The organism is Streptomyces sp. NPDC015220, from assembly GCF_043079345.1.
Lineage (GTDB): Bacteria > Actinomycetota > Actinomycetes > Streptomycetales > Streptomycetaceae > Streptomyces.
Genome location: NZ_JBIBUK010000001.1, coordinates 968,621 through 1,025,445 on the forward strand (window position 1 = coordinate 968,621; position 56,825 = coordinate 1,025,445).

At 73.6% G+C, this 56,825-nt stretch carries 49 protein-coding genes and 3 tRNA genes (2 of these 52 running past the window's edge); 22 read left to right on the forward strand and 30 right to left on the reverse strand.

Going from position 1 to position 56,825, the window contains the following annotated elements:
* The 5 genes from ACF061_RS04470 to ACF061_RS04490 form a co-directional block, all read right to left on the reverse strand.
* Positions 1-920 carry the 5' portion of a LacI family DNA-binding transcriptional regulator gene (locus ACF061_RS04470; RefSeq protein WP_392265278.1) on the reverse strand. 133 nt of this gene lie to the left of the window's left edge, so only the first 920 of its 1,053 coding nucleotides appear in the window; its start codon is at positions 918-920; its stop codon lies off the left edge, out of view.
* A gap of 231 nt (positions 921-1,151) precedes the next feature.
* Positions 1,152-2,606 carry a GH1 family beta-glucosidase gene (locus tag ACF061_RS04475; RefSeq protein ID WP_392265279.1) on the reverse strand — a complete coding sequence of 485 codons (1,455 nt, stop codon included), beginning with the start codon at positions 2,604-2,606 and terminating at the stop codon, positions 1,152-1,154.
* Between the two features lie 355 nt (positions 2,607-2,961).
* On the reverse strand, positions 2,962-3,882 hold the full coding sequence (locus tag ACF061_RS04480; RefSeq protein WP_392265280.1) for a carbohydrate ABC transporter permease: 921 nt from the start codon (positions 3,880-3,882) through the stop codon (positions 2,962-2,964).
* Positions 3,883-3,896: 14 nt separating this feature from the next.
* Positions 3,897-4,889, reverse strand: coding sequence for a carbohydrate ABC transporter permease (locus tag ACF061_RS04485; RefSeq protein ID WP_392265281.1), 993 nt, complete (start codon positions 4,887-4,889; stop codon positions 3,897-3,899).
* A gap of 426 nt (positions 4,890-5,315) precedes the next feature.
* Positions 5,316-6,641: an ABC transporter substrate-binding protein gene (locus ACF061_RS04490; protein WP_392265282.1), complete on the reverse strand. Its 1,326-nt coding sequence runs from the start codon at positions 6,639-6,641 to the stop codon at positions 5,316-5,318.
* A gap of 494 nt (positions 6,642-7,135) precedes the next feature.
* Between ACF061_RS04490 and ACF061_RS04495 the strand changes: the two genes are divergently transcribed.
* Complete coding sequence (locus ACF061_RS04495) at positions 7,136-8,206, forward strand: LacI family DNA-binding transcriptional regulator (protein WP_392265283.1); 1,071 nt, start codon at positions 7,136-7,138, stop codon at positions 8,204-8,206.
* A 266-nt stretch (positions 8,207-8,472) separates the two neighbouring features.
* Complete coding sequence (locus ACF061_RS04500; protein ID WP_392265284.1) at positions 8,473-9,897, forward strand: GH1 family beta-glucosidase; 1,425 nt, start codon at positions 8,473-8,475, stop codon at positions 9,895-9,897.
* 193 nt (positions 9,898-10,090) lie between these two features.
* On the opposite strand, the gene ACF061_RS04505 is transcribed toward ACF061_RS04500, so the two are convergent.
* The 3 genes from ACF061_RS04505 to ACF061_RS04515 form a co-directional block, all read right to left on the reverse strand.
* A complete protein-coding gene (locus ACF061_RS04505) occupies positions 10,091-11,545 on the reverse strand; it encodes a cellulose binding domain-containing protein (RefSeq protein WP_392265285.1) in 1,455 nt (484 codons plus the stop codon).
* A gap of 183 nt (positions 11,546-11,728) precedes the next feature.
* Positions 11,729-13,102 (reverse strand): sensor histidine kinase, encoded by a 1,374-nt coding sequence (locus tag ACF061_RS04510; protein ID WP_392265286.1) that lies wholly within the window; start codon positions 13,100-13,102, stop codon positions 11,729-11,731.
* Complete coding sequence (locus tag ACF061_RS04515; RefSeq protein WP_392265287.1) at positions 13,099-13,803, reverse strand: response regulator transcription factor; 705 nt, start codon at positions 13,801-13,803, stop codon at positions 13,099-13,101. Before ACF061_RS04515 ends, ACF061_RS04510 begins: the two co-directional genes overlap by 4 nt.
* A gap of 193 nt (positions 13,804-13,996) precedes the next feature.
* Between ACF061_RS04515 and ACF061_RS04520 the strand changes: the two genes are divergently transcribed.
* Positions 13,997-14,557, forward strand: a complete 561-nt coding sequence (locus ACF061_RS04520) for a hypothetical protein (RefSeq protein WP_392265288.1) — start codon at positions 13,997-13,999, stop codon at positions 14,555-14,557.
* Positions 14,558-14,732: 175 nt separating this feature from the next.
* On the opposite strand, the gene ACF061_RS04525 is transcribed toward ACF061_RS04520, so the two are convergent.
* Both ACF061_RS04525 and ACF061_RS04530 read right to left on the reverse strand, forming a co-directional pair.
* A complete protein-coding gene (locus ACF061_RS04525; RefSeq protein WP_392265289.1) occupies positions 14,733-15,602 on the reverse strand; it encodes a spermidine synthase in 870 nt (289 codons plus the stop codon).
* A gap of 179 nt (positions 15,603-15,781) precedes the next feature.
* Positions 15,782-16,186: a hypothetical protein gene (locus ACF061_RS04530; RefSeq protein WP_392265290.1), complete on the reverse strand. Its 405-nt coding sequence runs from the start codon at positions 16,184-16,186 to the stop codon at positions 15,782-15,784.
* Positions 16,187-16,467: 281 nt separating this feature from the next.
* Here ACF061_RS04530 and ACF061_RS04535 point away from each other — a divergent pair, with 281 nt between their 5' ends.
* Positions 16,468-17,967 (forward strand): hypothetical protein, encoded by a 1,500-nt coding sequence (locus ACF061_RS04535; RefSeq protein ID WP_392265291.1) that lies wholly within the window; start codon positions 16,468-16,470, stop codon positions 17,965-17,967.
* Between the two features lie 198 nt (positions 17,968-18,165).
* On the opposite strand, the gene ACF061_RS04540 is transcribed toward ACF061_RS04535, so the two are convergent.
* Entirely contained in the window at positions 18,166-18,762 is a 597-nt protein-coding gene (locus tag ACF061_RS04540; RefSeq protein ID WP_392265292.1) for a histidine phosphatase family protein, read from the reverse strand.
* 204 nt (positions 18,763-18,966) lie between these two features.
* Between ACF061_RS04540 and ACF061_RS04545 the strand changes: the two genes are divergently transcribed.
* The 7 genes from ACF061_RS04545 to ACF061_RS04575 all read left to right on the forward strand — a co-directional run bounded on the left by ACF061_RS04545 (position 18,967) and on the right by ACF061_RS04575 (position 25,785).
* Complete coding sequence (locus ACF061_RS04545) at positions 18,967-19,932, forward strand: phosphatase PAP2 family protein (RefSeq protein WP_392265293.1); 966 nt, start codon at positions 18,967-18,969, stop codon at positions 19,930-19,932.
* The gene (locus ACF061_RS04550; RefSeq protein ID WP_392265294.1) at positions 19,883-21,109 is read left to right on the forward strand and encodes a hypothetical protein; all 1,227 of its coding nucleotides are present in this window, start codon (positions 19,883-19,885) and stop codon (positions 21,107-21,109) included. Before ACF061_RS04545 ends, ACF061_RS04550 begins: the two co-directional genes overlap by 50 nt.
* Positions 21,100-22,719, forward strand: a complete 1,620-nt coding sequence (locus tag ACF061_RS04555) for a hypothetical protein (RefSeq protein ID WP_392265295.1) — start codon at positions 21,100-21,102, stop codon at positions 22,717-22,719. The genes ACF061_RS04550 and ACF061_RS04555 overlap by 10 nt, the downstream gene beginning before the upstream one ends.
* Positions 22,716-24,092, forward strand: coding sequence for an AAA domain-containing protein (locus ACF061_RS04560; protein ID WP_392265296.1), 1,377 nt, complete (start codon positions 22,716-22,718; stop codon positions 24,090-24,092). The genes ACF061_RS04555 and ACF061_RS04560 overlap by 4 nt, the downstream gene beginning before the upstream one ends.
* A gap of 425 nt (positions 24,093-24,517) precedes the next feature.
* Positions 24,518-24,892 (forward strand): hypothetical protein, encoded by a 375-nt coding sequence (locus ACF061_RS04565; protein ID WP_392265297.1) that lies wholly within the window; start codon positions 24,518-24,520, stop codon positions 24,890-24,892.
* A 184-nt stretch (positions 24,893-25,076) separates the two neighbouring features.
* Positions 25,077-25,721, forward strand: coding sequence for a bifunctional DNA primase/polymerase (locus tag ACF061_RS04570; protein WP_392265298.1), 645 nt, complete (start codon positions 25,077-25,079; stop codon positions 25,719-25,721).
* Positions 25,712-25,785 (forward strand) — tRNA-Lys (locus ACF061_RS04575). Before ACF061_RS04570 ends, ACF061_RS04575 begins: the two co-directional genes overlap by 10 nt.
* A gap of 125 nt (positions 25,786-25,910) precedes the next feature.
* Here ACF061_RS04575 and ACF061_RS04580 read toward each other — a convergent pair.
* Positions 25,911-27,275, reverse strand: a complete 1,365-nt coding sequence (locus tag ACF061_RS04580; protein WP_392265299.1) for a M6 family metalloprotease domain-containing protein — start codon at positions 27,273-27,275, stop codon at positions 25,911-25,913.
* A 403-nt stretch (positions 27,276-27,678) separates the two neighbouring features.
* On the opposite strand from ACF061_RS04580, the gene ACF061_RS04585 reads away from it, so the two are divergent.
* Positions 27,679-29,730 carry a putative bifunctional diguanylate cyclase/phosphodiesterase gene (locus tag ACF061_RS04585; RefSeq protein ID WP_392265300.1) on the forward strand — a complete coding sequence of 684 codons (2,052 nt, stop codon included), beginning with the start codon at positions 27,679-27,681 and terminating at the stop codon, positions 29,728-29,730.
* 17 nt (positions 29,731-29,747) lie between these two features.
* On the opposite strand, the gene ACF061_RS04590 is transcribed toward ACF061_RS04585, so the two are convergent.
* The 3 genes from ACF061_RS04590 to ACF061_RS04600 form a co-directional block, all read right to left on the reverse strand.
* Positions 29,748-30,833: an LLM class flavin-dependent oxidoreductase gene (locus tag ACF061_RS04590; protein WP_392265301.1), complete on the reverse strand. Its 1,086-nt coding sequence runs from the start codon at positions 30,831-30,833 to the stop codon at positions 29,748-29,750.
* Positions 30,834-31,131: 298 nt separating this feature from the next.
* Positions 31,132-32,286, reverse strand: a complete 1,155-nt coding sequence (locus ACF061_RS04595; protein WP_392265302.1) for a glutathione-independent formaldehyde dehydrogenase — start codon at positions 32,284-32,286, stop codon at positions 31,132-31,134.
* Positions 32,287-32,484: 198 nt separating this feature from the next.
* Positions 32,485-33,216, reverse strand: coding sequence for a decarboxylase (locus tag ACF061_RS04600; RefSeq protein ID WP_392265303.1), 732 nt, complete (start codon positions 33,214-33,216; stop codon positions 32,485-32,487).
* 129 nt (positions 33,217-33,345) lie between these two features.
* Between ACF061_RS04600 and ehuB the strand changes: the two genes are divergently transcribed.
* From ehuB to ACF061_RS04625, 5 genes are all read left to right on the forward strand, one after another.
* Entirely contained in the window at positions 33,346-34,257 is a 912-nt protein-coding gene (gene ehuB / locus ACF061_RS04605) for an ectoine/hydroxyectoine ABC transporter substrate-binding protein EhuB (protein WP_392265304.1), read from the forward strand.
* The gene (gene ehuC, locus ACF061_RS04610; RefSeq protein WP_392265305.1) at positions 34,254-34,985 is read left to right on the forward strand and encodes an ectoine/hydroxyectoine ABC transporter permease subunit EhuC; all 732 of its coding nucleotides are present in this window, start codon (positions 34,254-34,256) and stop codon (positions 34,983-34,985) included. Before ehuB ends, ehuC begins: the two co-directional genes overlap by 4 nt.
* Positions 34,982-35,632 carry an ectoine/hydroxyectoine ABC transporter permease subunit EhuD gene (gene ehuD / locus ACF061_RS04615; protein ID WP_392265306.1) on the forward strand — a complete coding sequence of 217 codons (651 nt, stop codon included), beginning with the start codon at positions 34,982-34,984 and terminating at the stop codon, positions 35,630-35,632. Before ehuC ends, ehuD begins: the two co-directional genes overlap by 4 nt.
* Positions 35,622-36,410 carry an ectoine/hydroxyectoine ABC transporter ATP-binding protein EhuA gene (gene ehuA / locus ACF061_RS04620; protein WP_392265307.1) on the forward strand — a complete coding sequence of 263 codons (789 nt, stop codon included), beginning with the start codon at positions 35,622-35,624 and terminating at the stop codon, positions 36,408-36,410. The genes ehuD and ehuA overlap by 11 nt, the downstream gene beginning before the upstream one ends.
* Before the next feature lie 338 nt (positions 36,411-36,748).
* Positions 36,749-36,822: transfer RNA gene (locus tag ACF061_RS04625), tRNA-Lys, on the forward strand.
* 52 nt (positions 36,823-36,874) lie between these two features.
* Here the strand turns inward: ACF061_RS04625 and ACF061_RS04630 are convergent.
* Both ACF061_RS04630 and ACF061_RS04635 read right to left on the reverse strand, forming a co-directional pair.
* The gene (locus ACF061_RS04630; RefSeq protein WP_392265308.1) at positions 36,875-37,480 is read right to left on the reverse strand and encodes a lytic polysaccharide monooxygenase; all 606 of its coding nucleotides are present in this window, start codon (positions 37,478-37,480) and stop codon (positions 36,875-36,877) included.
* Positions 37,481-37,592: 112 nt separating this feature from the next.
* On the reverse strand, positions 37,593-38,699 hold the full coding sequence (locus tag ACF061_RS04635) for an SPFH domain-containing protein (protein ID WP_392265396.1): 1,107 nt from the start codon (positions 38,697-38,699) through the stop codon (positions 37,593-37,595).
* Positions 38,700-38,896: 197 nt separating this feature from the next.
* On the opposite strand from ACF061_RS04635, the gene ACF061_RS04640 reads away from it, so the two are divergent.
* The 3 genes from ACF061_RS04640 to ACF061_RS04650 all read left to right on the forward strand — a co-directional run bounded on the left by ACF061_RS04640 (position 38,897) and on the right by ACF061_RS04650 (position 43,575).
* Positions 38,897-38,970: transfer RNA gene (locus tag ACF061_RS04640), tRNA-Lys, on the forward strand.
* A 502-nt stretch (positions 38,971-39,472) separates the two neighbouring features.
* A complete protein-coding gene (locus tag ACF061_RS04645; protein WP_392265309.1) occupies positions 39,473-41,638 on the forward strand; it encodes a glycosyltransferase in 2,166 nt (721 codons plus the stop codon).
* Positions 41,635-43,575, forward strand: a complete 1,941-nt coding sequence (locus ACF061_RS04650; protein ID WP_392265310.1) for a galactose oxidase-like domain-containing protein — start codon at positions 41,635-41,637, stop codon at positions 43,573-43,575. Before ACF061_RS04645 ends, ACF061_RS04650 begins: the two co-directional genes overlap by 4 nt.
* Here ACF061_RS04650 and ACF061_RS04655 read toward each other — a convergent pair.
* The 5 genes from ACF061_RS04655 to ACF061_RS04675 all read right to left on the reverse strand — a co-directional run bounded on the left by ACF061_RS04655 (position 43,572) and on the right by ACF061_RS04675 (position 48,084).
* The gene (locus ACF061_RS04655; RefSeq protein WP_392265311.1) at positions 43,572-44,684 is read right to left on the reverse strand and encodes a glycoside hydrolase family 6 protein; all 1,113 of its coding nucleotides are present in this window, start codon (positions 44,682-44,684) and stop codon (positions 43,572-43,574) included. The two genes, ACF061_RS04650 and ACF061_RS04655, sit on opposite strands and share 4 nt — an antisense overlap.
* Positions 44,685-44,745: 61 nt before the next feature.
* The gene (locus ACF061_RS04660; protein WP_392265312.1) at positions 44,746-45,018 is read right to left on the reverse strand and encodes a hypothetical protein; all 273 of its coding nucleotides are present in this window, start codon (positions 45,016-45,018) and stop codon (positions 44,746-44,748) included.
* 241 nt (positions 45,019-45,259) lie between these two features.
* A complete protein-coding gene (locus ACF061_RS04665; protein WP_392265313.1) occupies positions 45,260-45,601 on the reverse strand; it encodes a hypothetical protein in 342 nt (113 codons plus the stop codon).
* A gap of 114 nt (positions 45,602-45,715) precedes the next feature.
* Positions 45,716-46,495, reverse strand: coding sequence for an HAD-IIA family hydrolase (locus ACF061_RS04670; RefSeq protein ID WP_392265314.1), 780 nt, complete (start codon positions 46,493-46,495; stop codon positions 45,716-45,718).
* Positions 46,496-46,590: 95 nt separating this feature from the next.
* On the reverse strand, positions 46,591-48,084 hold the full coding sequence (locus ACF061_RS04675) for an alkaline phosphatase family protein (protein WP_392265315.1): 1,494 nt from the start codon (positions 48,082-48,084) through the stop codon (positions 46,591-46,593).
* Positions 48,085-48,189: 105 nt separating this feature from the next.
* On the opposite strand from ACF061_RS04675, the gene ACF061_RS04680 reads away from it, so the two are divergent.
* On the forward strand, positions 48,190-48,381 hold the full coding sequence (locus ACF061_RS04680) for a hypothetical protein (protein ID WP_392265316.1): 192 nt from the start codon (positions 48,190-48,192) through the stop codon (positions 48,379-48,381).
* Between the two features lie 57 nt (positions 48,382-48,438).
* Here the strand turns inward: ACF061_RS04680 and ACF061_RS04685 are convergent, their stop codons facing one another.
* The 8 genes from ACF061_RS04685 to ACF061_RS04720 form a co-directional block, all read right to left on the reverse strand.
* Complete coding sequence (locus ACF061_RS04685; protein WP_392265317.1) at positions 48,439-49,488, reverse strand: 2-aminoethylphosphonate ABC transporter substrate-binding protein; 1,050 nt, start codon at positions 49,486-49,488, stop codon at positions 48,439-48,441.
* 136 nt (positions 49,489-49,624) lie between these two features.
* Positions 49,625-50,422, reverse strand: a complete 798-nt coding sequence (locus ACF061_RS04690; protein ID WP_392265318.1) for an ABC transporter permease — start codon at positions 50,420-50,422, stop codon at positions 49,625-49,627.
* Positions 50,409-51,227 carry a 2-aminoethylphosphonate ABC transporter permease subunit gene (locus ACF061_RS04695; protein ID WP_392265319.1) on the reverse strand — a complete coding sequence of 273 codons (819 nt, stop codon included), beginning with the start codon at positions 51,225-51,227 and terminating at the stop codon, positions 50,409-50,411. The genes ACF061_RS04690 and ACF061_RS04695 overlap by 14 nt, the downstream gene beginning before the upstream one ends.
* Positions 51,220-52,266 (reverse strand): ABC transporter ATP-binding protein, encoded by a 1,047-nt coding sequence (locus ACF061_RS04700; RefSeq protein ID WP_392265320.1) that lies wholly within the window; start codon positions 52,264-52,266, stop codon positions 51,220-51,222. Before ACF061_RS04700 ends, ACF061_RS04695 begins: the two co-directional genes overlap by 8 nt.
* Positions 52,266-53,003 carry an HAD family hydrolase gene (locus tag ACF061_RS04705; RefSeq protein WP_392265397.1) on the reverse strand — a complete coding sequence of 246 codons (738 nt, stop codon included), beginning with the start codon at positions 53,001-53,003 and terminating at the stop codon, positions 52,266-52,268. Before ACF061_RS04705 ends, ACF061_RS04700 begins: the two co-directional genes overlap by 1 nt.
* Before the next feature lie 76 nt (positions 53,004-53,079).
* Positions 53,080-54,204 carry a TIGR03364 family FAD-dependent oxidoreductase gene (locus ACF061_RS04710; protein WP_392265321.1) on the reverse strand — a complete coding sequence of 375 codons (1,125 nt, stop codon included), beginning with the start codon at positions 54,202-54,204 and terminating at the stop codon, positions 53,080-53,082.
* 144 nt (positions 54,205-54,348) lie between these two features.
* A complete protein-coding gene (locus ACF061_RS04715; protein WP_392265322.1) occupies positions 54,349-55,104 on the reverse strand; it encodes a GntR family transcriptional regulator in 756 nt (251 codons plus the stop codon).
* 182 nt (positions 55,105-55,286) lie between these two features.
* A complete protein-coding gene (locus ACF061_RS04720) occupies positions 55,287-56,444 on the reverse strand; it encodes an ROK family protein (protein WP_392265398.1) in 1,158 nt (385 codons plus the stop codon).
* A 223-nt stretch (positions 56,445-56,667) separates the two neighbouring features.
* Here ACF061_RS04720 and ACF061_RS04725 point away from each other — a divergent pair, with 223 nt between their 5' ends.
* On the forward strand, positions 56,668-56,825 hold the start of the coding sequence (locus ACF061_RS04725) for a Gfo/Idh/MocA family oxidoreductase (RefSeq protein WP_392265323.1). The gene runs 931 nt beyond the window's last position; only the first 158 of its 1,089 coding nucleotides appear in the window; the start codon lies at positions 56,668-56,670; its stop codon lies off the right edge, out of view.

Sequence of the window (56,825 nt, forward strand, 5' to 3'; positions counted from 1 at the left end):
ATGGGCTGGCGGACACTGGTCAGCGGCGGGTCCATGTGGCGGGCGATGGCCGAGTCGTCGTAGCCGACCAGGGCCACGTCGTCGGGGGTGCGCCGGCCGCGCTCGCGCAGCACCTGGCGGGCGCCGGCCGCGGTGACGTCCGAACCGGCGAAGACCGCGTCCAGCCCGGGGTTGTTCTCCAGCAGCCGCGCCATCGCGCGACGGCCGCCCTCCTCGGTGAAGTCGCCCTGTTCGATAAGGAGTTCGTCCGCCGCCAGGCCCGCGTCGCGCAGCGCGTCGCGGTAGCCGGCGACGCGCCGCTGGGCGCCGTAGACGTCCATGTGGCCGGTGATGTGCGCGATGCGGCGCCGGCCGCCCGCCAGCAGGTGTTCCACCGCCGAGCGCGCGCCGCCGTAGTTGTCGGAGTCCACCGAGGTGAGCGTCTCCGCCGCCGAGCGCGGACCGCTGATCACCGCCGGGATCTCCAGCTGGGCCACCAGGTCGGGCAGCGGGTCGTCCGCGTGCACGGACACCAGCAGCACCCCGTCCACCCGGTGCGCGGCCAGGTACTGGGCGAGACGGCGCCGTTCGCGGTCGCCGCCCGCGAAGGTCAGCAGCAACTGCATCTCGGTGTCGGCCAGTTCGGCGCCGACGCCGCGCAGCATGTCGGAGAAGTACGGTTCCGCGAAGAACCGGGTCTCCGGTTCGGGGACGACCAGCGCGATCGCGTCCGTGCGGTTGGCGGCCAGGGCGCGCGCGGCGGTGTTGGGGACGTAGCCGAGTTCCGCGACCGCCGCCTGCACCGCGGCGCGGGTGGCGTCGCTGACCCGCGGCGAGCCGTTGATCACCCGGGAGACCGTGCCGCGGCCCACTCCGGCCCGGGCGGCGACCTCCTCCAGGGTCGGCCGTCTCCCGCCCCGGCTCCGCCCACCGTTGACCATAGTCGCCGCCTTCCGTTCGCAGCCCGTCAGGCCAGGAATGTAACAGCCTGCGCCCGGCCGCCCCCGCCCCCATCATCGCGCCCGTCCGGCCGGGAGGTTCCGCGCCGGGGGCGCGGCGGGCCGCGTGGGGCGCTGCCGGGGTCCCGGCCGCGCCCCCCGGATGTCCCGGCCGGGCGCGCCCGCCCCTCGGGCCGGACCTCGCCGCCCGCGCGGGTCAGGCGTCGTCCGCGCTCACCGGGTGGCCGGGAGGGCGTTGTTCCGGATCACCTCCGCGTACCAGTGGGCACTGTCCTTGGGGATGCGGCGCTGGGTGGAGTAGTCGACGTAGACGGCGCCGAAGCGCTTCGAGTAGCCGTAGGACCACTCGAAGTTGTCCAGCAGGGACCACAGGAAGTAACCGCGCACGTCCGCCCCGTCGGCGACGGCCCGCCGGACGGCGTCCAGGTGGGAGTGCAGGTAGGCGACGCGCTGCGGGTCGTTGACCCGGCCCTCGGGCGAGACGTAGTCGTCGAAGGCGGCGCCGTTCTCGGTGACCATCAGCGGCAGGCCGGGGTGCGACGCCGCCAGGCCGGTCAGCAGGGTGTGCAGGCCGGAGGCGTCGATCGCCCAGTTCATCGCCGTGAGATCGTCGTTGGCGAGGTGGAAGGCGATGTGGTCGGAGCCGGTCCACGGCGAGTGGTCGCTCGCGCCGTGGCCGTCGTTCTTGGTGGTGCCGGCGCCGTCGGCGGGCTGCGAGACCACGGTCGGCGAGTAGTAGTTGACGCCGAGCACGTCGATGGGACGGGAGATCTCGGCCAGGTCGCCGTCGTGCACCAGCCGGTCCCAGTCGACGAGGTGCGCGGTGTCGGCGCGCAGGTCCTCGGGGTAGGCGCCGTCCAGGATGGGGCCGGTGAAGATCCGGTTGCCGACCGCGTCGATGCGGCGGGCGGCCTCGGCGTCCTCGGGGCTGCCGGTGAGCGGGCGCACCTGGTGCAGGTTGAGGGTGATGGAGGTCTGCGCGGTGGCCGGCAGCACCGAACGCAGCACCCCGATCGCCTTGCCGTGGGCGAGGTTGAGGTGGTGCGCGGCCCGCAGGGTGGCGGCCGGGTCGGTGCGGCCCGGGGCGTGCACGCCGGAGCCGTAGCCGAGGAAGGCGCTGCACCAGGGCTCGTTGAGGGTGGTCCACACGCCGATCCGGTCGCCGAGGGCGCGGGCCATGATGTCGGCGTAGTCGGCGAAGCGCTCGGCGGTGTCGCGGTGCGGCCAGCCGCCCGCGTCCTCCAGTTCCTGGGGCAGGTCCCAGTGGTAGAGGGTGGCGACCGGGGTGATGCCCGCCTCCAGGAGCTCGTCGGTCAGCCGGCGGTAGAAGTCCAGGCCGCGCTCGACGGCGGGCCCGCGGCCGGTGGGCTGGACCCGGGACCAGGAGACGGAGAAGCGGTACGCCTTGAGGCCGAGGTGCTTCATCAGCGCCACGTCGTCGCGGTACCGGTGGTAGTGGTCGGCGGCGATGTCACCGGTGTCGCCGTTGCGGACCTTGCCGGGGGTGTGGCTGAAGGTGTCCCAGATGGAAGGGGTACGGCCGTCCTCGGCGGCGGCGCCCTCGACCTGGTAGGCGGCGGTGGCGGCGCCCCAGACGAAGTCCGTCGGGAAGGAGGAAGAGGTGTCCGAGGCCGACTGGGCAGTGGTCTCGGGTCGTACGGCGGTCATGGTGAGAACGCTCCCAAGGTGGCGTGAGGAAGGGTCGGACAGTGGTCCGGCGGGTGGGGGGAGGGCCGGGGCGCGGGGGTGGGCGCTCCGGCCCGCGGGGTGTCGCGCCCGGGACCCCACGGCGTGGGCGCCCGGGTCCGGTACGGCCCTCGTGCGGGCCGTACCGGACCGGATGGCCGGCCGGCGTGCGGGGCGGCATGGTGTTCGCCGGCCGGGTGTGCGGGGCGGGCGGGACGGGCCCGACGGCCGGTCCGCCCGCCGGACGGGACGGGCCCGACGGCGCGCCCTCGGAGGGCGGTCCGGCGCGAAGGGGGCCGTGCCGGTCGGCCGGCCCGCCCGCGTCGGCGGTTCGGCGTCAGCCCTTGACGGCGCCCGCCATGATGCCTCCGACGATCTGCTTGCCGAAGATCACGAAGACCAGCAGCAGCGGCAGCGTGCTGATCAGCGCTCCCGCCATGATGATGCTCTGGTCGGGGGTGTAGGAGGCGCTGAGCTGGCCGAGGGCGACCTGGAGGGTGGGGTTCTCCTGGTTCAGCGCGAGGAAGGGCCAGAAGAAGTCGTTCCACGCCTGCACGAAGGTGAGCATGCCGAGCACCATCATCGCGGGCCGGGCCGCGGGCAGGACCACGTTCCAGACGATGCGGATGTTGCTCGCCCCGTCCACCTTGGCCGCCTCGATGAGCTCGTAGGGCAGGGCCTCGATCAGGTACTGGCGCATGAAGAAGACGCCGAACGCGCCGACCAGGGTCGGGAAGATCACCGACTCCAGCTTCCCGCCCCATCCGATGTCGGACATCATCATGAACAGCGGGACGACGCTGAGCTGCGGCGGGATGGTCAGGGTGGCGATGACGGCGGTCATCAGCACGTTCCGGCCGCGGAAGCGCATCTTGGCGAAGGCGTAGCCGGCCAGGGTGCAGAAGAACAGCGTGGCGGCGGTGATGCAGCCCGCCACGATGACGCTGTTGACGATGGCCTTGCCCAGGTTGGCCTGGTCCCAGGCCGCCTGGAGGTTGCTCCACAGTCTGCCGCCCGGCAGCAGCGGAGGCGGGTCGTCCAGGACCCGCTGCTGGTCGTTGGAGGCGGCCACCAGCGTCCAGTACAGCGGGAAGACGGAGCCCAGGCCGACGACGATCAGGGCGATGTAGGTGAACGGGCCGCCCTTGAGCTGCTGGCCGGCGCCGATCTTGAAGCGGTTCCCGCCCTTGCCCGGGGTGGCGGGGAGCGGTGCCGGGGCGAGGCCCGGCGCGGTCTTGGCGGGACTTGTCGTGGTCATCGATATCGCTCCCGTCAGGCCGCGCTCTTGCGCATGAACCGGCCGACGATCCAGTTGATCAGGGCGATGAGCAGCAGCAGGACGAGCATCGCCCAGGCCACGGCCGCGGCCGGGCCGAGGTGCTGGAGCTTCCAGCCGTAGTTGTAGAGGTAGATGCTCAGCGTCTCGTACTGGTGCTCGCTGCCGCCGACGGAGCCGAGGGTGCCGCCCTGGAGCAGCAGCGGCTCACCGAACAGCTGCATAGAGCCGATCGTCGAGATGACGATGGTGAACAGGATGGTCGGCCGCAGCGAGGGGATGGTCACCTTGCGGAACTGCTGCCAGCGCGAGGCGCCGTCGATGGAGGCGGCCTCGTACAGGTCGCTCGGCACGGCCTGCATCGCGGCCAGGTAGATCAGCGCGTTGTAGCCGGTCCAGCGCCAGATCACGATGACCGAGATGGCGATCTTGGAGGTCCACTCCCCGTTGCCCCAGTCGATGTTGCCGGCGCCGAAGAAGTGCAGCACCCAGTTGAGGAAGCCGCCGTCGGCGCGGAAGACCAGGGCGAAGACCAGGGCCGCGGTGGCGACCGAGGTGGCGTAGGGGGTGAGGATCACGGTCCGCCAGAACGTGCTGGCGCGCAGTTTGTAGTTGAGCAGGTGGGCCAGGCCCAGGGCCACGAGCAGCTGCGGAACGGTGGAGATGACGCCGATGATGAAGGTGTTGGCGACGGCCGTCCAGAACTCCGAGTCCTGGAGGATCCTGGTGAAGTTGTCGAAGCCGACCCACTCGGACTGGTTCAGGCTCGTCATCTCCACCCGGTGCAGCGCGATCCAGCCGGTGTAGAGGAGGGGATAGAGCCCGAAGGCGCCGAAGACGAGGAAGAAGGGGGCGATGTAGGCGTACGGCGACGCCTTGTCGTCGAAGCGCCACAGCCGCGAGCGCCACTTGCCGGGTCCGTTCGACGCGGCGCCCGCGCCGCCGGGCGGCGGTGTGTAGGCGCCCCGTGTGGGGGTTGTCGTTGCCACGGAGGGAGTCCTTCCCTGGAGGTTTAGGCCGGGTACGGGGCGGGAGGCGAGTTCAGGGGCCGGGCGCCCGTCCCGCCGCTCCCTGCGCGGATCGACTTCGGTGTCGAGCGGCCCGTGCCACGGCCTGACGTGCGTGTGGGGCCGGGCCCGGCCGCCGGACACCGGGTCCGGCCGGCCGGGCGCCGGCCCGGGGCTCGGTGCCTGCCACGGCTGACTCCGCATAGCCCCGGCCGGCTCGGTGCCTGCCTGTCCGACGATTCCCGCCAGGCGCCACGGGCCTGGCGGAGATCGCCGGGCAGGGTGTGGCCCTGCCGCGTGCTTTCGTGCTGGTCAACGGCCCCGCGCCCGCGGCGGGAGCCATCGTGCGGCTCCGCGCGCGGGCGCGGTGCGGGCGGCCGGTGGAGCCGCCCGCACCCTGGGCGGTCGTCAGCCGATCGCCTTGTCGATCGTGTCGGTCGCGGCCTTCCACGCCTTGTCCTGGCTGGTGCCGCGCTGCTCCATGTTGTTGATCTGCGTGGAGATCGTGTCCTTGATCACGCCGTCCTTCGCGCCGAGCACGGCCTCGGGGATGGACTTGGCCTCGTCGGCGTAGATCTGGCCGATCGGGGCGTCGCTGAAGTACGGGAGCTTCGCCGTCTTCACGCTGGCGAGCTCGTAGGCGCCCTTGTTGGACGGGAAGACACCGACCGCCTTGAACACCGCGGCCTGCTGCTCGGGAGCCGTCAGCCACTTGACCAGCTCGGTGGCCTCCTTGACGTGCTTGCCGCTCTTGGGCACGGCCAGGAAGGAGCCGCCCCAGTTGGCGGCGGTGGTGCCGGGCGCACGGGAGATGTCCCACTTGCCCTTGTAGTCGTCACCGGAGTAGGTCGCGATCTGGGCGGCCATCCAGGCCGGACACACCATGGACGCGATCTTGCCCTTGCGCAGCGCGGCCTTCCACGGGTCCTGGAACTGGGCCAGGCCACCGCTCAGCTTCTTCGACGCGGCCTCGGCGGCCAGGTTCCAGCCCTGCTTGACGGAGTCGCTGTCCTTGTAGACGGCCTTGCCGTCCGCGTCGTAGTACTGCTTGGCGGAGGAGCTGACGACCGCGTTGTACATCGCGCTCGCCGAGTCCATGAAGTAGGTGCCGGAGGGGGCCTTCTCCTTGTACTGCTCGCCGAGCTTGAGGTAGTCCTCCCAGCCGCCCGCGACCGCCTTGGCGACGGCCTCGCGGTCCGTCGGCAGACCCGCCTTCTGGAAGAGGTCCTTGCGGTAGCACAGGGACATCGGGCCGATGTCGGTGCCGGCGCCGATGACCGTGCCGTCCTTCGCGGTGGCCTGCTTCTCCTTCCAGGAGACCCAGTCGCTCACGCTGATGGACTTGCTCAGGTCCGCGAACTTGCCCGCCTGGGTGTCCACGACCTCCTTGATGCGGCCGACCTCGATGCCCGTGACGTCGCCGAGGCCGCTGTTCGAGTTCAGCTGCTGAAGGAGCTTCGGGTAGTACTGCTGCTCGTCGGCGGTGGTCTCTTCCTTGACCGTGATGTTCGGGTGGAGCTTGTGGTACTGGTCGAACAGGCCGGCCTCCTTGTAGCCGAACTGCCCGAAGTCGGCCAGCTTGAGGGTGATGTTCCCGTTGGAGTCCGAGGCGTCCGAGTCGCCGTCGTCACTGCTGCTGCAGCCGGTCAGCAGCAGGGCAGAGGCCGTCAGGACCGTCGTGGTCAGGACCGCTGCTCTGCGGCCACGACCGCCGCCGGTACGGGTGATGCGCATTCCACTACTCCTTGTTCCAGTGGGGAACGGGACCTCAGGAATCGGGCCGCCGGGGTTCGACGGTCCGGACCTGCCCTCTCGGTTCGAGCAGCGGCCATGCCACAGCACTCGTCGTGCGGTGAAAAGGTGCTGGTCAACGGTGTGCCATGCGAGATAGAGGGAAGGGCCCATGGTGTTTTGGTCCACACGGGAGAGAGTCCCGGAACTCCGTGGGACCGCTCCCACGCGGCATGACCGGAAGACTCGTGGTTGCCGGGCCAGGTGTCAAGACTTGAAAACGGCGTTGTTGCGCAAGCGTGTTCAGCGCGTCACGTGAACGTGTCTGGAACCCGGGCGTCACACGCCGGACATCATCCCGCCCCGTACAGGATTCCCGCAGGTCACAGCCGCGTCCATGGCCCAGGCCACATCCTCGCGGCCGGCCGCGGGGCGGTCGCCGGATTTTTCTGGGCCAGAATGAGGCCACCCCCCACTGACCCGCCGGAAGGTGAACGATGAGCCCTGCCGAGCAGTCGCCCGAGGACGCGGACGTCCGGCGCCCGGCCCGGAACGCGGACGTCCGGCGCCCGACCCTGAACGCCGTGGCCGCGCGCGCCGGCGTCGGCCGCGGCACGGTCTCCCGGGTGATCAACGGCTCCCCCAAGGTGAGCGACCGGTCCCGCGCGGCCGTGGAGCGGGCCATCGCCGAACTCGGCTACGTCCCCAACCGCGCCGCCCGCTCCCTGGTCACCCGGCGCACCGACTCCGTCGCCCTGGTCGTCCCCGACGCCGAGACCCGGCTCTTCTCCGAGCCGTACTTCTCCGGGATCATCCGGGGCGTGTCCGCCGGACTCGCCGGCGCCGGGATGCAGTTGCTGCTCGTCCTGGCGCGGGACGAGAAGGAGTACGCGCGGCTCGCCACGTATCTGTCCGCGCAGCGGGTGGACGGCGTACTGATGATGGCGGTGCACAGCGACGACACGCTGCCCGACCGGCTGGAGGAACTCGCCGTGCCGACCGTGCTGGCCGGCCGGCGCGGCCACCGGGAGCGGCTGGGGCACGTGCGCGCGGACAACAGCGGCGGCGCCCGGGCCGCGGTGCGCCATCTGCTGGCGGCCGGCCGCCGGGCCATCGGAACCATCACCGGGCCGCTGGACATGGACGTCGCCCAGGACCGGCTCGACGGCTACCGCGAGGCGCTCCGGGACGCGGGCGTCGCCGTCGACGAGGAACTGATCGCCGACGGCGACTTCACGGAGGAGGGCGGCCGCGCCGCCATGCGCGACCTGCTGCGCAGGCGCCCCGGCCTCGACGCCGTCTTCGCCGCCTCCGACGTGATGGCCTCGGGCGCCGTACTGGAACTGCGCGCCGCGGGCCGGCGGGTACCCGACGACGTCGCCGTCGTCGGCTTCGACGACTCCATCGTGGCCCGGCACATCGATCCCCCGCTGACCAGCGTGCGCCAGCCGCTCGAGGAGATGGGCCGCACCATGGCGCGGCTGCTGCTGGACGAGATCGCCGACCGGGGCGCCGGCCACCGCGAAGTGGTGCTGCCGACCCAGCTCGTGGTGCGCGAGTCGGCCTGAGCGGATCCCTCCGGGCCACACCCTCCCCGGGTCCCGTTACTTCGCGGCGCCCGCAGCGCCGGGGCGCCGAAGCGCGGCACCGGCCGGAACCTGGCGCCCGGGACCGGCCGACGCCCGGTTCAGCCCCGAACCCGGTCCGGCCGCCCTCGCGCCCCCTCACGCCCCCTCGGTCCGATACTCGCACCGCCGTTCCCGACCACCCCCCTTTCGCCGTGGGAGCGCTCCCATGCATAATGGGGCCCACTCGACCCCGTGGGAGCGATTCCATGCCCGAACCGTTGACCGTGTCCTTCCCGCCCGCCTTCCTCTGGGGCGCCGCCACCTCCGCCTACCAGATCGAGGGCGCGGTGCGGGAGGACGGCCGTACCCCCTCGATCTGGGACACCTTCAGCCATACGCCGGGCAGGACGGCCGGCGGCGATACCGGTGACATCGCTGTCGACCACTACCACCGCTACCGCGACGACGTGGCGCTGATGGCGGAGCTGGGCCTGACCGCCTACCGCTTCTCGGTGTCCTGGCCGCGGGTGCAGCCCACCGGCCGGGGTCCCGCCGTGCAGATGGGCCTCGACTTCTACCGCCGGCTCGTCGACGAACTGCTGGACCACGGGATCAAGCCCGCGGTCACCCTCTACCACTGGGACCTGCCCCAGGAGCTGGAGGACGCCGGCGGCTGGCCGGAGCGGGAGACCGCGCTGCGCTTCGCGGAGTACGCGCGGATCGTGGGCGAGGCGCTGGGCGACCGCGTGGAGCAGTGGATCACGCTCAACGAACCGTGGTGCAGCGCCTTCCTGGGCTACGCCTCCGGAGTGCACGCACCCGGCCGCACCGAGCCCCTGGCCGCGCTGCGCGCCGCCCACCACCTGAACCTCGCCCACGGCCTGGGCGCCCAGGCGCTGCGCTCGGTGCTGCCGCCCCGGAACTCGGTCGCGGTCAGCCTCAACTCCCAGGTGATCCGCCCGCTCTCGCAGCACCCGGCGGACCTGACCGCGGCACGCAGGATCGACGACCTGGCCAACGGCGTCTTCCACGGCCCGATACTGCACGGGGCGTACCCGGCCACGCTGCTGGAGTCGACCTCGTCGATCACCGACTGGTCGTTCGTCCTCGACGGCGATCTGCGCGACATCAAGCAGCCGCTGGACGCGCTGGGCCTCAACTACTACACGCCCGCGCTGGTGTCGTCCGCGCGGACGGCGCCGGCGGGCCCGCGCTCGGACACGCACGGGGAGAGCGCCCACTCCCCCTGGCCGGCCTCGGACGACGTGGTGTTCCACCAGGTCCCGGGCGAGCGCACCGACATGGGCTGGACCGTCGACCCGGACGGTCTGCACGAGCTGATCACGCGCTACGCCCTGGAGGCGCCCGGACTGCCGCTCTACATCACGGAGAACGGCGCGGCCTACGACGACAAGGTGGACGACGACGGCCGGGTGCGCGACCCGGAGCGCGTGGCCTACCTGCACGACCATCTGGCGGCGGTCCGCCGGGCGATGGCCGACGGCGCGGACGTCCGCGGGTACTACCTGTGGTCCCTGATGGACAACTTCGAGTGGGCCTACGGCTACGGCAAGCGGTTCGGCGCGGTCCACGTGGACTACGCGACGCTCGCCCGGACCCCCAAGTCCAGCGCCCTCTGGTACGGGAAGGCGGCCCGCAGCGGGCAGTTGCCACCGGTGGACGCGGTCTGAGAGGACCTTCCGGAGAGGTCCCCCGGGGAGGCCGGCCGACGGGGGCCGGCCGAGGGGACCGAACGACGGGGTGGGGTGCGGGGCGCGGCACGCGGAAATCGGAGGGGAGTGCCGCGCCCCGCGGGCCCGGGCCGGGACCCGCCCGGGCCGGGACCTGCTGGGGGCCAGGTCCTGTCGCGGGTACTCCGGCCGGTCAGCCGAAGGTGCCGAACGCCTTCGAGAAGGCGTAGCGGTCCTGGGTCACGGAGCTGCAGGTCGCGTCGGCGGTGGGCTTGGCGCCGCCGGCGCACTGCTTGTCGCGGGTGGCGGACCACATGGAGAGCCAGCCGAGGCCCTTGGACTTGGCGAAGTTCACCAGCTGGGTGGCGTCGTCGACCTTGAAGACCTCCGAGGAGACGTCGTTGACGCCGATCATCGGGGTGACCGCGACCGTCTTCCAGGCCGCGCTGTCGGACAGCGCGAGCACGCTCTTGATCTGGGCCTGGGTGGCGGTGGCGGCCTGCTCGGCGTAGGTGCCCATGTCACCGCTGTAGGAGGCGCCGTAGTCCATCGCCATGATGTTGACGGTGGAGATCTTCACTCCGTTGGACCGGGCGTTGGAGAGCAGGTTCACACCGTCCTGGGTCAGGCCCTCGGGCATGACGGGCAGGGTGAAGGAGACGTCCAGGCCCGGGTGCTGCTGCTGGAGCTTGGCGACGGCCTGGGCGCGGCGGGTGTTGGCGGCCGTGTTGGGCAGCGCGCCGCCCTCGACGTCGAAGTCGACCTTGGTGAGCTTGTACTGGTCGACGGCCTTGCCGTAGGCCGCCGCCAGCGCGTCCGCCGAGGAGCAGGTGGTCGCCAGTTCGGAGCCCGAAGCGCCGCCGAAGGAGACGCGCACGTCGCCACCCTTGGCGCGCAGCGCGCCGATCTGGGCGGCCACGGCGTCGCTCGCGAGATCGGTGACGCCGCCCCACTTGGGGGTGCAGCCGCCGCCGTCGGTGACGAAGGCGAGGTTGTAGTTCTTCACACCGGTCGCGTCGGCGCTCGCCAGCAGGTCGAAGGCCGGGTAGAGGGAGGTGTCGACGTAGGGCGCGAAGCCGGCGCTCGTGGTCGTGCCGGTGCCGGTGCTCTGCGAGGCGGTCGGCGTCGGGGTGGCGGTGGGCGTCGGGGTACCGGTGGCGGTGGGGGCCGGCGTGGGGGTCGCGGTCTGCGTCGGCCGGCCGCTGGGCTCCGGGGTCGCGGTCCCGTCGGCGGAACAGGGGGCGTCGTCGATCCGGCAGCCGGTCGGGTCGCCGGCGCCGTTGACCACGAAGCCGACGGTGACCGACTTGCCGGGGGCGAGCCCGGCGGTGTCCCACTTGGCCGGCTTCACGGTGACGTGCCGACCGCTGACGCCGGCCTCGCCGTTCCACAGCGAGCCGAGCGTGGCGCCCGCGGGCAGGTCGAACTCCAGCGTCCAGTCCTTCTCCGTCCGGCCGCTGTCGTTGGTGACGACGTACTGCCCGGTGTAGCCGGTCGACCAGTCGCTGGTCCTGGTGTAGGCGGCGCCCACCCCGGCCGCCTGCGCGGTGGCGGTGAACAAGAACACCCCGCCGCCGGCCACGGCCGCCGCGACGAGGCCGCCTATCGCCTTGTTCCTGCCACTGATCCTGCGCCGGTGCGTGCTCATCGTGCCTGCCTTCGCTGTTCACGGGGGGTGCGGTGCGGCAGCACGCTAGCGGTCCGGAACCGGGCGATCCGCCCTATCCGGGCGGGCGTTGGGTCTCTTAGGGTGCGCTTAAGGAAGGCATCGGGGACGGTTAAAGGTCGGGGCCGGCGCGGGGCCCGGAGCGGCCTCTCCCGCCCGGCGCCGTCACTTCGCCGCCAGGCGCCCGCGCCGCCGTACCGTTCCGCGGTGGCCGCCGCGTACGGGTCGTCGGCCGTCGAGCTGGAGCCAGACGCGCACCTCCGTGCCGCCGAGCACGGAGGAGCCGATGCGCACGTCGCCGCCGGTCGACTCCGCGAGGCGCCGCACGATGTCCAGGCCGAGCCCGGTGGAGCCGTCGGCGCCCGAGCCCCGGCCGCGGGCCATGGCCGCATCGGGGTCGGCTATGCCGGCTCCCGCGTCGGAGACGAGCACGATCACGGCGTCGTCGCCGTTGTGCACGTCGACGGCGAACGCCGTGCCCTCGGCGGTGTGCCGGAAGACGTTGCCGAGCAGGGCGTCCAGCGCGGCGGCCAGGTCCGCGCGGGCCACCGGCACCCGCACCGGCCGCTCCACCCCGGCCAGCCGCCACTCGCGGCCCTCGTCCTCGGCGAGCGCGGACCAGAACGCCATCCGTTCACGGACCACCTCGGCCGCGTCGCAGCCGGCGCCCGGACCGACGGCGGCCGTCCGCGGCTTGGCCTCCCGGGCGGTACGGATGATGGTGTCGACCTCGCGCTCCAACTGGGCCACCGCGGCCCGGGTCTGGTCGGCGGCCGGCCCGTCACCGAGCGAGGCCGCGTTCAGCCGCAGCACGGTCAGCGGTGTGCGCAGCCGGTGCGACAGATCGGCCGCCAGCTCCCGCTCGTTGGCGAGCAGTTGTACGACCTGGTCGGCCATGGAGTTGAACGCGACCGCGGCGAGGCGCAGTTCGGTCGGGCCCTCCTCGGGCACCCGGGCGCCCAGTTCGCCCTCCCCCAGCTCCCGCGCGCCCTCGACGAGCCGCCGCGCGGGCCGCACCATCCGTACGCCGAGCCGGTCGGCGACGGCGACCGAGCCGACGACGAGGGCGGCGCCCACACCGGCCAGCACCGCCCAGGCCGTGCCGACGCCGTTGCTGACCTCGGTCTCGGGGACGTACACCTCGACGACCGCGATCGCGCCGGAGCTGAGCGCGACCGGCTGGAGCAGCGCGGAGCCGCCGGGCACCTCGGTGGTGGAGGCGCGGCCCACTCTCCGTACGGTCGCGACGTCCGGGTCGGCGGCGCGCCGGCGGCCGATGTCGACGGCGGCCTTGCCGTCGACCGCCGGTATGTGCACGGCCATCTGCGCGTCCGAGCCGGCCGAGGCGACGACCCGCTCCAACTCGTCGCGCTCGGTGGTGATGGACAGCGCGGGCGCCACGGCCGCCGCCCGGCGTTCGGCGTTGGAGAAGGCACGGTCCCTGGCCATCTCCTTGACGACCAGCCCGAGCGGGACCGCGAAGGCGACCACGACCATCGTGGTGACGGCGAGGCAGACCTTGACCAGTGCCCATCTCATCGTCCCGGCTCCGCTCCCGGCGGCTCCAGCTTCACGCCGACGCCCCGCAGGGTGTGCAGATAGCGGGGCCGGGCGGCGGTCTCCCCCAGTTTCCGGCGCAGCCAGGACAGATGGACGTCGATGGTCTGGTCGTCGCCGTACGACTGCTGCCACACCTCGGCCAGCAGCTCCCTGCGCGCCACGACGACGCCGGGCCGGCCGGCCAGGAAGGCGAGCAGGTCGAACTCGCGGCGGGTCAGGTCCAGTCGTACGCCGTCCAGCTCGGCCTGGCGGCGCAACGGGTCCACGGTCAGGCCGCCGACCCGGAGGACGGTGCAGGGCGCGGCCTCGGCGGATCCGGAGCGGGCCCGGCGCAGTACGGCGGCCATCCGCGCGGACAGGTGCTCGACCGAGAACGGCTTGGTCAGGTAGTCGTCGGCACCGGCGTTGAGCAGCCGGACGATCTCCGCCTCGTCGTCCCGCGCGGTGGCGATGATGACGGGGACGTCGGTGATGCCACGCAGCATCTTCAGGGCCTCGGAGCCGTCCAGATCGGGCAGCCCGAGGTCCAGGACGACCACGTCGAAGCGGATGTGGGCGACCTCGCGCAACGCCTCCAGCGCCGTGCCGACGCTGCGCACGGTGTGCGAGGCGTCGGTCAGGTGCCGGATGAGCGCCGAGCGCACGAACTGGTCGTCCTCGACCACGAGCACACTTGCCATGCGCCGCACCGTACGCCACGCGCGCGGAGCCGGTGCGGGCCTGTGGACAACTCCGCCCGGCCCCGGCCGTCCGGGACCGGCGGGCCGTGGCCGGCGGGCCGTGGCCGGCGGGCCGTGGCCGGCGGGGGGGGACGACCTCGCCAGGAGCGCCTCGCGGCGACACGGGTGAGGGGCGTGCGGCAGTATGACCGCGATGCACAGAGGACTCATACACGTTCTGGCGTGGTCGCTCGCCACCGGAGCGGCGGTCACCTTGTCGTGGTGGGGCGTCCACACCGTGATGGCGGGCACGGCCTACGACCCGCCGCGCGCCCTGCCGATCACGGCGGCCGGGGAGGGCACGCGGGAGCCGGAGCCGCTCACCTCCGCCACCGGTCGGGCGGCCCCGTCGCCGAGCCGGCCGGCCACGCCGGTCAGGCCGGCCGAGTCGCCCCGGACGCCGTCCGCGCCCCGTTCCCCGCGGTCCTCGCAGTCCTCGCAGTCGCCGCCGTCCGCGCCGACGGTGAGCCCCGGCTCCTCCCCCACCGCCTCCGGCCGGGTGCGGAGTTACGACACCGACGGGGGCCGGGCCGTCTTCGACCTGGGCCCGGCCGCCGCGACCCTCGTCTCGGCCACGCCGGGCACGGGCTGGTCGATGCAGGTGTGGAAGACGGCGGCCTGGATCCGGGTGGAGTTCACCTCGGGCACGGACCGGGTGTCCGTGTTCTGCACATGGCACGACGGACCACCGCGGGTGGAAGTGGGCAACTACTAGGAGCGGGCCCCTCCTTCGCCGCCGTCGCCCGTGCCGTCCCTCGGCGGTCGTCCCGCCCGGCCGACCTCCACGACCGTCGCGCCACGCGGCCCCGGCGACCGCCGTGCCCGGGCGTGCTTCGCGACCCGCGGCGGCCGGGCCGGTGGCCGCCCAAGGGCCTTGCCCGCCTTCGGCGTCAGTGGAAGACGGAGGGCGGCGGGGCCGGGGAGGCGACGGCCGCGGCGTCCGGCACGGGGGCGGCGCCGCCCGTGAAGTCGAGGAGCGCGCGGCCGTGTTCGACCCGGCCCGGATGCGGGTCGGAGGCGGCCCGCCGGGTCAGTTCGGCGACCGGCAGCGGGAGGTCGGAGGCGACGAGGACCGCGTTGCCTAAGCGCTTGCCGCGCAGCACCGCCGGGTCGGCCACCAGCGCCAGTTCGGCGAACCGGGCGGCGGCGGTGGCGATCTGGCCGCGCAGGTGGGCGAGCGGCGGCCCGTCGGCGAGGTTGGCGGCGTAGACGGCGCCGGGCCTCAGCACCCTGCGGACCTCGTCGAGGAACTCCACGGAGGTGAGGTGGGCGGGCGTCCGGGCCCCGCTGAACACGTCCGCGACGACGAGGTCGGCCCAGCCGTCCGGCACCTTGCCGAGCCCCTCGCGGGCGTCGGCGGAGCGCACCCGGATCCGGGCGCCGGCGGGCGGCGGCAGCTCCCGGCGGACGAGTTGCACGAGAGCGGCGTCCCGTTCGACGACCTGCTGGGTGGAGCGGGGCCGGGTGGCGGCGACGTACCGGGCCAGAGTGAGCGCGCCGCCGCCGAGGTGGACGGCGTGGACGGGCTTCCCGGGCGGCGCGACGAGGTCGATGACGTGCCCGAGCCGCCGCTGGTACTCGAAGGAGAGATACGCCGGGTCGTCGAGGTCGACGTAGGACTGCGGGGCCCCGTCGATCAGCAGCGTCCAGCCCCTCGTCCGCTCCCGGTCGGGTACGAGCCGGGCCAGGCCGCCGTCGACCTGCTCGGTCACGGCTTCGACGGCTCCGCGCTCGTGGCGGGGGTTTCTGGACCTTCCCATGGACCCATTGTCGCAAGCGGTCCCGGGGGCGCCCCGCGGGCCGTGCCCGCCGCGGACCGCCCGGGCCGGTCCCGCCGGTCCGCACCACCCACCGGCCCGCACCACCCACCGGCCCGCACCACCGTGCGGCCGGTCTCGGCGGCTCGCGCGCCGTCGGTGGCGTCGACGCCTTCGTGGCGTCAACGGCAGCTGTCCGCCGCCTCGATCAGCCGGGCGGCCTCGCCCAGCGCGCGCCGCAGCACCGCGGGGTCCGTCGCGGGGTCGGCCTCGTCGGGCGGGAGCAGCCAGTCCGAGCCCTCCACCGGCGGCTCGGGCGCCAGGCTCAGGCCCCGGCCGTCCGTCCCGGTGCAGGTGCTCCCCGGTACGTCCCACGCCGCGGCCGTGCCGGCCGGCACCACGAACCCGAGCGTGTCACCGCCGTCGTCGTGCAGCACCGGGCCGACCGCGTCCCCCGCCCCGCGGCGCAGGATGTCGACGGCCTCCAGTCCCTGCCGGGCCGGCACCGTCACCAGGTCGCAACCGGCGCCCGACGGCGGCGGACAGGGATCGGCGCTCCGGCTGGTCTGTGTCCCGGCCTCCACCACGGATACCCCTCCTCGTGAGCGAGTGGGCGGGAGTCGGCGGCTCCCGGTCCACGGGGTCCAACGCCGCGACTCGTCAACGGCTACGGCCGAAGTCAGCCGCAAAGGATGGCAGTTCATGGCAGATCACGGATGGGATATCCGGTTTGTAGCCAAACACCGCGTGGCGGACCGGGCACAGAGGGTACGTTCTGACTCGTCGGAAACAGGATGTCACGTGGTCAACTCGGACAACTCATCCCGGACCCGGCATGGTTCGACGGTTCGCACGAGAGGGCCCGGCCATGGCGTCATCAGCGGTGACCTCGTCCCAGCCCCCCCGGCCACCGCGGCCGAACCTCGCCTTCCGGCGACTGCGCGGACAGCGCTCGCCGGCCGAGTTCGCCGCGGCGGTACGGCGGGCCGCACGCGAGATCGGTGAGCGGGTCAGTTGTGACGCGCGCTACATCGGCCGGGTGGAGGCGGGTGAGATCCGCTGTCCCAACTACGCGTACGAACGTGTGTTCTTGCACATGTTCCCCGGCCGGACGCTCACCGACCTGGGCTTCGCCCCCCGTTCGTCCGTACGCGGACGGGCGGGGCGCGTCTCGGAGGATGATGCGCCCCCCTCATGCACCACGAGCCGGGAACGCGCCCCGCATGAAACCCGGGACGCGTCCCACCCGTACGACTCGCAGGATCCGCACACCGATCCGGACCGGCGGGTCGCACGGGACCGGCAGGACCCGTACCACCCGTACCACCCGTACGAAGACCACGAGGAGAGCGACGTGCTGCGTCGCGCATTCATGACCCGCGGGGGCGCCACGGTGGCCGCCGCCTCACTGGGCCCCCTGGGGCTCGCTCTCGACGCGTCGGCCGCGGACCGCCCGGTCCGGCGCGCCGGGGCGAGCGACGCGGGCGCCCTCGAAGAAGCCGTCCGCAGGATCCGGCTGCTCGACGACCGGCACGGGGCGGACGGCCTCTACCGGCGCGCGGCGGCCCCCTTGCGCGCCGCCTACGCGCTGCTTGACGCCGGAGCGACCCGGCAGGCCACCGCCGACCGGTTGCACTCGGGCGCCGGGGAGCTGGCCATCTCGGTGGGCTGGCTGGCCCACGACTCGGGCCGCTTCGACGACGCCCGCTCGCACTACGCGGAGGCGCTGGCCACCGCGCGCATGACCGCCGACCCGGGCCTGGAGGCGCACGCGTTCTGCAACATGGCGTTCCTCGCACGGGACGCGGGCCGGCCCCGGGAGGCGGTGCGCGCCGCGCAGGCCGCCCAGCGCGTGGCACGCGGGCTGGGCTCCGGACGGCTGATGTCGCTGCTCGCGCTGCGCGAGGCGGGCGGCTGGGCCGGCCTCGCCGACCGCACCGCGTGCGAGCAGGCCCTCACCCGCGCGCAGGCGCTGTACGGGCGCGGCCCCTCGGACGCCGACCCCGAGTGGATGACCTTCTACGGCGAGGCCGAGCTGGAGGGACTGGAGGCGCAGTGCTGGTCCATGCTGGGCGACTGGCCGCGGGCGGCGCGGCACGCCCGACGCGCGGCCGAGCTCCAGGACCCCCACTTCACACGGAACATCGCCCTCTACACGGCGGAGCTGGCCGACGACCTCGCGCGCGGGGGGCGGCCCGACGAGGCCGCCTCGGCCGGGATGCGGGTCCTGGAGCTGCTGGACCAGGTGCAGTCCTCCCGCATCCAGACCATGCTGGCGGGGACGGCACGGGTCCTCCTGCCGCACCGGCGGGCCTCCGGGGTGTCGGCGTTCCTCGAGAAGCACGCCTCGGCCCCGCGCACGGCCTGAGACACGGTGCGGGGTCCCGGAGCCCGGCCGGGACCCCGGACACCGGGCCGTCGGTGCCGCCCGCCTTCCGGCGGTCCGTCCGCCCTCCGCCCTCCGCCCTCCGCCGCGGCCCTCGCCCCGACGGCCGGGCAGCATGCGGCGGCCGAGCAGTACGCGGCGGCCGGGGAACACCCGATGGGCCGGGCGGTCCCCGGGCGGCTAGCCCGCCAGGTGCCCCACGTCGTTCCAGCTCTCCAGGGCCGGCTCGCCGTACGCCCAGCCCAGTACCGACAGCGAGGTCGGGTTGAGGCGTATCCGGGCCGCGAAGTCGATCGGCAGGCCGAGCCACCGCGCACCGATCGACCGCAGGATGTGCCCGTGCGCGAAGATCAGCACATCGCGGTCCTCGGCGCGCGCCCAGGCCACCACCTCGTCGGCGCGGGCCGTCACCTCGGCGAGCGTCTCCCCGCGCGGGACGCCGTCCCGCCAGATGAACCAGCCGGGCCGCTCGTCCTGGATCTGCTGCGGGGTCATGCCCTCGTACGCGCCGTAGTCCCACTCCATGAGCGCGTCCCAGCACATCGCGCGGTCGCCGAAGCCGGCCAGCTCGCACGTCTCCCGCGCGCGCACCAGCGGGCTGGTGCGGACCTCGACACCGGGCAGGCCGTCGAACGGCGCCCGGTGCAGCCGCTCGCCGAGCACCTTGGCTCCGCGCCGGCCCTCCTCCAGGAGCGGGACGTCGGTCCTGCCGGTGTGCTTGCCGGACAGCGACCACTCGGTCTGTCCGTGCCGGGCCAGCAGGATGCGCGGTGCCATGAGGAGCCTTTCCCGGAAAAAATCAGATCTTCAGGCGGAACCCCTCCATCATCGCGCACCCTGGTCGGTGGCAACCCGGCGGGCGATCCGTGCGTCTTCGAGGGCCGGGGGCGCTCCACAGGCGGGGGCGCACAGACCGTAAAGTGGCACGACCGGCCGGAGATCACCGGGCGCCGCAGCGACCAGAAGGGGGAGGGGCATCGGATGCCGCAGACCGAGGCACCGGCACCTGCACCACGCACCGAGGCGGCCCCGCGTACCCGGCTGCGCTGGTGGACCGAGCTGCCGCTGATCGTGCTGGTGTACGCCTGCTACTCGGGCGGGCGGCTGCTGGTCCGCGGTGACGTCTCCTCGGCCGTCGACCACGGTCTGGCGATCCTGCGCCTCGAGAAGCTGCTGCGCCTGAACGCCGAGCACCCCCTGAACCGCCTGTTCACCAGCGAGCCCTGGCTCGGCGTCCCGGCCGACTTCTGGTACGCGTCCCTGCACTACGTGGTGACGCCCGCGATACTGGTGTGGCTGTTCCGGGCGCGCGCCGCGCACTACCGCGCGGTCCGCACCTGGCTGATGACCTCCACCTTCATCGGCCTGATCGGTTTCACCCTGCTGCCGACCTGCCCGCCCCGCCTGCTCTCGCCCGACCACGGCTTCGTGGACACGATGGCCCACTACAGCTCGTACGGCTGGTGGGGCGGCGAGGCCAGCGCGCCACGGGGCCTGGGCGGTATGACGAACCAGTACGCGGCCATGCCGAGCCTGCACGTGGGCTGGGCGCTGTGGTGCGGGGTGATGCTGTGGCGGCACGGTGGCACCCGGTGGGCCAAGGCGGCCGGCGTCGCCTATCCGCTGCTGACCGCGCTCGTGGTGATGGGCACCGCGAACCACTACCTGCTGGACGCGGTCGCCGGTGTGGCGGTGATGGGCGTCGGACTGCTGCTGGCGCCGTTCGTGACCCGGGGCGCGGAGCGGGCGCGCGCGCTGCTGGCCGCCCGGGTCCCCGCGGTCGCGGGGCGCTCGGCGGGCGCGGGTTCCGCGATTGTCAGTGGCGGATGCCAGACTTCGGCGGGTGAGCGAATTCCACGGCAGCGCGAAACACGGTTCGGGTCCGGAGCCGAGCCGGGTGCCTCCTCCCAGGACGCGGGGGACGGAGCTCCGGCGGCAGCTCGCTGAGCTGCGCGGACCGGGTGTGACGGCCCGGGCGCTGGACGCCCGCGCGCTGGCCGCGCTGGCCGCGAACCCGGGCTGCAGACGGCGCGCGATCCTGGACGGCGCGGGCGTGGACAAGGCGGCGCTGGCGGGCGCGCTGGGCGCTCCGTCCGCGTTCGGGCAGTCGCAGTTCGCCCTCACCCGGGGCAACGCGTTCGAGGCCCGGGTCAAGGCGGACGGCGGCGCCGAGCTGCTGCGCCTGGTCCACCAGCGGCTGGACCCGGGCGCCGAGCCGCCGGCGGAGTGCCGTGTTCCGGACCTGACCGCCGCGGGCCCCGAGGGTCGCGCGGAGCGTACCCGGCTGGCGCTGCGCGAGGCGACGGCCGCGGGCGCCTGGACGCTGCTGGACCATCCGATGCTCGCCCTCGACGTGGCCGGCTCGCCCGCCTTCCTGGAGCCCGACGCGGTCGTGGTGCACCCGGACGGCGGCTGGACGGTCGTGGAGATCAAGTCCTTCCCGATGCTGGACGGCTCCGCCGACCCGGCGAAGGTCGGCGCGGCGGCGCGGCAGGCCGCGGTCTACGTGCTGGCGCTGGAGGACGCCGCCGCCCGGCTCGGCGCCGGGCCGGCCGGCGGGGTCCCCGCCCCGCGCGTGCGGCACCGGGTGCTCCTGGTGTGTCCCAAGGACTTCTCCAACCTGCCCACCGCCTCCGCCGTCGACGTGCGCAAGCAGCGCGCGGTGACCGCCCGCCAGCTCGCCCGGCTGACCCGCGTCCAGGACATCGCCGACACGCTCCCGGAAGGAGTGTGCTTCTCCCCCGAGCTGCCCGCCGAGGAGCTGACCGCCGCGGTGGAGGCGGTTCCGGCGGCGTACGCGCCCGAGTGCCTGGCCGCGTGCGAGCTGGCGTTCCACTGCCGGGCGCGGTCCCGCGCGCGGGGCGCGGTGACCGCGCTGGGCCGTGCGGCCCGTGCCGAGCTGGGCGGTCTGACGACGGTGGCCCAGGTGCTGGCGGCGGCCCGCGGCGAGGCGGGCGACCCGGACGATCCGGCGGTGGCGGCCCTGCGCAGGGCGGCCCGGCTGCGCGCGGAGGCGCTCGCCGGCCACCCGGGCACGCCCGGCGGCCACCGTTCCGCGGCGGAAGCGCCGGCCGGCCTCCCGCAGGCACCCGGCGCCCGCCTGCGGGAGGCGTCGTGTCGCTGATCGCCACCCTCGCCCGGCTGGAGGCGGTCCAGGCCGGCCGGGCGCAGCCCGCCGCGACCGTGCGGCACCGGCACCTGTCCGACCGGCCGCTGGTGTTCGTGCCGCTCACCACCGCCGGTGAGGCGGGCGCCCCGCTCGGCGCGCTGGTGGGCACCGACCGGCGAGCGCCCCGGCTGCTGGCCGTGCCGCAGCCGCGCGACCGTGACCTCAGGTTCGCGTTCCTGGCCGAACTGGCCGACGTGGTCCTGCCCCACATCGACTCCTGCGCCGAGGCGGTCGAGGCCGCCGAGCGCACCGAGACCGACCCGGGGACCGGCAAGCGGGTCAAGGTCGAGGTCGAGCTGTGCGCGGACGCGCCCCAGCTCATCGTGCCGAGCCGCGCGGGCATCGACTTCGTACGCCTGCTCGGACGCTCGATGCGTTTCCGGCGCACCGCCGAGCAGGACCCCCAGACCCCGCACCCGGCGCCGCCGAGGGTGCCGCTGCTCGGCCGGTGGCTGACGCACTTCGGGGAGCGGGCCCGGGTGCCGGGCTCCTCGCTGCTGATGTCCCTGAGCGATCTGCTGGCCCTGCACTGGACCACCGGCCAGTCCGGTCTGGAGGACCAGCACCTGGGGGCGCTGCTGGCGTGGATCGCGCCGCCGGACGGCGTCCCGGGCGCCGAGGCCGCGCTGCGGGCGGAGCTCGACCGGGACGCGGCCGGCCAGCTCCGCTGCCCGCCGGCCGGCCCGGCCACCGACCCGGCGTTCGACAACAAGCTGCTCGCGCCCGCCATCGAGCGCTACGACCGCGCGCGCGGCGCCCTCGCCGCCGCCGAGGACGGCCTGGAGGCGGACGAACGGCTGGGCGCGCTCACCGCGGCCGAGCGCGAGATCCGCGCCCTCGTCGAAAGCCGTACGCTCCCCACCTGGGAGAAGGTCTGGGACGGTCTGGAGCTGCTGCGGTCGCTGCCCGAGGGCGCGCACGTCGAGGAGCGGTGGACGCGCGACCGCTGGTCGTTCACCGGGCACCGCGACCGCGTCCTGGCCGGGGAGCCGCCGCAGCCGCGCCGCGACGACGCGGTCACCGCGGCGAACAAGCTGGCCACGCGCGAACGGGAGCAGGCCCGCCTGGACGCCCAGACGGCGCTGGACGACCCGCTGGTGATGGCGGGCCGGCGGCTGGCCGGGGAGGCGTTCGCGGGCGAGGTCACGGATGTCGTCATGGCGTACGGCGAGGGCAAGCGGCCCAGCCCTCGACCGTTGGTCACGGTGCGCACGGACGACCGGCCGCACCTGGGCGAGCGCGCCCGGGTGTACCGCTCGCTGGGCGGCAGGCCGCAGTCGGCGGAGTTCGTCACGGCCGAGGACGAGGAGGGGGACGGCGCGCAGGACGGCGGGCTGCTGATCGTCCTGCGGATCCTCGACAAGATGGGCCGCGGCAAGGAGCCCGAGTCCGGTTCCGTGCCGGAGAAGGGCGACCGGGTCTGCTTCACGCTCTTCGAGCACGAGCAGCGCGGCGGGGCGAAGCTGCCCGACCCGGAGCAGACCCCGTGGACGCACGGCGGCCCGCCGGGCGAGGAGAGCGCGCCCGAGGCCGCGGACCCGGTGACCGAGGAGGACGTCCTGTGACCGCCCCCACTCAGGAGCCCGAGGCCGGCACGGGCGGCACCCGCACCGGCCTCGACCCCGGCACGGCCGCGGCCCGGGCCACCGACGCGATCCTGCGCGACACCCTGCACGGCACCCACCGCGGTGTGGTGGTCGACTCCCCGCCCGGCGCCGGCAAGTCGACGCTCGTCGTCCGGGCGGCCCTGGAGCTGGCCGCCGCCGGACGGCCGCTGATGGTGGTCGCGCAGACCAACGCGCAGGTCGACGACCTGGTCGTGCGGCTGGCGGAGAAGAACCCCGAGCTGCCCGTCGGCCGGCTGCACAGCAGCGACGGCGACCCCTACGACAGGGCGCTGGACGCTCTGCCGAACGTGCGGAAGTCCGCGAAGGCCGCCGACCTCGCCGGCCTCGACGTGGTGCTGTCCACCGCCGCGAAGTGGGCGCATGTGAAGGTCGACGAGCCGTGGCGGCACGCGATCGTCGACGAGGCGTACCAGATGCGTTCGGACGCGCTGCTCGCCGTGGCCGGGCTGTTCGAGCGGGCGCTGTTCGTGGGCGACCCGGGCCAGCTCGACCCGTTCTCCATCGTCGGCGGCGAGCAGTGGGCCGGGCTGTCGTACGACCCTTCGGCCTCCGCGGTGACGACCCTGCTCGCGCACAATCCGCGGCTGCCCCAGCACCGGCTGCCGGTGTCCTGGCGGCTCCCGGCGTCGGCGGCGCCGCTGGTGTCGGACGCGTTCTACCCGTACACGCCGTTCCGCAGCGGCACGGCGGCAGGCGACCGGCGGCTGGCCTTCGCGGTCCCCTCGGACGGCTCCGGCCCCGACCGGGTGATCGACGAGGCCGCCGAGTCCGGCTGGGGCCTGCTGGAACTGCCCGCGCGGCACACGCCGCGCACGGACCCGGAGGCGGTGCGGGCGGTGGCGGCGGTCGTACGGCGGCTGCTGGACCGGGGCGGTTCGGCCCTCTCGGAGAGGTCGGCGGACCCGGTGCCGCTGACCGCCGGCCGGATCGCCGTCGGCACGGCGCACCGGGACCAGGCGGCGGCGGTACGGGCGGCGCTCGCGGAGCTGGGGATCACGGACGTCACGGTGGACACGGCCAACCGGCTCCAGGGCCGGGAGTTCGACGTCACGGTCGTGCTGCACCCGCTCTCCGGCCGCCCCGACGCCACCGCCTTCCACCTGGAGACCGGCCGCCTGTGCGTCCTGGCCTCCCGCCACCGGCACGCCTGCGTCGTCGTCTGCCGCGCGGGGGTCACCGAACTCCTGGACGACCATCCGTCGACGGAGCCGGTGCAGCTCGGGGTGACGGTGAAGTTCCCCGACGGCTGGGAGGCCATGATGTCCACCTGGGACCACTGGTCCGAGCACCGGGTGACCTGGCGGCCCTGACCGCCGCCCGGGCGCCCGCCCCGGCGGGCGCGCACCCGCCGGGGAATCCGTCCGCCGGGCGGGGTCCGCCCCGCCGCCGGGCCGCTCAGCGGTGGCGCCCCAGGGTGGGGAGCCCTCCGGACACCGTGCGCATGCCACCGTCTCCCCGTCGCGCGACCGCGGACCGTCCCACGGGCCGAGCGCCCCGTGTTCCTCGCGGCGGCGCTCCTCGGCTCGGCCGCGCAGGAGCAGCAGCCCGCGGCGCAGCGATCTTCATGCCGGGGGCCTACCGCCGTGCGGCGGCGGGAACATCGGGTGGCTCCGCGGGCTTGAGTCCTCCGGGGCCGGTGTGGCGGAAGCCGACGCCCCCTTGCGCTCGCGCGAGACAATGGAGGGTGGCCCTCCCAGAAGGAGGCGCCACCCGCACCCCACGAGGAGGAGAAGACATGGCGGAGCCCACGCCGCGTCGCAACGAACCGCGGCTACGCCCCGCGCCCCTGCTCTTCGAGCCGGCGGAGGCCGCCGCCGACCCGGAGCACTTCTTCGACCTGGAGTCGATCGACGATCCGCGGGCGCTGCTCGAACGGGCGACCGAGCTGACGCTCGCGTTCCGGGCGGCGACCGACCGCGCGGTGGAGTTCCAGGCGATCGCGGCGGCGCAGCTCGCCGATCCGCGGCGGTTCGACCGGCTGACGGCGGCGGACATCGCCGGGCGGGCGGAGTGGACCGAGGACTACGCCAAGAAGATGATCGAGTTCGGACGGGACCTGCTGAGCGGGGCCGAGGGCAGCGTGCACGCCAATCCGGCCGACCCCGTCTGACACACCCCCGTACGTCGGCGCCGGGCGCCCGCTCCCGGGCGTGTCCGCGTCCCGGCCACCGCACCCGCGTTCCCCACCGCCCTGGCATATGACAGGCGGGCAAGATACCCCTTCGTCCCGCTCCCCGTCCCGATTTCCCGCGACCCTGTGAAACCGGTCGTTCACGGTCGGTAGACATACAGGCATGAGCCGCATCGGGAACGAACCGCTCCTCGACCAACTCGACCTCGCCGCCGGCCGCCGCCGCGACGCCGCGGGCGTCACCGCGGCAGGCGCCGCCTGGCTCGCGTCGGCGAGCTCCTACCCGCGCAGCACGCTCGCGCTCTGGCGGGAGCGGCCGGACGCACCCGTGGTGCTGCCCTGCGGCACCGCCTTCGACGTGGTGAACGCACCGGCGGTCTTCGGTCGCCCGATGCTGGACCGGCTGTGGGACGAGGGCCCCGGGTCCGGCCCGGTGGCCGTGCACCGGGGACGGATGCTGCTGTTCGCCGCGCCGGGCACCGCGCACCGGCTGCCCTCGCTGCTGGAGTGGGAGGAATGGGGCGCCCGGGGCCGGGCGGACGGCGGCAGCCGGGCGGGGGGCGTGCCACCGCTGCTGTGCCACGGCAACGGCGACGCGGTGACCGTCCCGGCGCCGGTCGGCGGCGCCGGTCCGGGGCGCTCCGCGTCCCGCTGGATGGTCGCCCCGGACACCCGTCACCCGTGGCTGCCGGGCCCGGAGATCCTGCTGTGGGCGGCCGTGCGGGCGGCCCGGGCAGCCGTACGGATTTCGATTTTTCCTCCCGCCGACCAGGATGCTAATGTCTACGACGTCAGCAGGCGCCGCTAGCTCAGTTGGTTAGAGCAGCTGACTCTTAATCAGCGGGTCCGGGGTTCGAGTCCCTGGCGGCGCACGTTGCCGATGGCGAGGCGTGTTCGCGCGAAAGCGCGGACCACCTCGCCATCGTCGTTTCCGTACGGCTGTGCCGTGCGCCCCGGGGCCCCCGCCACCAGCACCGCCTTCCCGCGGGCCCCGCGGTCAGGCGGGAGTGATCTCGACCGTGTACGCCCCCGACGCCGTGCGGTTCTCCACCTCCACCCGGACGCCGTCGCCCGGCACGGTGAAGGTCTCGCCGACCTCGACGGGGGCGTCGGCGAGCGGCGGATAGACGGAGCTCTCCCGGCAGGCCTGGGTCCGCGGGTGGGCGTCGATCACCTGTACGGGGCCGCCGCCCGACTCGGTCCCCACGCGCACCCGGTACACCAGCACCCCCTGCCGGCATCCGGCCGCGTCGCTGCCGAGCGAGTCCCGCGCCTCCACGGCCAGCGCGCTGTCGCCGCCGGTCCGTACGACCGCGAGTTTCGTCCCGCCGCCCAGCCCGAACAGCGTCCCGGTGCCGTCCGGCAGGTCGGCTGCCACCTGCTCCGCGGCCGTCCGCGCGGGCCCCGGCACACCCGCGCCCACGCCCGCCGGGCCGATCTCCACCGGTTCCAGGGTCAGCCGGGCCGGGCCGGGGCCCCGCACACATCTGACCTGGCGCGGGTCCAGCCAGCCGAGCCGCCACTTGTGCCAGGCGAACAGGTCCGGGGAGAGCGCGAACTGGCTACCCATCAGGTCCCAGTCCCCCACGTAGGTGTCCCAGTCGCCCCTGTCGTCCGCGGGCCGGTGGTACAGGTCGGGCAGGTCGAAGACGTGCCCCGTCTCGTGGGCGAGCACCAGCCGGTCCGGCGGGTGCCGTTCGAACACCGTCACCACCCGTCGGACGTCCCTGCCGTCGGCCCGCAACGGGATGTCCAGGTTGATGACCTTGGTGGCGTCCGAGTCGACGCCGGGCGCGTCCGGATCGGCCACGAGATACACGACGTCGTAGCGCGCGAAGTCGACCTCCGGGTCGGCGGCGGCGACCGCGTCGCGCAGGTAGGCGGCCCGGTCGGCGGCGTTCCAGTCGCGGTGCATGGCGTACGCCGTGGACGGCCGCGGCATCCGGATCCAGTGCCGCAGGGGGTGCGGGCGCAGCGCGAACCTGCCGTAGGACGCTCGTTCGAAGAACTGGCTGGTGGCCGGGAAGTGGTCGGCGGCGAGTTCGGCCGGGGTGGTGACCGGGGTCGAGTCGGGGAAGGAAAGGAACACCAGTACGGCGTCGAGCGGCCGGGTCGGCCGCGCGTAGGAGGCGTTCCAGGTGTCCACCCCTTCGGAGTGGTGCGCGTCGGTGCGCCGCAGCGCGCAGGGCGCCGTCGAGAACGGCTCGGCGGACGACGGGCCGGTCACGATCGAGGTGGCGGCGACCGCGGACAGGGCGGTGAACACGGCGGCGGTGCTGCGCAGTCGGGGCCGCACCCCGGCCCGGTGCAGCGTCTTGAGGGCGTCGCGGCCGAGCACCTTCAGGGGAAGCTGACACGGCACGGGGACCTCCGGGTGCGGTTCGCGCGGACACCAGACCCAGCCTGTGGCAGTTTGTAGGGGTACGCCCTGTTTGCCTGAACCGGAAGGGTGAGGGGCCCGAGTTCGACGACGCCCGGAGCCGTAACGGGACCGGGACGACCGACACCCCCGACCCCTTCACGGAACGTCACAAGCGGTCGGTGGTACGAAGAAGCCGTCCAGGTGCGAACAGAAACGATCCGTCAGGAGGGCCGGTGACCGGTCGAGACCGGCGAGTGGCTGGAAGGGGTCGCGCGCCGGCCTCTATGATCGGCACACTTTCCTGGCACTTTCCTGCGCGGACACGGGTCCGGCGGCCACTCGTCGCACGGCCGGCCACCCGACGAGACCGATACGAGAACCGAGTGCACTGTGGGAGCGAGCGGTGAGCGGAACGTCCGAAGGGTCGACGCCCGCGGGAGACCTCATCCAGCCGAAAGTCACACAGAGTGATGTTATGACGCCTCCAGGTGCCGAGTCTGCGGGGTCCGGTGCTGCCGCTCCCGCCTTCCCGCCGGCGCCCCTGGCCGCGTCCGCGCCCCGCCCGGCGCCCGACCGCACGCCCCGTCCCACCCCGGCTCCCGTCCCCGGCGTCACTCCGATGGCGGAACCCGCCCCCGTCCCCGCCGGATTCACCGGATCGGCCGAGCCCGCACGGTGGGACCCGTTCCGCTCGGCGTTCGACGCCGCGCCGCTCGCCATGGCCGTCGTCGACCGCGAGGGCCTGGTCGTCAGCGCCAACGACACCTTCGGCGCGCTGCTGGGAGCCGGTCCGGAGGAGCTGGCCGGGCAGGCCGCCGCCGATCTGGTGGGCCTGGCCTCCGACGCCCGCACCTGGCACGCGTACCGCGCGGTCCTGCGCGGCCGGCAGGCCCGGCTGCGCTGCGCCCGCCACCTCAAGCACCCCGACGGCCGCTCCCTGTGGGTCCAGGTCACCATCGCGCCCCTGCCGCCCGGGCCCGGGGACACGTCCCGGAACACCCCCGGGAACCCGTCCGAGCCCCCGGCCGTCCTGCTGTCCGTCGCCGACGTCACCGTCCGCCGGGAACTCCAGGCCCGGCTGCGGCACCTGCGGATGCACGACCCGGTGACCCATCTGCCCAACCGCACGCTGTTCTTCGAACGCCTTTCGGCCGCCCTGGAGTCCGAGCCGTACGAGCGCGGCGGGACCGGCCGGATCGGCCTGTGCCACCTGGACCTGGACGGCTTCAAGGCGGTCAACGACACCCTCGGCCACCGCGTCGGCGACCGGCTGCTCGCGGCCGTGGCCCGGCGGCTGACGGCCTGCGCGGACGCGGCCGGCTACGGCAGGACGAGCGCCCCGCTGGTGGCCAGGCTCGGCGGTGACGAGTTCGCGCTGCTGGTGGAGGACTCGACCGGCACCGAGCAGCTCGCCGATCTGGCGGAGTCGGTGCTGACGGCCCTCCAGGCGCCGTTCGAGATCTCCGGCCGTCGGCTGTCGGTGTCGGCGTCGATCGGCGTGGTCGAACGGCAGGCGGCCGGGACCTCGGCGACCGCGCTGGTGCAGGCGGCCGACACGACCCTGTACTGGGCGAAGGCGGACGGCAGGGCTCGCTGGACCCTGTTCGACCCCGAGCGCAACGCGCACCGCATGACCCGCCAGGCGCTCGTCTCCACTTTGCGCGCGGCCGTGGAGCGGGGCGAGTTCACCCTGGAGTACCAGCCGCTGGTCGCCATGGAGGACGGGCGGCTGCGCGGAGTCGAGGCACTCGTCCGCTGGCGGCACCCGCGGTTCGGCGTGCTGACGCCGAACCGGTTCATCACCCTGGCGGAGGAGGACGGTTCGATCGTGCCGCTGGGCCGGTGGATCCTGGCCACCGCCTGCCGGCAGGCCCGCCGCTGGCAGCTCGACCACCCGGACGAGCCGCCGATCTTCGTCAGCGTCAACGTCGCGGTCCGCCAGGTGTGGGACTCCGACCTCGTGGCGGACGTCGCCGAGGTGCTGGCGGAGACCGGCCTGGCGCCGCGCCTGCTGCAACTGGAGCTGACCGAGTCGGCGGTGATGGGCTCGGCCGGACGCCCGTTGGAGGCGCTGCGGGCGCTCAGCGACATGGGCGTGCGCATCGCCATCGACGACTTCGGCACCGGCTACTCGAACCTCGCCTACCTCAGCCGCCTTCCGGTGTCGGCGCTGAAGCTGGACGGCTCCTTCGTGCGGGGCTTCCAGCACGGGCAGGCGCACGAGGACGGGGCGGAGGTCCCGAGCCCCGCCGACGAGGTGATCGTCGAGGCGATGATCCAGCTCGCCCACCGGCTGGGGCTGACCGTCACCGCCGAGTGCGTGGAGACCTCCGACCAGGCCAGCAGGCTGCGCAGGATCGGCTGCGACACCGGGCAGGGCTGGCTGTACTCCCGGCCGGTGTCACCGGACCGCATCTCCGAGCTGCTCGGCGGCCACGCCTGCGGACGACGCTGAGCGCGCCCGCCGACGGGTCAGGCGCTCGGCAACCCGTAGGCGTCGGCGATGAGTTCGTAGGAGCGCAGGCGTATGTCGCCGCTGTGCGCGTTGGCCGTGATCATCAACTCGTCGGCCCCGGTCCGCTTCCGCAGGTCGTCGAGGCCGGTGCGGACCTCGTCGGCCGTGCCGTGGATCACGTTGGCGTTCCAGGAGTCGACGAACTCCCGTTCCATCGGGCTGAACTCGTACGCCTCCGCCTCCTCGGGGGTGGGGACCAGGCCCGGCCGGCCGGTGCGCAGCCGGACCATGTTCAGCGCGGCGGCCAGGACCTGACGGCGGGCCTCGCGCTCCTCGTCGGTGGCGAGGGCGGCGACGCCGATGAGGGCGTAGGGCGCGTCGAGCACGGCGCTGGGGCGGAAGGACTCGCGGTAGAGGTCGAGGGCGGGAACGGTGTTCTGCGCGGAGAAGTGGTGGGCGAAGGCGAACGGCAGTCCGAGCATGCCGGCCAGGCGGGCGCTGAAGCCGGAGGAGCCGAGCAGCCAGATCGGCGGCCGGTGCGGGGACTGCACGCCGCCCGGGGAGGTGGCCTGGACGGGGCCGGGGACGGCGTGGATACGGCGGTAGGGGTGGCCGTCGGGGAAGTCGTCGTCGAGGAAGCGGGTCAGCTCGGCGAGCTGCTGGGGGAAGTCGTCGGCGCCCTCCCTCAGGTGATCGGTGCGGCGCAGGGCGGCGGCGGTGGCGCCGTCGGTGCCGGGGGCGCGGCCCAGGCCCAGGTCGATCCGGCCCGGCGCCATGGCCTCCAGGGTGCCGAACTGCTCGGCGACGACCAGGGGGGCGTGGTTGGGCAGCATGACGCCGCCCGAACCGAGGCGGATGCGGTCGGTGTGGGCGGCGAGGTGGGCGAGGATCACGGCCGGTGAGGAGGACGCCACACCGGGCATCGAGTGGTGCTCGGCGACCCAGTAGCGGTGGTAGCCGCGGCTCTCGGCGAGGCGGGCGATGGCGACGCTGGTGCGCAGGGCGTCGGTGGCCGTGCGGCCCGCTCCTACGGTCACCAGATCCAGCACGGACAGGGGAACGGGTGCGGTGCCGTGTCCCTTGCCTCGGATCTCGTCTGCCACGGGTGCCTCCTGCGATTGCCGTCGGTTGTCCTGCCCGGCGACAACAGGGGGCCGTCTCCGTTTGTTCCTTTCCCACCTCCCTGTCCGACTCTCCCGCCCGGTAGGAGCCCTCCGGGGACCGGCGAGCCGCCGGCCGGCGGCGGCACCGCGGTCGCGAGCCGGGGGCCGCGCGCGCCGCCCCCGGGCACCGCGGCCCCGGCCGTCCGACCCCCGCGGGAAACGGCCCGCGGGGCCGGAGACCGTCCCCCTCCCCGTCACCCCGCGGCCGCCGCCCCCTCGGGCTACCCCCGGCCCGGCCTCACGCCGCCAGGGCGTGGCCCGGGTGGAGGACCACCTTGGTGTAGCCCTCGATCCGCTTGTCGAACTTCTCGTAGGCCTGGGGTGCCTGGTCCAGCGGGAGTTCGTGGGAGACCACGAAACCGGGCTTGGCCCGGCCGGCGATGATCAGATCGCGCAGCTGGCGGTTGTACCGCTTGACGTTGCACTGGCCGGTGCCCACCTGCTGCCCCTTCTCGAACATCCGGCCGATGGAGACCAGGAGCTGGCCGTGCTTGGCGTGCTCGTCGGGGCCGCCCGGGTCGGAGGGGACGTACAGGCCCGGCACACCGAGCATGCCGGTGGGCCGTACCGTCTCGACGAGCGTGTTGAGCACGACGGCGGGCTCCTCGTGGCCGACGTCCTTGTGCGACTGGGCCTGGTAGCCGACGGCGTCCACGCCCTTGTCGGTGCCCTCGCCCGCCGTCTGCTCCTTGATCTGCTCGGCCGGGTCGCCCTTGGTGAAGTCGATCGGGATCGCCCCGATCTCCTCCGCCTTGGCGAGCCGCTCGGGCACCCGGTCCACCGAGAAGACCTTCGAGGCGCCGCGCAACAGCGCCGAGTAGGCGGACATCAGGCCCACCGGGCCGGCGCCGAAGACGGCCACCGACTCGCCGGGCGTGACCTCGGCCAGCTCACAGCCGTGGTATCCGGTCGGGAAGATGTCGGCGAGCAGCACGAAGTCGGTCTCGAACTCCTCCCCCGGCGGCAGTTTCAGGCAGTTGAAGTCGGCGAACGGAACCCGCAGCCGCTCCGCCTGGCCACCGGTGTAGGGGCCCATCGCCACGTATCCGTAGGCTCCGCCGGCGAATCCGGGGTTGACCGTCAGGCAGAAGCCGGTCTTCCCGGCGAGGCAGTTCTTGCAGAAGCCGCAGGCGACGTTGAACGGCATCACGACCCGGTCGCCGGGCGACAGGGAGACCACGCCGCTGCCCGCCTCCTCGACGACGCCCAGGTTCTCGTGGCCGAAGACGATGCCGGCCTCGGCGGCCGTGCGGCCCTCGTACATGTGCAGGTCCGATCCGCAGATCGCGGTCGACGTGACCCGTACGATCACGTCGTTGGGGTGCTGGATCCGCGGATCGTCGACGTCCCGCACCGTCACGTTGAAGGGCTTCTCGTAGACGACGGCTTTCACCTTCGGTCACCTCCGCGTCGAACGCTGGACGACGGCGGCGACGACGGGCCGGTGCCAGGGGGACGCGCGCACGGGCGGGGGCGGCCGGTGCCGTGCCCCCGGGGGGTGTCCCTCGCCGCACCGCCGGACACCTCCAGGTAACTCCCGTGCGCCGGTGCCCGCAACCCACGCCCCGTCCCCGTCCGCGAGCGGCCCGGATCACACCTGGACGATCGGCTCCCGGGTGAACAGCTCGCCCAGGCCGGGGGCGTTGACCCGGCGGTCGGTCAGCCGCAGCGCCTCCCACACGGTCACCTGGTTCGCGGTGAGGACCGGCTTGCCCAGCTCCTCCTCCAGGGCCGCGATGTGCGAGGCGGTGTGCAGTGCCGTGTCCGGCAGGAGCAGCGCCTGCGCCTGCGCGGTGTCCGCCGCCCGCGCCAGGGCGAGCACCTGCGGCTCGCCCCAGCCGGCCACCTCCGCCGCCGCGGCGGTCCCGGCGCTGTGCGAGGCGACCACCTCCACGTTCCCGGCGCGCAGGAAGTCGGTGAACAGGGCGGTCACCTCCGCCGGGTACGGCGCCGCGACGGCGACCCGGCGCACGCCGACCTCGCGTACCGCGTGCACGAAGGCGAACGAGGTGGAGGAGGCCGGCATGCCGGCCGCCCGGGCCAGGGCGCGCACCTGCTCGTGGGCGCCCTCCCAGCCGTGCCCGAAGCTGCCGCTGGTGCTCGCCCACACCACGGCCTCCGCACCGGACAGCCGCAGTTCCTCGACGTCCTTCGCCAGCTTCTCGGCCGAGCCCGTCGCGCGCAGCGCCTCCACTTGGTACACGTCCTCGCCGATCCCGGTGTGGACCAACTCCACCCGGACGTCACTGCCCAGAAGCTGCTCGATGCGCGCATAGTCGTCCTCGGCGAAATGGCCCGGGTAGAGGAATCCGAGTGCGGTCATGTCCAGCCTTCCTGCTGTCGTCGCCGGCCTGATTCGAACGAGAGGCCCTGGGGCCTTCCGGTCCGGGTACCCAGCGGCGCCGCCGATCTCCTGGGCATAACCCGATGGGCCTTGGGTAGCGGCGCGCTCATGGCTCGACCACATGCAGTTGGGAAAGGCAGACCGATACCCGGCCCCGGACGCCGGTCGCTGCTCGCGGGGGTGGCGGCGCTCGGCGCGCTGGGCGTCGCGGGCTGCTCGCGCGTGGCCACGGCGTCCACCGAGAAGGGCGGTGACCTCCTGGACCGGCTCAGGGCCCAGGGCGTCGTGCGGCTCGGGATCGCGGGCGAGATCCCGTTCGGGTACATCGACAAGGACGGTGATCTGACGGGCGAGGCGCCCGAACTGGCCCGAGTGATCTTCAAACGGCTGGGCGTGGCGAAGGTGCAGCCCGTGCCGACCGAGTTCGGCTCGCTCATTCCGGGACTGAACTCCCAGCAGTTCGACGTCGTGGCCGCCGGGATGTACATCAACGCCGACCGCTGCGAGCAGGTCGTCTTCTCCGACCCCGACTACCGGATGCTCGACTCCTTCATCGTCCGCAAGGGCAACCCGAAGGGGCTGCACGACTACCGGGACGTCGTGGCGAAGAAGGCCAGGTTCGCCACCGGCACCGGTTACGCGGAGATCCAGTACGCGGTGGACGCCGGCTACCGGCAGAGCGACATCCTGATCGTGCCCGACCAGGTGGCCGGGCTGAACGCCGTCGAGGCCGGCCGCGTGGACGTCTTCGCGGGCACGGCGCTCACCACCCGGGAGGTGGTGAAGAAGTCCTCCAAGGCCGAGGCCACCGAGCCCTTCGCGCCCCTGGTGGACGGCAAGCCGCACGTGGACGGCGGCGGCTTCGCGTTCCGGCCGACGGAGACGAGGCTGCGGGACGCCTTCAACGCCGAACTGCACAAGCTGAGGAAGAGCGGCGAGCTGTTCCGGATCCTGCGGCCCTTCGGGTTCACCAGGGACGAGATGACGGACCTGACCGCGAAGGAGCTGTGCGCCGGATGACGACGGGACTGTGGGAACTCGTACTCAAGGGTCTGTGGACCACGCTCCAGCTCCTGCTCCTCAGCGCCCTGCTGGCCACCGCCGTGTCCTTCGTGGTCGGTGTCGCCCGCACCCACCGGCTGTGGATCGTCCGTTTCCTCGCGGGCTTCTACACCGAGGTGTTCCGCGGCACCTCGGCGCTGGTCATGATCTTCTGGGTGTTCTTCGTGCTGCCGCCGGCCTTCGGCTGGCAGCTGGTGCCGATGTGGGCGGGCACGCTGGCGCTCGGGCTGACGTACGGCGCGTACGGCTCGGAGATCGTGCGCGGCGCGCTGAACTCGGTGGACCCCGCGCAGCGCGAGGGCGGGATCGCGCTCAGCTTCACGCCCTGGCAGCGCATGCGGCTGATCCTGCTGCCGCAGGCCGTGCCGGAGATGATCCCCTCCTTCTCCAACCTGCTGGTCGAGCTGCTCAAGGGCACCTCGCTGGTGTCGATCATGGGCATGGGCGACCTGGCGTTCAGCGGCAACCTGGTGCGGCTCGCGCTGCAGGAGAGCGCCGAGATCTACACCTACCTGCTGATCGCCTACTTCGTGATCGCGTTCGCGCTGACCCGGCTGATGCGGGGCCTGGAGAAGCGGCTGAAGCGCGGGGTCGGCAAGGAGCTGCCGTCCGGCGCGGCGGCGCGTGAGGCCGGGCGTGCCCGGACGACGGCCGGCGTGGGGGCCGCGGGAGGCGGTGCCGCGTGAACTGGGACTGGGGCGCCGTGCGCGACTTCATGCCGTACTTCTGGGACGGCCTGCTGGTCACCCTCCAGGCCCTCGCCCTGGGCTCGGTGATCTCCTTCGCCCTGGGTCTGGTGTGGGCGCTGCTGATGCGGGCGCCGACCCGGTGGGTGCGCTGGCCGGTGGGGGCGGTGACGGAGTTCGTCCGGGACACGCCGCTGCTGGTGCAGCTGTTCTTCCTCTTCTACGTGCTGCCGGAGTGGGGGCTGACCTTCTCGGCCCTGGCCACCGGGGTCCTCGCGATCGGGCTGCACTACTCGACGTACACGATGCAGGTCTACCGGGCCGGCATCGAGGCGGTGCCGGCCGGCCAGTGGGAGGCGGCGACGGCGCTGAACCTGTCCAGGCGGCGTACCTGGACGGCGGTGATCCTGCCGCAGGCGGTCCGCCGGGTGATCCCCGCCCTCGGCAACTACGTCATCTCGATGCTCAAGGACACGCCGCTGCTGATGGCGATCACGGTCCTGGAGATGCTGGGGCGGGCGCGGCTCTTCTCGCAGCAGCACTTCCAGTTCACCGAGCCGCTGACCGTGATCGGTGTGGCCTTCGTCCTCGTTTCCTATCTGGCCTCCCTCCTTCTGCGAGCACTGGAGCGACGTCTTGTCCGTTGACACCGCGAAGAATCCCGAGACCACCGCCACCGCCACCGCCCCCACGGAGCTGGTCCGCCTGGAGAACGTCACCAAGCGGTTCGGCGACCACACGGTCCTCGACGGCCTCGACTTCTCCGTCGACGCCGGCAAGCACGTCACGCTGATCGGCCCCTCCGGTTCGGGCAAGACCACGATCCTGCGGCTGCTGATGACCCTCGCCAAGCCGGACGAGGGCACCATCACCGTCGGCGGGGACCGGCTGTTCCCGGCGCCCGAGAAGCGGGTCCGGGAGATCCGCAGGAAGATCGGGATGGTCTTCCAGCACTTCAACCTGTTCCCGAACATGACCGTCCTGCGGAACATCACCGAGGCGCCGGTCACCGTGCTCGGGCTGTCCAGGGACGAGGCGGAGGCCCGGGCGCGGGAGCTGCTGGACCTGGTGGGCCTGGCCGACAAGTGCGACGCGCGTCCCTCGCAGCTCTCCGGCGGTCAGCAGCAGCGGGTGGCCATCGCCCGGGCGCTGGCGATGCGCCCGCAGGTGCTGCTGCTCGACGAGGTGACCTCGGCGCTCGACCCGGAGCTGGTGGTGGGCGTCCTGGACGTGCTGCGGGACATCGCCCGCAGCACCGACATCACGATGCTCTGCGTGACCCACGAGATGGGCTTCGCCCGGGACATCTCCGACCAGGTGCTGATGTTCGACTCGGGGCGCGTGGTGGAGTCCGGGCCGCCGGAGAAGATCTTCGGCGAGCCGGAGCAGGAACGGACCCGGGAGTTCCTCAGCGCGGTGCTGTGACGCACGGTGCCGTGACGCGCCGCGCACGCGCGGTGCCGTGACGGAGCGGGGCGGGTCGGGTCGGGTCGGGTCGGGTCGGGGCTGGTCGTGCCCGTGGCGCATGCCGATCGGCCGGCCGGCCCGCCCGGTGGGCCCCGGGGGATCCGGCCGCAGGCCGCTCTCGTCGCCCGCCGGGGCCGCGCACCGGCCGCACGGGGCCGTGGACGGCTCGGACGGGACGCGGCGCCGGTGCCGCCGTCCCCGGTGCTCCGGCTCACGGACGGGTGGTCACCAGCACCCCTGGAGACCGGGTAGTATTTTCTTCGTCGCCGACCGCGGGAGCGGACGGCGGGAGTCATGCGCCGCTAGCTCAGTTGGTTAGAGCAGCTGACTCTTAATCAGCGGGTCCGGGGTTCGAGTCCCTGGCGGCGCACAGAACGAAGGGCCTCTCGTGATCACGGGAGGCCCTTCGGCTTTCCCCGGGATCAGAAGGTGACGTCCGAGCAGGCGTAGAAGGCGTTGCCCGTGTCGGCGATGGTCCAGACGCCGAGGATGACGTGGTGCCCGCTCAGCCCGCTCGGCAGGACGCCGCTGTGGCTGAGGGTGGCCGGCGGCTGCTTGCCGCCGTAGGGGACGGTCAGGAACGGGGTCGTGTTCAGGTCGGCCCGGGTCAGGGCGTGGTCCTGGTTCCAGCCCTGCTTGGTGACGTAGTACTTGAAGTCGGTCGTCGCGTGCCGCGCCTCGAACTGCCAGCGGAAGGTGTAGCTCTGTCCCCCGGTGACCTTCGTGGTGGGCCAGTCCGTGCCCTTGGGGGTCTTGGCGCCGTTGAGCTGGCCGAACCGGGTCTCGCCGCCGGAGCAGAGCTGTCCGTCCGCCGGTCCGGCCGCCGGGAAGCCCTTCGGGCCCTCGACGCTCTGCGGCTCCCACTGGATCTCGCCGCAGCCCTTGACCGTGCCGTTGGCACAGAGGAGCTGCCGGCTGATGGGAAGGTCGGTGTAGCCGTGGCTGCTGGCGCCGCCGGCGGAGAGCACGAAGGCTCCGGCGGTGGTGAGGCCCAGCACGGCCGAGTACAACTTGGCCTTGGTGCGCATGAAGTCGCTCCTGGTGAACGTGTGGGGATGTTCGGTGAGCCGGACTGTGCTGCGTGCGTTGGTCTAGACCAAGCCCCAGGCTATTGCCGCCACTTGAACATGTCCATACCAATCACGGGATGGTTTCCCGGCGGCCCGCGCAGAACGCCACCGTCAGGTCCCGCACCAGCACCTTGCGCTCGCCGTCGTCGAGATCGACCAGCCCGCGCATGGCCAGCCGGGTCACCGTGTCCTCGACCGAGTCCACCACCGAGGTGAGCGCACCGGCCCGGTCCCGGGCGTCCAGCGCGGCGACGCTGCGCCGGCGCATGGCGTCGGCCACCTCCGGGGCGTACTCGACACGGGCCGGCCGGACCGAGTGCACCTCCAGCCCGACCGTTCCGGTCTCCCGCGCCACCAGCCGGGTCAGCGCGTCCCCGGCCGCCTCCACCGCCCGGCGGGCATCACCCGGCGGCTCCACCCGCACCCGCGCCAGCGCGGCCTCCACGCACTCGCGCAGATACGCCTCGTGGTCGTCCACCCCGAGCGCCGCCCGCGCCGTGTCCCGCACCCGCCACACCACCAGCACCGCCACCCGCAGCGCGATCCCGTTCGCGTCGACCGCCGGCATCGGCTCACTGCGCCAGTGCCGCAGCCGTACGTCGATCCCGCGGCGCGGCACCAGCGGGTTGATCCAGAGCAGCCCGGTGCGCCGCACGGTCCCCCGGTAGCGGCCGAACAGGCCGAGCACCCAGGCCCGCCCGGTCCGGCCCCGGGTCAGCCCGCCGAAGCCGAGCAGCCCGAGCGCGCCCGCCCCGGCGTACGCGGCCCACTGGGGCGGGCCCAGCCCGGCGCCCGCGCCCTGCGGCAGCATCCGTGCGAGCGGCGGCAGCACGCCCGCCCACCAGGAGGTGAGCACACAGCCCGCCGCCCCGCAGGCCCCGGCGAGCACTCCCACCGCCCCCGGCAGCGCCCGCGCCGGCCGCTCCACCAGGGTGGGGTCCGGCTCCGACGGCGGACCGGCGGGGGCGGGCACCCGGCGCGGGAGGCACGGCTGCCCGCCCGCACCCCGCCCGCCGCCCACCACCGCGGGCGCGGGCGGCACCGGGTCCGGGCGGAGGCGCGGGCGTCCGGGAGCGGGATCGTCGCGGAACAGGAGGTGGACGGGGATCTCGGTGGTCAGCTCGTTGTGGATGAGCCGGGAGACGGAACGATGCGCCAGACCGGCCGGTGAATGCATGCGATCCACGTCACACTCCGTACGGACTTGTCAGGATCTGTGCACGTTGATCAGTGTCACAACCACGGTGCGAGTACGCATGTCTGACGACCTGAATAACGCATCCGGTCGACCGAAGGGGCCCGGACGCCCCCGCGGCCGGTCGCCGGCGGTCAGGACCACCACGTGGCGTCCTGTAGAGTTAACGACGTCAGCAAGCGCCGCTAGCTCAGTTGGTTAGAGCAGCTGACTCTTAATCAGCGGGTCCGGGGTTCGAGTCCCTGGCGGCGCACATCGACGATGGCGGGTTCGGTTCATGGAAACATGACCGAACCCGCCATCGTCGTATCCGCGCGACCACGCCGCGCACCGCGAGGGCTCCGCCGTCCGCACCGCCCGGAGCTAGACCTTCCGCCGAAGCGGGACGCCCTTGGCGCGACCCGGCCACCCTTCTCCCCACCGCCCCCGCCCCCCGCGGCCCTCTTCGGCCCCCGGGTCGCCGACCACCCCGCTCGCACTCATGTGCCCGCACGCATCTTGCGTACATCTGACCGGTTAACTCCACTTTTGGTGTCTTGCAATCAAGCTGAACACCGTAGAACCCTGGATGCCGAGATGTGGCTGCTACGCGGTGGTTCGGGAGGCATTGGGGGGTTTCGAAAGACCGTTTGATCCTGTGCCCGACGCGCGGGGAGAAGGCGCTCCGTCCGCGCCGACGGCCGCCGTAGGGGCAGCCACGCGACCGGCAGGACTCGATCGACACGCGCCCGACCTCGCGTGTGGGGGGATGACTCATGACGTCGACGCCGACGGGCGCCCGGCAGCAGCACGACCCGTCCGGGACGATCCCGCTCCGGCCGGCGCACGGGGCCGCGAGCACGCGCAACACCGGTGGCACCGACCACACGGACCGCATGGACCGCATGGACCGCATGGACGACACCACGGGACACACCGGCACCCCGTGTGACGAAGACGCCGTCAGCGCCACCGCAAGCCTCCGCGGTATCCGGAAGACCCTGCCGAGATACGACTACGAGCATTACAGCCGCCTCGCCGGCCCGCTCACCCGGCCCGACCCGGACCGGCCGTACCGCGTGCGGTACCGCTCACTGCTGTCGCAGGAACCGCACCGCCTCCGGGTCGCGCTGATGCTGGCCGCCGCGCCGCTGCTCTCCCTGGTGCTGCTGGGCTGGCTGCTCCAGCCGGCGCACTGGACCGAGCGGGACCACCCGGCGTACGGCTTCCTGCCGGTCCTCGACGTGGTGATGCTGGTCGCCATCGGCCTGATCGAGCTGTTCCGCTGCCTGAACGTGCTGTCCAACGCCCACGCCACCCTGGTCGCCCGCGACCCGGTCCCGGTGGTGCCCGAGACCGGCACCCGGGTCGCCTTCGTCACCACCTTCGTCCCCGGCAAGGAACCGCTGGAGATGGTGACGAGGACCCTTCGGGCGGCCGTGCGGCTGCGCCACCGCGGCGTCGTGCACGTCTGGCTGCTCGACGAGGGCGACGACGACGAGGTGCGGGCGGTCTGCGCCCGCCTGGGCGTGCACCACTTCACCCGCAAGGGCGTCGAACGCTGGAACCAGGCCAGGGGGCCGCACCGCGCGAGGACCAAGCACGGCAACTACAACGCCTGGCTCCAGGCGCACGGCGACGAGTACGACTTCTTCGCCTCCGTCGACACCGACCACGTGCCGCTGCCCAACTACCTGGAGCGGATGCTCGGTTACTTCCGCGACCCGGACGTCGGCTTCGTCATCGGCCCGCAGGTCTACGGCAACTACGACACGTTCGTCACCAAGGCCGCCGAGTCCCAGCAGTTCCTCTTCCACGCGCTGATCCAGCGCGCCGGCAACCGCTACGGCGCGCCCATGTTCGTCGGCACCTCCAACGCCGTGCGGATCGGCGCGATCAAGCAGATCGGCGGGCTCTACGACTCGATCACCGAGGACATGGCGACCGGATTCGAGATGCACCGCGCCAGGAACCCGGCCACGGGCCGCAGATGGAAGTCGGTCTACACCCCGGACGTGCTCGCCGTCGGCGAGGGACCGGCCGCCTGGACCGACTTCTTCACCCAGCAACTGCGCTGGTCACGCGGAACGTACGAGACGATCCTCAAGCAATACTGGAAGGGCTTCGGCTCGCTGCCGCCGGGCCGGCTCCTCAACTACACCATGATGATCATCTTCTATCCGATGTCCGCCCTCAACTGGATCCTGGCCGCGCTGAGCTGCGCGCTCTTCCTGGGCCTGGGCGCCTCCGGCGTGAACATCGACCCGACCGTGTGGCTGATGCTGTACGGCAACGCCTCCGCACTCCAGATCGGCCTGTACGTCTGGAACCGCCGGCACAACGTCTCCCCGCACGAGCCGGAGGGCTCCGGCGGGGTGGCCGGCATGGTGATGTCGGCGCTGTCGGCGCCGATCTACGCCCGTTCGCTGACGGACGCCGTGCTGCGCCGCCGAAGCGGGTTCGTGGTGACCCCGAAGGGCGGGTCGGCGAGTGGCGACACGCTGTTCGGGACGTTCCGCGTCCACTGGTTCTTCGTCCTGGTCTTCGGCGGCTCGATCGCCGCCGGCGCCGCCCTCGGGCACTCCCACCCCGCGATGATCGCCTGGGCCGCGCTCGCCCTGCTCATCACCGTCTCGCCGATGGCCGCCTGGCGATGGTCGCTGCGGCGGGCCGGGCGTGCCCCCGGACCCGGCGCCCGGGCGACTCCGCCCGCCGCGCCCCCGACCGCCGCGCCCCCGACCGCCGCGCCCCGGGACGCCGAGCCGCGGGACGCCGTACCGACGGCGTACGCGGCCCGCCCGGCCCACGCGCCGCGGCGCCGGCCAAGCTGGGCCGAGGCCGGGCCCGGGCGGCGGAACGCGGAGGGGACGGGCGAGCACACCATGGAGATCGCCCTCGGCGGGCCGGGCGCGCGGGGCCGGCTGGGGGGACGCGGGGAATGAGGGAGCAGCAGGCCGGCCTCCGCCGTGCCCGCCGGCTCGGGATCGGCGCGGTGGTGGTGCTCGCCCTGGCCGGGACGAACGGGCCGTGGCTCTACCGGTTCGGCGCCGAGCGCTACCACCGGTACGAGATCGACAGGCCCGGGTACAAGGCCGCCAACGGCCACTGGGACGTCGTCGAGTTCCCCGAGGAGTACCGGCAGGACACCATCCACGCGGTGCTGCTGCACACCGGGAAGGTCCTGCTGGTCGCCGGCTCGGGCAACAACCAGGCCAACTTCGACGCCAAGCGGTTCGACTCCCGCGTCTGGGACCCGGTCAGGGGCACGGTCGAGAAGGTGCCCACGCCCGATGACCTGTTCTGCACGGGCCACACCCAGCTCGCCGACGGCAGCATCCTGATCGCGGGCGGCACCAAGCGGTACGAGAAGCTGAAGGGCGACGTCACCAAGGCAGGCGGCCTGATGATCGTCCACAACGAGAACCCGGACAAGCCGATCACGCTGCCCGCGGGCACCAGGTTCACCGGGAAGACGAACGGCAGGACGTTCGTCTCCAAGGACCCGGTGCTGGTGCCGCGCGCGAAGAAGAACTTCGACGGCGCGACGGGGCGGTTCCTCGGCAACACCCCTGGTCTGGGCCGGATCTACGTCGAGGCGCTCGCGAGCGGCACCGCGTACGAGACCGGGACCCAGGACAACTACCGGGTCCGGGGCCTGACCGGCGCCGACGCCCGCAACACCTATGGCATCGCGCAGAAACTCGCCCTGGACAAGAAGGACTTCCAGGGGATCCGGGACACCTACGAGTTCGACCCGGTCGCCGAGAGGTACATCCGGGTCGACCCGATGCACGAGGCCCGCTGGTACCCGACGCTCACCACGCTGGGCGACGGCAGGGTCCTCGGCGTCTCCGGCCTCGACGACATCGGCCAGCTGGTCCCGGGCAAGAACGAGATCTTCGACCCGAGGACGAGGAAGTGGACGTACACCCCGAGGATCCGCCAGTTCCCGACCTACCCGGCGCTGTTCCTGATGGAGGACGGCAGGATCTTCTACTCCGGTTCGAACGCCGGCTACGGCCCCGACGACACCGGGCGCGACCCGGGCGTCTGGGACGTGGCGAGCAACAGGTTCACCGAGGTCCCCGGGATGAGCGACGCGAACATGCTGGAGACCTCCGGCACGGTGCTGCTGCCGCCCGCCCAGGACGAGAGGTACCTGGTCATCGGAGGTGGCGGGGTCGGCGAGTCCGGACTGTCGAGCGAGCGGACCCGGCTCGTCGACCTCAAGGCGGCGAACCCGCGCTTCACCGACGGCCCGTCGCTGGGCAAGGGCACCCGCTACCCGCAGTCCTCGATCCTCCCGGACGACTCGGTACTCGTCTCCGGCGGCTCGGAGGACTACCGGGGCCGCGGCGACTCCGACATCCTCCAGGCCCGGCTCTACGACCCGGGGACCAACACCTTCCGGCGGGTCGCCGATCCCCTGGTGGGCCGCGACTACCACGCGGGTTCGCTCCTGCTGCCCGACGGCCGGGTGATGTTCTTCGGCTCCGACCCGCTCTACGGCGACAAGGCCAACACCAGGCCGGGCTCCTTCGAGCAGCGCATCGAGATCTACACCCCGCCCTATCTGTACCGGGACTCACGCCCCACCCTGTCGGGCGGCCCGCGGACCGTCGCCCGCGGCGCGTCCGCGACGTTCACCTCGCGGCACGCCGCGACGATCAGGAAGGCCCGGCTGATCCGGCCCAGCGCCTCCACGCACGTCACGGACGTCGACCAGCGCTCGATCGCCCTGGACTTCCGGACGTCGGGCGACAAGGTCACCGTGACGGTGCCGGGGAACCGGAACCTGGTGCAGTCGGGCTGGTACATGCTGTTCGTGGTCGACGACCGGGGCACGCCCAGCACGGCGCGGTGGGTGAGGGTTCCCTAGGACCTCGCGTCACGCAGGGGGCCGCGCGTCCGGGACCCCGTGTCCCGTACGGACGCCGGACGCGGCTGCCCGCCGGCCGCCGCCAGGGCGAGCGCGTACTCGGCCCACCAGTCCCCCGCCTTCGGGCCGCCCCGGCAGGTGCCGTCGGACTCGCCGGGGCGCTTGACCCACAGGTAGGCGTCGACGAGGGGGTCGGCCGTCCGGGTCGTGGGGGCCTCCCCGAGGGCCCGGCCCGGCGGGTTGCACCAGCGCTCGTCCGAGTCGCCCTGGGTGTAGGGGCCGTTGCCGTTGCGGCTGGTGTCGATGACGAAGTGCTTGCCGCCGACCTTCTCGGAGAGCCGCTCGCCGTAGGCGAGCGAGTCCTGGGTGGAGTAGAAGTTGGAGACGTTGACCGCGAAGCCGTCGGCCCGGTCCACGCCCGCCCGCCGCAGCGGCTCGAAGATCTGGTCGGGGTGACCCCAGCCCGCGTTCCCGGCGTCCAGGTAGACCTTGGTGTTCTTCAGCGCCTTGAGCGTGGCGACGGCGCCCCTGAGGAGGTCGTAGCGCTCCTCCTGGAACTCCTCCGGCGTGCAGCCGTCCACCAGGTGCAGCACGGCGTCCGGCTCCAGGACGACCGTCGCGGCGCGGTCGCCGATGCCCCGGGCGACGCCGTCGACCCAGGCCCGGTAGCCGTCGCCGTCGGCGGCGCCGCCCCGTGAGTACCGGCCGCAGTCGCGGTGCGGGATGTCGTACAGGACGAGGAGCGCGGTGCGGCCCGCCTTCCGGGCGGCCTCGGTGAAGCCGCGCGCCTCCTGCTCGGGGTTCTCCGGGCCGATCCACTCGCCGGTCGGCTGCTCGGCGATCCTCCGGATCCGCTCGGCGTCCCCCTCGCGGCCGGCCTCGGCGTACGCGGCGACCTGCCGGGCCGCTCTGCTGTCCGGATCGACCCAGAACGGGGCGCTCGCCTCGGGCCGCTGGCCGATCGTGGCGCCCGCGCCGGTGTTCCCGCCGCCCGCGCCGTCTCCGTCCCGGGAACAGCCGGCGAGCAGCAGGACCGCCGCCAGCAGCGCCGCGGACACCCGTGCCCCGGCCGCGGGGGCGTGCGGGAGGGCCTTCCTCGCCTCGTCCATACGGCTCCCCCTGGTGCGCTCGGCCGTCCGGCCCTCCTCCATGCTGCCAGGCGGGCCAGGCTCAGGGGCCGGTTCCGGTGAGGTGCGGCGACAAGGGTGACGGGGAGGCGGAGGCGCTGAGGGCTGGGGTGGTGCGGGCGGGGGTGGTGCGGGCGGGCGCGGTGCCCGGTGACGCGGTGCGGGACGGCGCGGTGGGGGCGGGCTCGGTGCGGGACGGCGGGCGGTCCGGCGCGGGCCGGCCGGCCGCGGCCATGTCACCCGTGGCCGGCCCGGCCGGCTGCTGCCGCACATCGGCGGTTCCGCCGCCCCACAGCCACAGCCCGAGCAGCAGCACCAGCCAGGCCGACCCGGCCCACAGGCGGCCCGTACCGCGAGGGCGTCCGTACCGCCCGGAGCCATCGGCGCCCGGGCGTCGGACGTCGTGACGGCGATTGCCGGAACGTCGGGCGTCGTGACGGCGAGTGCCGGAACGTCGGACGTCGGGACGTCGGACGTCGGGCCGCCGGGTGCCGGGACGTCGGGCGTCGGGCCGCCGGGTGCCGGGGGGTTCGGGGTCGGACATCATGATCGCTCCCTCAGTCCGTTTCCCGGGCGCGCGCCCGGCGCGACCGGTCCGCGCCGAGCGCCCGGGGGAGGAGGACGACGGCGGCCACGGCCACGGCCGCGAGGACGAGTCCGGTCACCGCGTGCGCCGTGCCGGGCGCCTTCGGTACGCGGTCGGTGTCCCGGGCGGGGGACGCCGACGGCGCCGGACGGAAACGCGACGGCACGGCGGCGTTCCCGCCGGCGGCGGGCGGCGACGGGGCCGCCGAGTCCGGGCCCCGGACCGCCGGGCCGGCGCCGGTCGCGGCGAGCACCGGGGCCAGGGCGCCGGCCACCAGCAGTCCCGCACAGAGTGTCAGGCGCAGTGAACCCATCGTGAGACCTCCGGTAACAGGAGACTCCTCCGGGGCCGGGCCCGCATCCCGCGGCGGGACGGCGCTGCTCCGAACGGGTGAGAAGGTACCGGCGAGGGACGAACGGCGGCTCCGTCAGACCCGGTCGACCAGGTCGGCGATCGAGTCGATCACCTCGGACGGCCGGAACGGGTAGCGGTCGACGTCCTTGGGCTGGGTCACGCCGGTGAGGACCAGGAAGGTCCGCATGCCGGCCTCCAAGCCGGCGAGCACGTCGGTGTCCATCCGGTCGCCGATCATCGCGGAGGTCTCCGAGTGGGCGCCGATCGCGTTCAGCCCGGCGCGCATCATCAGCGGGTTGGGCTTGCCGACGAAGTACGGCTTCCGGCCGGTCGCCGCGGTGATCAGCGCGGCCACCGAGCCGGTCGCGGGCAGGTCGCCCTCGACGGAGGGGCCGACGTTGTCGGGGTTGGTGGCGATGAACCGGGCCCCGTCGTTGATCAGCCGCACGGCCTTCGTCAGGGCCTCGAAGGAGTACGTCCGGGTCTCGCCGAGGATCACGAAGTCGGGGTCGTGGTCGGTGAGGATGTAGCCGATGTCGTGCAGCGCGGTGGTCAGGCCGGCCTCGCCGATGACGTAGGCGCTGCCGCCGGGCCGCTGGTCGTCGAGGAACTGGGCGGTGGCCAGCGCGGAGGTCCAGATGTTGTCCACCGGCACGTCCAGGCCCATGCGGAGCAGCCGGGCGTGCAGGTCGCGCTGGGTGTAGATGGAATTGTTGGTGAGCACCAGGAAGGGCCGGCCGGAGTCCCGCAGCTTCTTCAGGAAGGCGTCGGCGCCGGGGATCGGAACGCCCTCGTGGATCAGGACACCGTCCATGTCGGTGAGCCACGACTCGATGGGCTTGCGGTCTGCCATGTGTTTCGGTCTCCTGGGCGACGGAGTGCGTACCGGCGTACGCACGATCTGGACTGGGGCGCCGGAACCACGCCGTACCGACGCCCACAGCGTAGTCAGGACCGGGTGATCCGTACCCCGTCGATCACCCAGTACCAGTTGTTGCCCCCGGTGTACCGGAACCGGACCCGGGCGGTCGTGACGCCCGCGGGCACCTGGAGCGTCACGGTCTCGGTGCGGGAGGGCACGTCGGCGGTGTAGGTGCGCACGGAGACGGGGGCCGCGCCGTCGTAGGAGACCAGTACCTCGCCCTTCTGCGGGGACTCCTGCCGGTAGTAGGTGGTGTAGGTGAGCGTGGCGGCGGCGCCGCCGGTGACCGGGTAGGCGGGGCTGACCAGGGTGGAGTCGAAGGTGCCGGAGTACGTCGTGTCGCTCCACTCGTCGCCGTCGGCGACCGCGAAGACGTTCCGCGCGCGGATGTTGGACTCCCGGGCCTGGTCGCGCTGGGCGGCGGTCCAGAACTCGTCGGTGGTGAAGGACCAGCCGCGCCACTCGGTGACTCCGCCGGCGCCCATGGCGGAGTTGTCGACGGACCAGCCGGCCGGCGGTGTGTGGGTGAAGCCGAGGACGGCCGCGCCGATGCCGCTCTCGTCGGCCCGGGTCCGCAGCTGGGGCCGCAGCGTGTCGAAGTCGTCCGCGACCGGCTGCTGCACGGGCCGTCCGTCCAGGCCCCAGGCGGGGTCGAGGGCGATCTGGAGGTGGGCGAGCGCGGAGGCGGCGACGTCGGGCATCTTCACGTCGTAGCGGACGGAACCGGCGGTGAGGGCGGAGCCGGTGGCGATCAGGAAGGTCGAGCGCTCGGGCGCGCTGGAGCCGCCGTGGCCGCCGGCGTCGGTGTGGCCGTGGTCGGCGGTGACCATGACCAGCCAGTCCTCGGACCCGTAGCCGGCGCGGCCCTTGACGGCGGCGACCATCTGGCCGACCTGGGCGTCGGCGGCGTGGACGGCGTCCAGGTACTGCCGGCTGGCGGCCCCGTAGCTGTGACCGGCGTGGTCGATGCCGTCGAGCTGGACGAAGACGGCGTCCGGGTCGCCGTCCCGCAGCTGGGCGACCGCGCGTGCGGCGGTGCCGGTGTCGTACTCGGCGCTCGGGGTGGAGACGCGTGTGTCGACGGCGGTGGAGAACACCGTGTCGGTGAGGGGCGCCCAGGAGGAGACGGCGTACGTCGTCAGGGACGGCTTGGCACGCTCCGCGCGGGTCAGGAAGTCGGGGTACTGGGCGAACTTGTGGCCCGTGAAGGCGTTGTCCTTGACGTTGTGCTTGTCGGGCCAGACGCCCGTGATGATCGTCGACCAGCCGGGGCCGGAGAGGGTCGGCGCGAGCGGGTTGGCGTAGATGCTGCTGGGCACGGTGAGCCCGGCCGCCATCAGGGCCTCGAGGTTGGGCGCGTCGGCGTCCTTGATACGGGTCAGCAGGGCGCCGTCGAGTCCGATGACCAGCACCTTGGGGGTGCGGGCGGCGGCACGCGCGACGCTGCCGAGCGGGCCGGCGGAGACGGCGAGGGCGGCGGCGGAGGCGAACAGGGAGCGGCGGGACAGGTGGATCGACACGTGGTCCTCCGGTGTGTTCCGGGTCAGGGATGCGGGAGGTGCTCGGTGTGCTGCGGGACGTGCGCGAGCCCGGTGGGGCGTGCCTGCTCGATGAGGCGGCCGGACGTGGTCGATGTGCTCGGTGTGCCGGACGTGGTCGATGTGCCGGACGTGCTGGACGTGCTCGGTGTGCCGGACATGCTCGGTGGGGCGGCCACCCGGACGCCGCGCCCGGGCGCCGTCGGACGTACGCGGCGCACCGCACGCGTGCGGCGGGCCGGGGTGCCGGTGCACCGGGGTGTCGGCGCCCCGGGGTGACGGTTCGTCGGGGTGCCGGTGCGTCGGTGAGATGGGCGGGCGGACGGCGCCGGCGGGTCAGCCGCCCGTCGCGGACTTCCACGCCTCGACGTACGAGCCGAGGTTCCGCTCGATGTCGGACCAGTCCGGGCTGAAGACCTCCACGCCGTCCATCAGCCCGGTCAGGGCGATCGCGTTGGCGTCGGTGGCCTTGACGTCCTGGCGGACGCCGAAGCCGCCGCCGATCTCGCTGACCTGCCGCTGGGCCTGCTGCCCGAGCATGAAGTCGAGCAGCTTGCGGCCGTTGGCGCCGTGCGGGGCCTTGGTGACGAGCCCGGCGGCGTAGGGCAGGGCGAAGGTGGTGGGCCTGCCGCCCTGCCGCGCCGGGAACCAGATGCCGAGGTTGGGCATGGTCTTGGACTGGGCGAAGTTCATCTGGACGTCGCCGTTGGCGACCAGCAGTTCGCCCTTGTCGACCTTGGGCGCGAGCTTGCCGGTGGAGGCGGACGGGCCGACGTTGTTGGACTGGAGCTTCTTCAGGTACGCCAGGGCCGCGTCCTTGCCGCCGAAGTCGTGGACGGCCTTGACGAGTACGGCGGTTCCGTCGCCGGCGACGCCGGGCGTGGAGTACTGGAGCTTGTCCTTGTACCGGCCGTCCAGGAGCTGTTCCCAGGTGGCGGGGGGCTGCTTGAGCTCCTTCTTGTTGTAGACGAAGCCGAAGTAGTTGTTGACCACGGAGGTCCAGGTGCCGTCGGCCGCCTTGTCGGCGCCGCTCACCCGGTCGGCGCCGGCGGGGGCGTACTTCTGGAGCAGGCCCTTGCTGTCGGCCTGCTGGATGAACGGGGGCAGGGTGACCAGCACGTCGGCCTGCGGGTTGGCCTTCTCCCGGACGGCGCGCTGCACCATCTCGCCGGAGCCGCCCTCGACGTACTTCACCTTGATGCCGGTCTTGCTCTCGAAGTCCTTGAAAACGCGGTCGTACCAGCCGTCGCCGTTCTCGCCCTTGAGGCCGTCGGCGCTGTAGACGGTGACGACCTCGGCGTCGGCGGCGGAGGCGCCGCCGCAGGCGGTGAGGGGTGCGGCGAGGAGACAGAGGGCGGCGGCGATCTTGACGGGGTTTCCGCGCATGGCGAGGTGAGCTCCTTAGCTCATGAGGTGAGGGTGGTGCGGGGGGGTGGGAGGCGGTGGTCGCCGGGCGGCGGCCACCGGTGTGCGGCACCGGTGCGGACCCGGCCACCGGCGTGCGGGGCCGGTGCGGACCCGGCTACCGGTGCGCGGCCCTGGTGCGGATCCGGGTGACGGCGAGCAGGACCAGCAGGGTCGCGGTGAGGAGTACGACGGCGAGGGCGGAGCCGGCGAAGAGGGAGCCCCGGTCGGTGGCCGCGTAGACGAGGACCGGCAGCGGGGTCCAGTCGGGCGGGTAGAGCATCATGGTGGCGCTCAACTCGCCCATGGACAGGGCGAAGCAGAGGCCGGCGGCGGCGGTGAGCGAGGGCAGCAGCAGCGGCAGCCTGATCTGCCACAGCACCCGGGCGGGGCTCGCTCCGAGGGAGGCGGCGGCCTGTTCGCAGGCCGGGTCGAGGCGGCGCAGGGCGGCGGACACCGACTGGTACGCGAAGGCGGTGACCAGGACGGTGTGCGCGACGATGACGATCCACCGGGTGCCGTTGAGCAGCACCGGCGGCCGGGAGAAGGCGACCAGCACCGCCAGGCCCACCACCACCGACGGGACGGCGACCGGCAGCACGAACAGGGCGTCGAGCAGGGCGCGCCCGCGCCGCTTGAACGAGGCCGCGGCGAGCGCGGCCCAGGTGCCGACGGTGAGCGCGAGCAGGCTCGCGGCCAGGGCGGTGAGCAGACTGGTGGTGAGGGCCTGCCACGCCTCGCCGCGGGTGGCGGCCGTGTAGTGGGCGGTGGTGGGGCCGGAGGGGAGCGCCCCCGACCAGTTCGTGGCGAAGGACGCCGCGACGATCACCAGCAGCGGCAGCGCGAACAGGGGCAGGAAGAGGACGAGGAACACGGCCCCCGCGGCCCACTTCCCCTTGCGGCTATGCACCAGCACGGCGGCTCACCACCCGGTAGAGGCCGTAGAGGCCCACGGAGATCAGGACGTTGACGACGGCGACCACGCAGGCGCCCGGGTAGTCGGACTCCAGGATGGCCTTGCTGTAGACGAGCATCGGCAGGGTGGTGACGCCCTTGGCGCCGGTGAACAGGACGATCCCGAACTCGTTGAGGCACAGCACCAGCACCAGGCTGCCGCCGGCCGCCAGCGCGGGCAGCGCCTCGGGCAGGATCACGCAGCGCACGATCCGCGGCGCGCGGGCGCCGAGCGAACCGGCCGCCTCCAGTTGCGCGGTGTCCAGCTGGGAGAAGGCCGCGAGCAGTGGGCGCATCACGAACGGTGTGAAGTAGGTGATCTCGGCGAGCAGCACGCCCCACGGTGTGGTCAGGAACCGGAACGGTCCCTCCGCCGCCCCGGTGACATCCGTCCACAGCCCGTTGGCCATGCCGACCCTGCCGTACACGAAGAGCAGGGCGAGCGTGATCAGGAACGACGGGAAGGACAGGAAGACGTCGATGAACCGGGCGGCGGCCCGGGCGCCCGGGAAGGGCACGAAGGCGATGATCAGGGCCAGCACGAAGCCGAGCACCAGGCACCCGGCGGTCGCGGCGAGCGCCAGCCAGACGGTCGTCCACAGGGCGTCGCCGAAGGCGGCCGAGGCGAACACGTCGGTGTACGGCTTCAGGGAGGTGCCGCCGCCGTCGGGCCGGAAGGACTGCTGGACGACGAGGGCGAGCGGGTAGAGGAAGACGAGGGCGAGCACGGCGACCGGCGGCGCGGCCCACAGCAGGCGCCTAGTCATCCCGGTCCCCGGCGGGCAGCAGCACCGCGTCCTCGGGGGCGAAGTGGACGGTCACCGGGTCGCCGAGGGCCGGCGGCCGCCTCAGTTCGGCGAGGTCCGCCATGATCCGGTGGCCGTCGACGTCCACGTGCAGCCGGTGGGTGGCGCCGCGCCACTGGATCTCGCGGAGGGTTCCGGTGAGCGGGTTGGGCCCGTCGCCGAGTCCGACCAGGTGCGGCCGTACGCACAGGGTGGCCCGGGAGCCGGGGGCGGCGTCGGCCGTCCCCGTCTCCAGCTCGGTCCCGGCGAAGCGCACCGTGTGCTCCCCCACCGTCACCGGCAGCAGGTTGGCGCTGCCGACGAAGGACGCGGTGAACTCGTCGGCCGGGGCGCGGTACAGCTCCCGCGGGGTGCCGCAGGCCCGCAGCCGGGCCCGGTTCATCACCGCGATCCGGTCGGCCAGGGTCAGCGCCTCGTGCTGGTCGTGGGTGACGTAGAGGATCGAGACGTCCGGCAGCTCGCGGTGCAGCCGGGCCAGTTCGCCCAGCATGCCGGAGCGGAGCCGGGCGTCGAGCGCGGACAGCGGTTCGTCCAGCAGCAGCACGCCCGGCCGGATGGCGAGCGCCCGGGCGATGGCGACCCGCTGCTGCTGCCCGCCGGACAGCTCCCGCGGGTGACGGCGGGCGTGACCGGCCATGCCGACCATCTCCAGTGCCTCGCTGACCCGTTCGCGCACCTCGTCCTTGGGCAGGCGGCGCGCCCGGAGCCCGAAGGCCACGTTGTCCTCGACCCTCATATGCGGGAAGAGGGCGTAGCTCTGGACGACCATCCCGATGCCCCGCCGGTGCGGCGGCAGGTCCGTCACGTCGCGTCCGCCGAGCCTGATCCGCCCGGAGGCGGGCCGGACGAATCCGGCGACCGCCCGCAGCGCGGTGGTCTTGCCGGATCCGGACGGCCCGAGGAGCGCCATCACCTCGCCGGGTTCGACGGTGAGGTCGAAGTCGTCGAGGACGACCGTGCCGTCGTAGGCGACCGTGACGGAGTCGAAGCGTATGCCCATCAGTCGCCTCCCCCGTCTCCGCGCAGCAGGGCGGGCAGGCCGGCGACGGAGGGCAGGACGTGACCGGCGCCGGCCGCGCGCAGGTCCGGTTCGGCGTGCGCGCCGGTCAGCACCCCGGCGACCAGGCCCGCCCCGGCGCGTACGCCGCTGAGCATGTCGTACGAGGTGTCGCCGACGACGGCGACCTGGTGCACGGCGTCGGCGGCCCCGGTGCGCAGGAAGGCCGCCAGCACCATGTCCGGGTACGGCCGCCCGCGCCCGCCGGCGTCGGCCGGGCACAGGGTCAGGGGCACCAGGTCGCGCCAGCCGAGCGCGTCGAGGATCGCGTCCTGGGTGACGCGGGCGAAGCCGGTGGTCAGCACCACGGTGCGGCCGTCGGCCCGCATCTCCTCGACGGCCTCGCGGGCGCCGGGGACCGGGGCGACCAGGCCGCCGTCGACGAGTTCGCCGTACGCCTTCTCGAAGGCGGCGTTGGCCCGCCGGGCCGGTTCCTCGGCGCCGAACAGGTGCCGGAAGACGGAGATCTTCGACTCGCCCATGGTGGCGCGGACGTAGGCGAGCTTGTCGGCGTGGTCGGCGGAGCCGGGTTCGACGCCGAGTTCGGCCGCGGCGGCGGCGAACGCGCGCTCGACGAGCCCGCCGTCGGCGACGGTGGTGCCGGCCATGTCGAGGACGACGAGGCGGATGTCCCGGCCGTCGGGGGCGGAGCCGGTGGTGTCGGTGGCGTGGGCGGTCATGTCGGTGGGGTCCGTGCGGGTCGGGTCCGGGTCGGCGGAGTCGGTCCGGGTGGGGTTCACGTCGGTCATCCGTTCCTCACCAGCCCAGCTCGGTCGCGGTCTTCTCGGCGATGGCGGGGGCGCAGGTCATGCCGCGCCCGCCCGGTCCGGTGACCAGCCACACCCCGTCGCGCACCTGCTGCCGGTGCACCACCCGGGAGGGGTCGGTGCACTGCGCGTACACCCCGGCCCAGCGGCGGCGGATCCTGGGCAGCGGGCGGCCGAGGAGGGACTCGACCACTTCGGTGAGGTGCTCGTAGGGGTCCTCGACGGTGTCGAAGGCGAACGGGTGCTCGTACTCGTGGGTGTCGCCGATGGTCAGCCCACCGTCGGCGCGCTGCACCATGAGCAGTTGCATCCGGTGCGCGGCGGCGGTCTCGGGCTGCGGCCGCGCCGCGTTGAGCCGGTCCAGGGCGGGGGAGGCGTACGCCGGGTAGTAGCGGAAGCTGTCGGCGTCCGCGACCGAGGTGGGCAGCGGTTCGCCGAGCGGGTCGGTCTGCATCATCTGCAACCGCACCCGCCGCACCGGCAGGTCGGGGCCGGCCAGTTCGCGCACGAGCCCGCCGAGCCAGGCGCCCGTGCACAGCACGGTCACGTCGCCCTCGTGCACGTCGCCGTGGTCGTCGCGGACGGCGCCCGCGCCGACGACCTCGCGGACCTCGCGCCCGGGCAGGAAGGTGTAGTTCGGGTGCCTGAGCAGTTCGGCGCGCAGGGCGAGCTGGGCGGTGCGCGGCTCCACGGCGGCGTCGCGCTCGCAGTGGAGGGCAGCGTCGAACTCGCCGCGCAGCGCGGGGTTGAGGGTGCGGGCCTCGGCCGGGGTCAGCAGCTTGTGGCCGCGGGCGGCGGCGTCCGGGCGGGCCACGGCGGCCTCGGCGACGGCCCGTTCGTGCTCACCGCGTACGGGGGTCAGCGAGCCGTTGGGGCGGAAGCCCAGCGCGGGCACCCGGCCGCCGATCTCCTCCCACAGTTCCCTCGCCCTCAGGGCGGTCTCGAGCTCCTCGCCGCCCGCGCGGCCGCTCACCCAGATCTGCCCGAAGTTGCGCAGCGAGGCGCCGCGGGCCTCGGCCTCGCGCTCGATCTGCACGACCTCGTGGCCGCGTTCCACTGCCTGCCAGGCGTGCATGGTGCCCACCACGCCGGCTCCGACGACTGTCACTTTCACGACGGCAACGCTCCTCGCGATCGGAGAACCGGAAAAGTCCGGCTGACAACGAGAGCCTGAACGAGCCATCACGATTGGGCTAGACCCGTTATCTTTTCGTTACCTCTCGGGGCGGGTGATCGATGCCACGGCCGGGCGGGTCCGTCAGCCGTTCAGGTGGGTGGTGAAGGAGAACCGGTCGCCCCGGTACAGGCTCCGCACCCGCTCCAGGGGCCGCCCCTGGGCGTCCCGCGAGACACGGTGGATCAGCAGCATGGGCAGCGCGGGCGGGGTGCCGATGAGCAGGGCCTCGCGCGGGGTGGCGAGCACCGTCTCGATGCGCTCGTCGGCGTCCCCGAAGGCGAGACCGAGCCCCTGGAGGTAGGCGTAGAAGGACGAGTCGGGGTCGAAGTCGGCGTCCAGGCGCGGGACGCGGGCCACGGCCACGTAGGTGCTCTCCAGGCCGACCCGCTCGTCGTCCGCCAGGAGCACCCGCTCCAGGTGCCAGACCGGCTCGCCCCGGCCGATCCCGGTCTCGGCGGCGAGGGCGTCCGGACACGGGAACCGGTCCAGGGAGACGAGCGTACGGCCGGGCGTGCGGCCCTGCCGCCGTACTCCCTCGGTGTAGCTGGCCAGGGACAGCGGCTGCTCCAGCTTGGGCCCGGCCACGACGGTGCCCCGGCCCTGGCGCCGCAGCTTGCCCTCCAGGACCAGCTCGCGCAGCGCCTGCCGCACGGTCTCCCGGGCGACCCCGTACTCCTCGGACAGATCGCGTTCGGTGGGGATCGCCCGACCCTCGCCGAGTTCGCCGACGAGGCGGTCGATCCTCGCCTTCACCGCGTAGTACTTGGGGATCCGGCCGTGCTCCGGGATGCCGGAGCGTACGGGGGCGCCGGGGGCCTGGTCGTTCGGGTAGTCCACGCAGGGATGGTCGCAGACCCGGGCCCGGGCCCTGGCGCCGCCTCCGGGTGAGCCCGGGGGTGCCGGTGGTGGGCACGGGCTCGCGGTCGAAAGGGCGGGCCGTGTTCGCCTTCGCCGGAGGCGGGGCCCTGGGGCGGGGGTTGGCAGGGTGACCGCGGAGATGCCGTCGCCGGAGGCGGCCCTCAGCCGTCCCCGCGTCCGAACACCGGCGCCAGCAGCAACTGGGCCGCCCCCTCCGCCACCACCCGGGCCCCTGCCGGCACGACCCGGACCGGCACCGCGCCGCCGGGCACCCCCTCCCGCCGGGCCCGCGCGGCGACTCTCTCCCCCACTCCCGCCACGAACACCTCCGGCGCGGCGGCCACCGTACGGCCGCCCAGCAGCACCAGATCGATGTCCAGCAGCCCCACGAGGTTCGCGGCCCCCGCCCCCAGCACCCGCGCCGCCTCCTCGACGTCCCCCCGCTCCACGGCCGCCAGGCACAGCGCCTCCACGCACCCCCGGTCCCCGCACTCGCACGGCGGGCCGTCCAACTGGATCACCTGGTGCCCGAACTCCCCCGCCCCGGTCCGCGCCCCCCGGTGCACGCTCCCGCCGATCACCAGCCCGGCGCCCAGCCCCGTGCCCAGATGGAGGTAGGCGAACGAGCCGGCCCCGCCCTCGCCGTCACCGGCTCCGCCCCCGGAGACGGCCAGGGCGAGCGCCGCCGCGTTGGTGTCCTTGTCGACCACGACGGGCACCCCGAGCCGCCGCCCGAGCGCGTCGCGCAGCGGAAACCCGTCCCACGCCGGAAACCCGGTCACCCGGTGCAGCACCCCGCGCCGATGGTCGAGCGGCCCGGGCAGCGCCACCCCGACCCCGACCAGGGAGGCGGCGGACGCCGCACGGAGCGAGGCGGCCCCGAGCACCTCCCGGACCAGCCCTTCGACCTGTGCCGCCACGCCCTCCACGACGGCGTCCGCCCCCGCGCCCAGGTCCAGCGGACGGCGCCGCTCCCCGGCCACCGTCCCGTTCAGGTCGACCAGCACCGCCCGCACCTCGTCGCGGTCGACGTGCGCGCCCACCGCGTGCCCGGCCTCCGGAACCAGCCGCAGCACCGTGCGCGGCTTGCCCCCGGTGGACGCCCGCCGCCCCGCCTCCGCCGCGAGTCCCCGCTCCCGCAGCCGCGCGGTGATCTTGCTGACCGCCTGCGGGGTGAGCCCGGTCCGCTCGGCCAGTTCCAGCCGGCTGATCCCCGCCGCCCCCGCCCGGCGCAGCAGATCGAGCACCAGGGCGGCGTTGTGGCTACGCAGCGCGAGCAGGTTCGCCCCGCCGGCGGCCACACCACGGCCGCCCGCCATCCCGCCGCCGGTCTCCCCCGCCCGCACGCTCCCGGCCCCGTCCGTCATCACGCTCCCAGCCCCCCTGCCGTCGCTCCCGGCACGCCGCTCCGCGTCCCGTCCCGTTCCCGGTCACCGCCGCCACCCCCGCGCGCCGCGCCCCCGCCCACCTCCGTCACACCGCTCACCCGCTCATTGTCCCCCGCGCTTGCACTTACGCAACAGCGTTGCGAAAGTAGGAACCATGACTGGCCCCATGACTGGCAGCACCCCCCTCCGCGTCGGCCTGATCGGCTACGGCCTCGCCGGCTCCGTCTTCCACGCCCCGTTGATCGCCGCGACCGAGGGCCTGGTCCTCGACACGGTCGTCACCTCGAACGAGGAACGGCGGGCGCAGGCCCG

Coding starts and splice junctions, on each gene's coding strand:
- ACF061_RS04475 (WP_392265279.1), bottom strand. CDS start 2,606: ATGACCGCCGTACGACCCGAGACCACTGCCCAGTCGGCCTCGGACACC.
- ACF061_RS04480 (WP_392265280.1), bottom strand. CDS start 3,882: ATGACCACGACAAGTCCCGCCAAGACCGCGCCGGGCCTCGCCCCGGCA.
- ACF061_RS04490 (WP_392265282.1), bottom strand. CDS start 6,641: ATGCGCATCACCCGTACCGGCGGCGGTCGTGGCCGCAGAGCAGCGGTC.
- ACF061_RS04495 (WP_392265283.1), top strand. CDS start 7,136: ATGAGCCCTGCCGAGCAGTCGCCCGAGGACGCGGACGTCCGGCGCCCG.
- ACF061_RS04500 (WP_392265284.1), top strand. CDS start 8,473: ATGCCCGAACCGTTGACCGTGTCCTTCCCGCCCGCCTTCCTCTGGGGC.
- ACF061_RS04505 (WP_392265285.1), bottom strand. CDS start 11,545: ATGAGCACGCACCGGCGCAGGATCAGTGGCAGGAACAAGGCGATAGGC.
- ACF061_RS04510 (WP_392265286.1), bottom strand. CDS start 13,102: ATGAGATGGGCACTGGTCAAGGTCTGCCTCGCCGTCACCACGATGGTC.
- ACF061_RS04515 (WP_392265287.1), bottom strand. CDS start 13,803: ATGGCAAGTGTGCTCGTGGTCGAGGACGACCAGTTCGTGCGCTCGGCG.
- ACF061_RS04520 (WP_392265288.1), top strand. CDS start 13,997: ATGCACAGAGGACTCATACACGTTCTGGCGTGGTCGCTCGCCACCGGA.
- ACF061_RS04525 (WP_392265289.1), bottom strand. CDS start 15,602: ATGGGAAGGTCCAGAAACCCCCGCCACGAGCGCGGAGCCGTCGAAGCC.
- ACF061_RS04535 (WP_392265291.1), top strand. CDS start 16,468: ATGGCGTCATCAGCGGTGACCTCGTCCCAGCCCCCCCGGCCACCGCGG.
- ACF061_RS04540 (WP_392265292.1), bottom strand. CDS start 18,762: ATGGCACCGCGCATCCTGCTGGCCCGGCACGGACAGACCGAGTGGTCG.
- ACF061_RS04545 (WP_392265293.1), top strand. CDS start 18,967: ATGCCGCAGACCGAGGCACCGGCACCTGCACCACGCACCGAGGCGGCC.
- ACF061_RS04565 (WP_392265297.1), top strand. CDS start 24,518: ATGGCGGAGCCCACGCCGCGTCGCAACGAACCGCGGCTACGCCCCGCG.
- ACF061_RS04570 (WP_392265298.1), top strand. CDS start 25,077: ATGAGCCGCATCGGGAACGAACCGCTCCTCGACCAACTCGACCTCGCC.
- ACF061_RS04600 (WP_392265303.1), bottom strand. CDS start 33,216: ATGACCGCACTCGGATTCCTCTACCCGGGCCATTTCGCCGAGGACGAC.
- ehuB (WP_392265304.1), top strand. CDS start 33,346: ATGGCTCGACCACATGCAGTTGGGAAAGGCAGACCGATACCCGGCCCC.
- ehuC (WP_392265305.1), top strand. CDS start 34,254: ATGACGACGGGACTGTGGGAACTCGTACTCAAGGGTCTGTGGACCACG.
- ACF061_RS04630 (WP_392265308.1), bottom strand. CDS start 37,480: ATGCGCACCAAGGCCAAGTTGTACTCGGCCGTGCTGGGCCTCACCACC.
- ACF061_RS04635 (WP_392265396.1), bottom strand. CDS start 38,699: ATGCATTCACCGGCCGGTCTGGCGCATCGTTCCGTCTCCCGGCTCATC.
- ACF061_RS04645 (WP_392265309.1), top strand. CDS start 39,473: ATGACGTCGACGCCGACGGGCGCCCGGCAGCAGCACGACCCGTCCGGG.
- ACF061_RS04650 (WP_392265310.1), top strand. CDS start 41,635: ATGAGGGAGCAGCAGGCCGGCCTCCGCCGTGCCCGCCGGCTCGGGATC.
- ACF061_RS04655 (WP_392265311.1), bottom strand. CDS start 44,684: ATGGACGAGGCGAGGAAGGCCCTCCCGCACGCCCCCGCGGCCGGGGCA.
- ACF061_RS04665 (WP_392265313.1), bottom strand. CDS start 45,601: ATGGGTTCACTGCGCCTGACACTCTGTGCGGGACTGCTGGTGGCCGGC.
- ACF061_RS04670 (WP_392265314.1), bottom strand. CDS start 46,495: ATGGCAGACCGCAAGCCCATCGAGTCGTGGCTCACCGACATGGACGGT.
- ACF061_RS04685 (WP_392265317.1), bottom strand. CDS start 49,488: ATGCGCGGAAACCCCGTCAAGATCGCCGCCGCCCTCTGTCTCCTCGCC.
- ACF061_RS04695 (WP_392265319.1), bottom strand. CDS start 51,227: ATGACTAGGCGCCTGCTGTGGGCCGCGCCGCCGGTCGCCGTGCTCGCC.
- ACF061_RS04700 (WP_392265320.1), bottom strand. CDS start 52,266: ATGGGCATACGCTTCGACTCCGTCACGGTCGCCTACGACGGCACGGTC.
- ACF061_RS04705 (WP_392265397.1), bottom strand. CDS start 53,003: ATGACCGCCCACGCCACCGACACCACCGGCTCCGCCCCCGACGGCCGG.
- ACF061_RS04720 (WP_392265398.1), bottom strand. CDS start 56,444: ATGGCGGGCGGCCGTGGTGTGGCCGCCGGCGGGGCGAACCTGCTCGCG.